54 protein-coding genes, 1 tRNA gene and 1 riboswitch (1 of these 56 running past the window's edge) are annotated in these 54,635 nt (G+C 72.0%); of the genes, 24 read left to right on the plus strand and 31 right to left on the minus strand.

What is annotated here, in order from left to right; all coding sequences use genetic code 11:
- Window positions 1–118: 118 nt before the first annotated feature.
- The 3 genes from ACFWFZ_RS32055 to ACFWFZ_RS32065 all read right to left on the minus strand — a co-directional run bounded on the left by ACFWFZ_RS32055 (window position 119) and on the right by ACFWFZ_RS32065 (window position 3,071).
- Window positions 119–961, minus strand: coding sequence for a DUF4429 domain-containing protein (locus ACFWFZ_RS32055; RefSeq protein WP_387127120.1), 843 nt, complete (start codon window positions 959–961; stop codon window positions 119–121).
- A gap of 75 nt (window positions 962–1,036) precedes the next feature.
- Window positions 1,037–2,176: an alpha/beta hydrolase gene (locus ACFWFZ_RS32060; RefSeq protein WP_387127223.1), complete on the minus strand. Its 1,140-nt coding sequence runs from the start codon at window positions 2,174–2,176 to the stop codon at window positions 1,037–1,039.
- A 238-nt stretch (window positions 2,177–2,414) separates the two neighbouring features.
- Complete coding sequence (locus ACFWFZ_RS32065; RefSeq protein WP_387127123.1) at window positions 2,415–3,071, minus strand: TetR family transcriptional regulator; 657 nt, start codon at window positions 3,069–3,071, stop codon at window positions 2,415–2,417.
- Window positions 3,072–3,453: 382 nt separating this feature from the next.
- On the opposite strand from ACFWFZ_RS32065, the gene ACFWFZ_RS32070 reads away from it, so the two are divergent.
- Window positions 3,454–3,849: a peptidase inhibitor family I36 protein gene (locus tag ACFWFZ_RS32070; RefSeq protein WP_387127125.1), complete on the plus strand. Its 396-nt coding sequence runs from the start codon at window positions 3,454–3,456 to the stop codon at window positions 3,847–3,849.
- Here ACFWFZ_RS32070 and ACFWFZ_RS32075 read toward each other — a convergent pair.
- The gene (locus ACFWFZ_RS32075) at window positions 3,830–4,651 is read right to left on the minus strand and encodes a potassium channel family protein (RefSeq protein WP_387127128.1); all 822 of its coding nucleotides are present in this window, start codon (window positions 4,649–4,651) and stop codon (window positions 3,830–3,832) included. The two genes, ACFWFZ_RS32070 and ACFWFZ_RS32075, sit on opposite strands and share 20 nt — an antisense overlap.
- A 165-nt stretch (window positions 4,652–4,816) precedes the next feature.
- Complete coding sequence (gene aceE / locus ACFWFZ_RS32080) at window positions 4,817–7,549, minus strand: pyruvate dehydrogenase (acetyl-transferring), homodimeric type (RefSeq protein WP_387127130.1); 2,733 nt, start codon at window positions 7,547–7,549, stop codon at window positions 4,817–4,819.
- A 473-nt stretch (window positions 7,550–8,022) separates the two neighbouring features.
- Here aceE and ACFWFZ_RS32085 point away from each other — a divergent pair, with 473 nt between their 5' ends.
- The 6 genes from ACFWFZ_RS32085 to ACFWFZ_RS32110 all read left to right on the plus strand — a co-directional run bounded on the left by ACFWFZ_RS32085 (window position 8,023) and on the right by ACFWFZ_RS32110 (window position 12,566).
- Window positions 8,023–8,451 carry a DUF3052 domain-containing protein gene (locus ACFWFZ_RS32085; RefSeq protein WP_387127132.1) on the plus strand — a complete coding sequence of 143 codons (429 nt, stop codon included), beginning with the start codon at window positions 8,023–8,025 and terminating at the stop codon, window positions 8,449–8,451.
- A gap of 183 nt (window positions 8,452–8,634) precedes the next feature.
- Window positions 8,635–9,093, plus strand: a complete 459-nt coding sequence (locus tag ACFWFZ_RS32090; protein ID WP_030026014.1) for a peroxiredoxin — start codon at window positions 8,635–8,637, stop codon at window positions 9,091–9,093.
- A gap of 139 nt (window positions 9,094–9,232) precedes the next feature.
- Window positions 9,233–9,808 carry a TerD family protein gene (locus tag ACFWFZ_RS32095; protein ID WP_030026013.1) on the plus strand — a complete coding sequence of 192 codons (576 nt, stop codon included), beginning with the start codon at window positions 9,233–9,235 and terminating at the stop codon, window positions 9,806–9,808.
- Window positions 9,809–9,972: 164 nt separating this feature from the next.
- The gene (locus tag ACFWFZ_RS32100; protein WP_387127225.1) at window positions 9,973–10,548 is read left to right on the plus strand and encodes a TerD family protein; all 576 of its coding nucleotides are present in this window, start codon (window positions 9,973–9,975) and stop codon (window positions 10,546–10,548) included.
- A gap of 34 nt (window positions 10,549–10,582) precedes the next feature.
- Complete coding sequence (locus ACFWFZ_RS32105; protein WP_387127228.1) at window positions 10,583–11,695, plus strand: DUF475 domain-containing protein; 1,113 nt, start codon at window positions 10,583–10,585, stop codon at window positions 11,693–11,695.
- A 130-nt stretch (window positions 11,696–11,825) separates the two neighbouring features.
- Window positions 11,826–12,566 carry a Tellurium resistance gene (locus ACFWFZ_RS32110; protein WP_387127135.1) on the plus strand — a complete coding sequence of 247 codons (741 nt, stop codon included), beginning with the start codon at window positions 11,826–11,828 and terminating at the stop codon, window positions 12,564–12,566.
- Window positions 12,567–12,655: 89 nt separating this feature from the next.
- Here ACFWFZ_RS32110 and ACFWFZ_RS32115 read toward each other — a convergent pair whose 3' ends face one another.
- Window positions 12,656–13,447, minus strand: coding sequence for a TerD family protein (locus tag ACFWFZ_RS32115; RefSeq protein ID WP_387127138.1), 792 nt, complete (start codon window positions 13,445–13,447; stop codon window positions 12,656–12,658).
- A gap of 195 nt (window positions 13,448–13,642) precedes the next feature.
- On the opposite strand from ACFWFZ_RS32115, the gene ACFWFZ_RS32120 reads away from it, so the two are divergent.
- Genes ACFWFZ_RS32120 through ACFWFZ_RS32135 form a run of 4 tightly spaced genes read left to right on the plus strand, consistent with a single transcriptional unit; the run spans window position 13,643 to window position 18,907 of the window.
- The gene (locus ACFWFZ_RS32120) at window positions 13,643–14,830 is read left to right on the plus strand and encodes an HpcH/HpaI aldolase/citrate lyase family protein (RefSeq protein ID WP_387127230.1); all 1,188 of its coding nucleotides are present in this window, start codon (window positions 13,643–13,645) and stop codon (window positions 14,828–14,830) included.
- A gap of 8 nt (window positions 14,831–14,838) precedes the next feature.
- Entirely contained in the window at window positions 14,839–17,424 is a 2,586-nt protein-coding gene (locus ACFWFZ_RS32125) for a phosphoribosyltransferase (protein WP_387127140.1), read from the plus strand.
- Entirely contained in the window at window positions 17,421–18,251 is an 831-nt protein-coding gene (locus ACFWFZ_RS32130) for an HAD family hydrolase (RefSeq protein ID WP_387127142.1), read from the plus strand. The genes ACFWFZ_RS32125 and ACFWFZ_RS32130 overlap by 4 nt, the downstream gene beginning before the upstream one ends.
- On the plus strand, window positions 18,248–18,907 hold the full coding sequence (locus ACFWFZ_RS32135; protein ID WP_387127144.1) for an O-methyltransferase: 660 nt from the start codon (window positions 18,248–18,250) through the stop codon (window positions 18,905–18,907). Before ACFWFZ_RS32130 ends, ACFWFZ_RS32135 begins: the two co-directional genes overlap by 4 nt.
- A gap of 113 nt (window positions 18,908–19,020) precedes the next feature.
- Here the strand turns inward: ACFWFZ_RS32135 and ACFWFZ_RS32140 are convergent, their stop codons facing one another.
- The 3 genes from ACFWFZ_RS32140 to ACFWFZ_RS32150 form a co-directional block, all read right to left on the minus strand.
- A complete protein-coding gene (locus ACFWFZ_RS32140) occupies window positions 19,021–19,245 on the minus strand; it encodes a zinc ribbon domain-containing protein (RefSeq protein WP_387127146.1) in 225 nt (74 codons plus the stop codon).
- A 63-nt stretch (window positions 19,246–19,308) separates the two neighbouring features.
- The gene (locus ACFWFZ_RS32145) at window positions 19,309–20,040 is read right to left on the minus strand and encodes a DUF4383 domain-containing protein (RefSeq protein WP_387127148.1); all 732 of its coding nucleotides are present in this window, start codon (window positions 20,038–20,040) and stop codon (window positions 19,309–19,311) included.
- A gap of 199 nt (window positions 20,041–20,239) precedes the next feature.
- On the minus strand, window positions 20,240–21,523 hold the full coding sequence (locus ACFWFZ_RS32150; RefSeq protein WP_387127150.1) for a hypothetical protein: 1,284 nt from the start codon (window positions 21,521–21,523) through the stop codon (window positions 20,240–20,242).
- A gap of 65 nt (window positions 21,524–21,588) precedes the next feature.
- Here ACFWFZ_RS32150 and ACFWFZ_RS32155 point away from each other — a divergent pair.
- Window positions 21,589–21,663, plus strand: a tRNA-Val gene (locus tag ACFWFZ_RS32155).
- Window positions 21,664–21,731: 68 nt separating this feature from the next.
- On the opposite strand, the gene ACFWFZ_RS32160 is transcribed toward ACFWFZ_RS32155, so the two are convergent.
- A complete protein-coding gene (locus ACFWFZ_RS32160) occupies window positions 21,732–21,899 on the minus strand; it encodes a hypothetical protein (RefSeq protein WP_387127152.1) in 168 nt (55 codons plus the stop codon).
- A 473-nt stretch (window positions 21,900–22,372) separates the two neighbouring features.
- Here ACFWFZ_RS32160 and ACFWFZ_RS32165 point away from each other — a divergent pair, with 473 nt between their 5' ends.
- Complete coding sequence (locus tag ACFWFZ_RS32165; protein WP_387127154.1) at window positions 22,373–23,434, plus strand: HNH endonuclease; 1,062 nt, start codon at window positions 22,373–22,375, stop codon at window positions 23,432–23,434.
- A 148-nt stretch (window positions 23,435–23,582) separates the two neighbouring features.
- Here the strand turns inward: ACFWFZ_RS32165 and ACFWFZ_RS32170 are convergent, their stop codons facing one another.
- Complete coding sequence (locus ACFWFZ_RS32170; RefSeq protein ID WP_099895366.1) at window positions 23,583–23,657, minus strand: 50S ribosomal protein bL37; 75 nt, start codon at window positions 23,655–23,657, stop codon at window positions 23,583–23,585.
- A gap of 115 nt (window positions 23,658–23,772) precedes the next feature.
- Here ACFWFZ_RS32170 and ACFWFZ_RS32175 point away from each other — a divergent pair, with 115 nt between their 5' ends.
- Window positions 23,773–24,429 (plus strand): hypothetical protein, encoded by a 657-nt coding sequence (locus ACFWFZ_RS32175; RefSeq protein ID WP_387127156.1) that lies wholly within the window; start codon window positions 23,773–23,775, stop codon window positions 24,427–24,429.
- Between the two features lie 16 nt (window positions 24,430–24,445).
- Window positions 24,446–24,670, plus strand: coding sequence for a DUF2277 domain-containing protein (locus tag ACFWFZ_RS32180; protein ID WP_030656990.1), 225 nt, complete (start codon window positions 24,446–24,448; stop codon window positions 24,668–24,670).
- Between the two features lie 12 nt (window positions 24,671–24,682).
- Here ACFWFZ_RS32180 and ACFWFZ_RS32185 read toward each other — a convergent pair whose 3' ends face one another.
- The 4 genes from ACFWFZ_RS32185 to ACFWFZ_RS32200 all read right to left on the minus strand — a co-directional run bounded on the left by ACFWFZ_RS32185 (window position 24,683) and on the right by ACFWFZ_RS32200 (window position 28,669).
- Window positions 24,683–25,213, minus strand: coding sequence for a hypothetical protein (locus ACFWFZ_RS32185; RefSeq protein ID WP_387127158.1), 531 nt, complete (start codon window positions 25,211–25,213; stop codon window positions 24,683–24,685).
- A 185-nt stretch (window positions 25,214–25,398) separates the two neighbouring features.
- Window positions 25,399–26,043, minus strand: coding sequence for a DedA family protein (locus ACFWFZ_RS32190; RefSeq protein ID WP_387127160.1), 645 nt, complete (start codon window positions 26,041–26,043; stop codon window positions 25,399–25,401).
- Window positions 26,044–26,250: 207 nt separating this feature from the next.
- The gene (locus ACFWFZ_RS32195) at window positions 26,251–27,909 is read right to left on the minus strand and encodes an alkaline phosphatase D family protein (protein ID WP_387127162.1); all 1,659 of its coding nucleotides are present in this window, start codon (window positions 27,907–27,909) and stop codon (window positions 26,251–26,253) included.
- Between the two features lie 106 nt (window positions 27,910–28,015).
- Window positions 28,016–28,669: an HNH endonuclease family protein gene (locus tag ACFWFZ_RS32200; protein WP_387127165.1), complete on the minus strand. Its 654-nt coding sequence runs from the start codon at window positions 28,667–28,669 to the stop codon at window positions 28,016–28,018.
- A gap of 582 nt (window positions 28,670–29,251) precedes the next feature.
- On the opposite strand from ACFWFZ_RS32200, the gene ACFWFZ_RS32205 reads away from it, so the two are divergent.
- Window positions 29,252–29,833 carry a TMEM165/GDT1 family protein gene (locus ACFWFZ_RS32205; RefSeq protein ID WP_387127167.1) on the plus strand — a complete coding sequence of 194 codons (582 nt, stop codon included), beginning with the start codon at window positions 29,252–29,254 and terminating at the stop codon, window positions 29,831–29,833.
- A gap of 195 nt (window positions 29,834–30,028) precedes the next feature.
- Window positions 30,029–30,550: a DinB family protein gene (locus ACFWFZ_RS32210; RefSeq protein ID WP_387127233.1), complete on the plus strand. Its 522-nt coding sequence runs from the start codon at window positions 30,029–30,031 to the stop codon at window positions 30,548–30,550.
- 31 nt (window positions 30,551–30,581) lie between these two features.
- Here the strand turns inward: ACFWFZ_RS32210 and ACFWFZ_RS32215 are convergent, their stop codons facing one another.
- Both ACFWFZ_RS32215 and ACFWFZ_RS32220 read right to left on the minus strand, forming a co-directional pair.
- On the minus strand, window positions 30,582–31,283 hold the full coding sequence (locus tag ACFWFZ_RS32215) for an HAD-IA family hydrolase (RefSeq protein ID WP_387127169.1): 702 nt from the start codon (window positions 31,281–31,283) through the stop codon (window positions 30,582–30,584).
- Between the two features lie 232 nt (window positions 31,284–31,515).
- Window positions 31,516–32,313: a peptidoglycan-binding protein gene (locus ACFWFZ_RS32220; protein WP_387127171.1), complete on the minus strand. Its 798-nt coding sequence runs from the start codon at window positions 32,311–32,313 to the stop codon at window positions 31,516–31,518.
- Between the two features lie 307 nt (window positions 32,314–32,620).
- Between ACFWFZ_RS32220 and ACFWFZ_RS32225 the strand changes: the two genes are divergently transcribed.
- Window positions 32,621–34,690, plus strand: a complete 2,070-nt coding sequence (locus ACFWFZ_RS32225) for a DHA2 family efflux MFS transporter permease subunit (RefSeq protein WP_387127173.1) — start codon at window positions 32,621–32,623, stop codon at window positions 34,688–34,690.
- Between the two features lie 30 nt (window positions 34,691–34,720).
- On the opposite strand, the gene ACFWFZ_RS32230 is transcribed toward ACFWFZ_RS32225, so the two are convergent.
- Window positions 34,721–35,233, minus strand: a complete 513-nt coding sequence (locus ACFWFZ_RS32230; protein ID WP_387127175.1) for a GNAT family N-acetyltransferase — start codon at window positions 35,231–35,233, stop codon at window positions 34,721–34,723.
- Between the two features lie 107 nt (window positions 35,234–35,340).
- Here ACFWFZ_RS32230 and ACFWFZ_RS32235 point away from each other — a divergent pair, with 107 nt between their 5' ends.
- Window positions 35,341–35,736 carry a nuclear transport factor 2 family protein gene (locus ACFWFZ_RS32235; protein WP_030027430.1) on the plus strand — a complete coding sequence of 132 codons (396 nt, stop codon included), beginning with the start codon at window positions 35,341–35,343 and terminating at the stop codon, window positions 35,734–35,736.
- 157 nt (window positions 35,737–35,893) lie between these two features.
- On the opposite strand, the gene ACFWFZ_RS32240 is transcribed toward ACFWFZ_RS32235, so the two are convergent.
- Window positions 35,894–36,235, minus strand: coding sequence for an antibiotic biosynthesis monooxygenase family protein (locus tag ACFWFZ_RS32240; RefSeq protein WP_387127178.1), 342 nt, complete (start codon window positions 36,233–36,235; stop codon window positions 35,894–35,896).
- Between the two features lie 107 nt (window positions 36,236–36,342).
- Between ACFWFZ_RS32240 and ACFWFZ_RS32245 the strand changes: the two genes are divergently transcribed.
- Window positions 36,343–38,418, plus strand: a complete 2,076-nt coding sequence (locus tag ACFWFZ_RS32245) for a bifunctional glycosyltransferase 87/phosphatase PAP2 family protein (RefSeq protein ID WP_387127180.1) — start codon at window positions 36,343–36,345, stop codon at window positions 38,416–38,418.
- A gap of 307 nt (window positions 38,419–38,725) precedes the next feature.
- Here the strand turns inward: ACFWFZ_RS32245 and ACFWFZ_RS32250 are convergent, their stop codons facing one another.
- A complete protein-coding gene (locus ACFWFZ_RS32250) occupies window positions 38,726–39,970 on the minus strand; it encodes a cytochrome P450 (protein ID WP_387127182.1) in 1,245 nt (414 codons plus the stop codon).
- A gap of 241 nt (window positions 39,971–40,211) precedes the next feature.
- Between ACFWFZ_RS32250 and ACFWFZ_RS32255 the strand changes: the two genes are divergently transcribed.
- The gene (locus ACFWFZ_RS32255; protein WP_387127185.1) at window positions 40,212–41,381 is read left to right on the plus strand and encodes a steroid 3-ketoacyl-CoA thiolase; all 1,170 of its coding nucleotides are present in this window, start codon (window positions 40,212–40,214) and stop codon (window positions 41,379–41,381) included.
- A 217-nt stretch (window positions 41,382–41,598) separates the two neighbouring features.
- Here ACFWFZ_RS32255 and ACFWFZ_RS32260 read toward each other — a convergent pair whose 3' ends face one another.
- The 7 genes from ACFWFZ_RS32260 to ACFWFZ_RS32290 form a co-directional block, all read right to left on the minus strand.
- Entirely contained in the window at window positions 41,599–42,054 is a 456-nt protein-coding gene (locus ACFWFZ_RS32260) for a transglycosylase SLT domain-containing protein (RefSeq protein WP_387127188.1), read from the minus strand.
- Between the two features lie 260 nt (window positions 42,055–42,314).
- On the minus strand, window positions 42,315–43,181 hold the full coding sequence (locus tag ACFWFZ_RS32265) for an ECF transporter S component (protein WP_387127189.1): 867 nt from the start codon (window positions 43,179–43,181) through the stop codon (window positions 42,315–42,317).
- On the minus strand, window positions 43,178–45,022 hold the full coding sequence (locus ACFWFZ_RS32270; RefSeq protein WP_387127191.1) for an ABC transporter ATP-binding protein: 1,845 nt from the start codon (window positions 45,020–45,022) through the stop codon (window positions 43,178–43,180). The genes ACFWFZ_RS32265 and ACFWFZ_RS32270 overlap by 4 nt, the downstream gene beginning before the upstream one ends.
- A complete protein-coding gene (locus ACFWFZ_RS32275; protein WP_387127193.1) occupies window positions 45,019–46,182 on the minus strand; it encodes an energy-coupling factor transporter transmembrane component T in 1,164 nt (387 codons plus the stop codon). The genes ACFWFZ_RS32270 and ACFWFZ_RS32275 overlap by 4 nt, the downstream gene beginning before the upstream one ends.
- 92 nt (window positions 46,183–46,274) lie before the next feature.
- Complete coding sequence (locus ACFWFZ_RS32280) at window positions 46,275–46,955, minus strand: SCO2322 family protein (protein ID WP_387127195.1); 681 nt, start codon at window positions 46,953–46,955, stop codon at window positions 46,275–46,277.
- Complete coding sequence (locus tag ACFWFZ_RS32285; RefSeq protein ID WP_387127197.1) at window positions 46,955–48,229, minus strand: prenyltransferase/squalene oxidase repeat-containing protein; 1,275 nt, start codon at window positions 48,227–48,229, stop codon at window positions 46,955–46,957. Before ACFWFZ_RS32285 ends, ACFWFZ_RS32280 begins: the two co-directional genes overlap by 1 nt.
- Window positions 48,230–48,358: 129 nt before the next feature.
- A riboswitch (cobalamin riboswitch) is annotated at window positions 48,359–48,439 on the minus strand.
- 242 nt (window positions 48,440–48,681) lie between these two features.
- Window positions 48,682–49,731 carry an MBL fold metallo-hydrolase gene (locus tag ACFWFZ_RS32290; protein ID WP_387127199.1) on the minus strand — a complete coding sequence of 350 codons (1,050 nt, stop codon included), beginning with the start codon at window positions 49,729–49,731 and terminating at the stop codon, window positions 48,682–48,684.
- A 183-nt stretch (window positions 49,732–49,914) separates the two neighbouring features.
- Here ACFWFZ_RS32290 and ACFWFZ_RS32295 point away from each other — a divergent pair, with 183 nt between their 5' ends.
- Together ACFWFZ_RS32295 and ACFWFZ_RS32300 are read left to right on the plus strand one after the other, a co-directional pair.
- Window positions 49,915–51,378, plus strand: coding sequence for an aldehyde dehydrogenase (locus tag ACFWFZ_RS32295; protein WP_387127201.1), 1,464 nt, complete (start codon window positions 49,915–49,917; stop codon window positions 51,376–51,378).
- Window positions 51,378–51,611, plus strand: coding sequence for a ferredoxin (locus ACFWFZ_RS32300; protein WP_387127203.1), 234 nt, complete (start codon window positions 51,378–51,380; stop codon window positions 51,609–51,611). The genes ACFWFZ_RS32295 and ACFWFZ_RS32300 overlap by 1 nt, the downstream gene beginning before the upstream one ends.
- A 29-nt stretch (window positions 51,612–51,640) precedes the next feature.
- On the opposite strand, the gene ACFWFZ_RS32305 is transcribed toward ACFWFZ_RS32300, so the two are convergent.
- From ACFWFZ_RS32305 to ACFWFZ_RS32320, 4 genes are all read right to left on the minus strand, one after another.
- A complete protein-coding gene (locus ACFWFZ_RS32305; protein ID WP_387127205.1) occupies window positions 51,641–52,015 on the minus strand; it encodes a VOC family protein in 375 nt (124 codons plus the stop codon).
- Window positions 52,016–52,103: 88 nt separating this feature from the next.
- Entirely contained in the window at window positions 52,104–52,694 is a 591-nt protein-coding gene (locus ACFWFZ_RS32310; protein ID WP_387127207.1) for a hypothetical protein, read from the minus strand.
- 165 nt (window positions 52,695–52,859) lie between these two features.
- Complete coding sequence (locus ACFWFZ_RS32315) at window positions 52,860–53,276, minus strand: lactococcin 972 family bacteriocin (RefSeq protein ID WP_387127209.1); 417 nt, start codon at window positions 53,274–53,276, stop codon at window positions 52,860–52,862.
- Between the two features lie 283 nt (window positions 53,277–53,559).
- Window positions 53,560–54,183, minus strand: coding sequence for a TetR family transcriptional regulator (locus ACFWFZ_RS32320; RefSeq protein ID WP_387127211.1), 624 nt, complete (start codon window positions 54,181–54,183; stop codon window positions 53,560–53,562).
- A 216-nt stretch (window positions 54,184–54,399) separates the two neighbouring features.
- On the opposite strand from ACFWFZ_RS32320, the gene ACFWFZ_RS32325 reads away from it, so the two are divergent.
- On the plus strand, window positions 54,400–54,635 hold the 5' end (the start) of the coding sequence (locus tag ACFWFZ_RS32325) for a glycosyltransferase family 4 protein (RefSeq protein ID WP_387127213.1). The gene runs 1,078 nt beyond the window's last position; the window shows 236 of its 1,314 coding nt (coding positions 1–236); it begins with the start codon at window positions 54,400–54,402; the stop codon falls past the right edge of the window.

Raw genomic sequence — 54,635 nt, forward strand, 5'->3', positions numbered from 1 at the left:
GGTGCCGTCGAATCCAAGGCGGAGGAGGGAGTCGACGCGGAGCGTCGGCGACTGACGACAACGCCGGAAGCGGCGGTGCCGGACGCCGCAACGCCGCGGGGAACTCCAGACAGGACCCCTAGGGGGAGTCGGCGGTGAAACGGTCCCGCAGGGTGGCGTACTCGCCATCGGTCAGCAGGCCGGCCGAGTAGAGCTCGCTCAGGTGCCGGAGCCGCTCGTCGCCGGAGCGGCCCCGTGCGGCGCCGACCGGGGTGCGGCTGCGCGTGGCGGCGAGGACGGCCGCGGCGAACGGCAGCGACTCGTGGACCGCCCCGTAGCCGACGCTGAAGACGGCCGTCGCGAGGTCGTGGTCCGGGCGGGGGTCGGCCGGGGTCTGCCGGGGATCCCGCAGCAGCAGCCGCAGGTGACCGCCGGTGCCGCCGGGGGAGCGCCACTCGACGCCGCTGAGCTCGGCCAGCGGGTACCGCTGGTCGCCCGCCTTCCATTTCGTGCCGGTGGCACCGGTGCGGGACCACTGGAAGCCGACCGACGAGCCGTCGAAGCCCACCCGCGCGTCGTACGCCTTCAGCTGGAGGGGCGGCTGCGGTACGTCGACCAGGAAGCGCGGGGCCGGCTCGGCGGCGTCGGGCCCGAGCCGGGAGCGCAGGGCGGCGGCGAACGCGGCCGCCGACGTGGCCCGTTCGCCCGGCAGCACCATCCGGTAGGGGTCGCAGGCGTCCTTCAGCTGCCCGGCGGCGGCCTCCATCAGCGGATCGGCGCCCGGGCGCGGGACGGCGCGCAGGACCACCGTGTCCCGCCTTCCGGCGGTCACGGTCACAGCGGACACCGCTTCCAGGGGGATCCGGCGCGAACCCAGCGCTTGCCACAGTCTTGGCGTTCGCATCCCCCGAGCGAAGCGGATGAGCACCGAGTCCGAGTCGAACTCCCAGACGGCATGATTTCCGGCCAGTACGTCACCCATGCGCCACATGGTAAAGGGCGTCACCCCCGCGCGTCCCCCTCGGTGAGGGAGCCGTTTTCCGCGCCTCTACGCGCGTCAGTCCCGCTCTGTCCCGGAAATTCCGCGCCGGCAGGCATCGTCGCCGGTCGCGCACACAACGGAAGCGAACGCGCCGGTTCCGATCTTGGCGAAGTTGGCCACCGAGTCGGTGCCTGGCGCGAAATAGCCGGTGTGGCTCCTGGCCCTGGCCGAGGACAGCAGCCGCGCCCCGAAGTCCGGGGACACCGGATCGGCGCCGTGCCCCAGCCCGCCGACCTCCAGGTGCGGCACGTCCGCGATCCAGTCGCCCTCGTCGCGCGTCGCCCAGACCCGCGCCGAGGTGCGCAGCCCCGCGACGTTCTCCGCCCGCATGCCGGGGCTGCCCGCCACCACCACGTCCGTCACCCGGTTCGGCAGCTCGCGCGCGGCCACCCCGCACACCACCGACCCGTAGCTGTGGCAGAACAGCGCCACGCTCGAATTCCCGGGCAGGGAAACCGTCAGCGCCTTGAGCCGGACTGCGCCGTCGAAGGCCATCCGGCCCGTGGCGGCGTCCATGCCGACCCCGGTGGGGGCGGTGTAGCCGGCCCAGGCGATGACCGCCGTCCGGCTGTTCGGCGCGGCCGCCCGCTCGGCCCCGTACAGCGCCTCGGCCATGCCGACCGGGGAGGTCAGCCGGCGCTGGGTGCGCTCGAAGGTGAGGAGGTCGGTGTCCACACCGGGAACGATCACCGAGACCCGCTCGGCGCCGGCGAGGTCGCCGAAGACCTCGGCCACGCGGCCGCCGCCGGTGGGGTCGAACGCGAGGATCTGCCGCCCCGGTTCGGCCAGCGAGGCGAAGCGGTGGGCACGCCGGGTGGCCTCGGCCCGGTCGGCCGGCGTCAGCGCGACGTCATGGCTGCGGGCCTCCTCGACCAGGCGGGCCTTCTCCAGGCCGTGTTGGTTGGCGCGGTAGCGGGTGGCGATCGGCGCCCCGTCGAGATTGCCCACGACGAGCGGGTAGCCGTCGGCGAGCCGGGCCCGCTGCGCGCCGTCGAGGCCGGCGAAGAAACGGGCCACCGTCCGTACGGGGGCGTCCGCCGGCGGCACCGGACGGCCGTCCCACCGGGCCTTGGACCAGGCGTCGAGGGCCGCGGCCCGCAGCGGGGTGCCGACCTCGGGCCGGTGCACGGTCGTCCAGCCGGTGGTCGCCAGCATGAGGAAGACGACCGCCAGAGCGAGCAACGCGCGCAGGGCGGCCGGGCGCGGGTCGGCGCCTGGAACGGTGGTGTGGGCGAGGCCGGGCAGATTCACTGGGACCAGCCTAGGAGACCGATTCCGGGCATGGCGCGCCGGGTGACGGGGTTCACGCCCGACCGTGGGACCCCGGGCGGGGCGAACGGGCGGCCTCCCAGGCCTGGGTGAAAGATCCGGAATGCGGCGTTTCGGGAGGGGCTCAGTGCCAGCGCCCCGCCAGAGCTGGGCCGATGCCGTCGAGGTACATGTCCGTCAGCCGGCGGATCGCGTCCACGCTGGTGTCGTCGCCCCGCCCCCAGAGCCGCCCCGTGACCCTCATCACGCCGAAGAACGCGGCGACCGCCACCCGGGGCCGCGGGTCGGTGTCCACGTCCAGGCCCTCGCGGGCGGCGATCAGCCGGGAGATCCGCTCCTCCAGGCACGTGGAACGCCGCAGGTGCACGGCGAGCAGGGCCGGCGTGGACTCGATCAGCCGGTAGCTGCGCATGTAGAGGTCGACCGGGACCACCTCGCGGAGGGCGTCGTCGACCGTGTCCCATGCGGCGAGCACGGCGCCCCGCAGGGCCTCCAGGGGCCCCTCGGTCGGCGGCCGCGCGTGCAGCTGGGCGACGAAGTGCGACTCCACCAGGTCCTGGACGGCGAAGACGACCTCTTCCTTGTTGGCGAAGTAGCGGAAGAAGGTGCGCTGGGACACGGCCACGGCCGCGGTGATCTCGTCGACGGTGGTGCGCTCGTACCCCTGGGAGACGAAGAGCACGAGCGAGGCGCGCAGCAGCGCGCTCCGCGTGCGCCGCTTCCTGCGTTCACGCAGTCCGTCCACCGGCGCGGCCGGAGCCGTCCGCTCCTCGATCGTCACCGCAGGGCTCCTTCCTGACGGCGGGTGGGCGGACAGATTACCCGTGACCGACGGTGCCGCGGCCGAGTCGTTGAGCCGTTTGCGAGAAGCCGGCAGGCCGCGGCCGCCCACACGAACGGCGGGTCGCGGATGACACGTTCGGGTCGGTCGCCGGCAGTGCCCGCAGCTCCACGCGGCGGGCGCGGGCCCGCCTCGACCGCTCCCGGACGGGTCAACTCCGTACGGCCGACAGGCGCTCCGGACGGTTCCACCGGGGCTGTCGCCTATCAGGGTGGACCCGCGCCAGGCCCCTTCCGCCCCACCGTCACCGCAGGTCAGCGTGGTGTCAGCGGAGCACCGGAAGCGGTCCGGGCGCCCGCCGTCCACAAGGAGTTGACCCGTCATGCGTACGTGTGGAACCACGCGTGTCACCACCACCCTCGCCGCGACCGCCCTGGCCCTCAGCGCCCTCATCCCGAGTACCGCCGGCACGGCGCACGCCGCGGGCCCGCCGGGCCTCGGGGCCTGCGCGAGCGGCCAGCTGTGCCTGTGGGCGAAACCCGACTTCAAGGGCACCCGGCAGACCCACGAGCTGAGCACCTTGGACATCAACAGCTGCACCGCCCTGCCGGCCGGCACCAGCGCCCAGTCGCTCGTCAACCGCACCGGGCGCCCGGTCACCACGTACCAGTCCGCTGAGTGCGCGGAGACCGGCGAGTTCCAGACCTATCCGGGCGACGGGGTCTGGCTGCCCCAGTCCCCCTACCAGGTACGGGCCTTCAAGGTGTGGGAGAGGTAGCCCCACGCTGGGCGGCGAGGTCGCCCGGACCGGCTGCGGCGGGCAGGGCGGTGGCTGCCGGGGCCGCGGCCGGCTCCGCCGCGCCGCCCAGCCGACTGACCTCCCCGCGCAGCGCCCGCACCTCCGCCTGGAGCTCCCGGATCAGGGCGAGCTGGAGCCGCTCGGCCTGGTCGTCGCGTTCGAACCGGGAGATGAACCACGCGGCGATGTTGGCGGTCACCACACCGAGCAGCGCGATTCCGGACAGCATCAGCCCGACCGCCAGGAAGCGGCCGAGGCCGGTGGTGGGCGAGTGGTCGCCGTAGCCGACCGTCGTCATCGTGGTGAAGGACCACCACACGGCGTCGCCCAGGTTCTTGATGTTCCCCTCGGGGGCGTCCCGCTCCACGCTCAGCACGGCCAGCGAGCCGAACATCAGCAGCCCGACGACGGCCCCGGCCACGTACGTCGTCAGCTGGATCTGCGGGGCCATCCGGGCCCGCCGGCCCACCAGCACCAAGGTGGCCACGAGCCGCAGCAGCCGCAGCGGCTGCACCAGCGGCAGCACCACGGCGGCCAGGTCCAGCCAGTGGGTCCGCACGAACCGCCGCCGGTCCGCCGAGAGGGCCAGCCGCACCAGGTAGTCGACGGCGAAGGCCCCCCACACCGCCCACTCCACATAGGTGCAGGCGCTGTGCACCCGCGCGCTCGCGTCCGGAGCGACGATGGGCACGGCGTACGCCACGGCGAAGGCCACGGCGAGGACGAGGAGCGGGGTCTGGGTCCGCCGCTCCCACAGCAGCCGGCGGGATGGTTCTTTCATGCGCAGCATCGTAAGCAACGTATAAACGGGGCGCGGGCCCGGCCGAAGCCGGGACCCGCGCCCAGGACCGCTGACGCGGCGTCCACCCGGCCGCAGCGGGCGGGCGGGTGAAGCCCCGCCTCGACCGGCCCGCGCCCGCCCTCGTCCGTACGGCCCCCGCAGGGATCAGGCGTCGCCGCCGGCCGCGCCCGGGTCCGCCGCCGCCACGTCCAGCAGCCGGTACTTGTCGACGGCCTGCTTCAGCGCCGAGCGGTCCACCTTCCCGGCCTTGGCCAGCTCGGTCAGCGTCGCCAGCACCACCGACTGGGCGTCGATGTGGAAGAACCGCCGGGCCGCACCGCGCGTGTCGGCGAAGCCGAAGCCGTCCGCGCCCAGCGAGGTGTACGCGCCGGGCACCCACCGCGAGATCTGGTCCGGAACGGAGCGCATCCAGTCCGAGACCGCCACGAACGGCCCCTCCGCACCCGACAGCTTCCGCGTCACGTACGGGACCTGCTGCTCCTCCTCCGGGTGGAGCAGGTTGTGCTCCTCCACCTCGACGGCCTCCCGCCGCAGTTCGTTCCAGGAGGTCGCCGACCACACGTCCGCCCTGACGTTCCACTCCTCGGCGAGGATCCGCTGCGCCTCCAGCGCCCACGGCACGGCCACGCCGGACGCCATCAGCTGGGCCGGGATGGTGCCCGAGGTGCCCTGGGAGACCCGGTGGATGCCCTTGAGGATGCCGTCCACGTCGACGTCCGCCGGCTCCGCGGGGTGCTGGATCGGCTCGTTGTAGACGGTCAGGTAGTAGAAGACGTCCTCCGCCTCCGGGCCGTACATCCGGCGCAGACCGTCCTGCACGATGTGCGCGATCTCGTACCCGTAGGCCGGGTCGTAGGCCACGCAGCCCGGGTTGGTCGAGGCCAGCAGCTGGGAGTGACCGTCCGCGTGCTGCAGGCCCTCACCCGTCAGGGTGGTCCGTCCAGCGGTCGCACCCAGGACGAAACCGCGCGCCAGCTGGTCGGCCATCTGCCAGAACTGGTCACCGGTGCGCTGGAAACCGAACATCGAGTAGAAGACGTAGACCGGGATCAGCGGCTCGCCGTGCGTCGCGTACGCCGAGCCCGCGGCGATCAGCGAAGCCGTGCAGCCCGCCTCGGAGATGCCGTCGTGCAGCATCTGGCCGGTCGGGGACTCCTTGTACGCGAGCAGCAGGTCGCGGTCGACCGCCTCGTACTGCTGGCCCAGCGGGTTGTAGATCTTGGCGCTCGGGAAGAAGGCGTCCATACCGAAGGTGCGGTACTCGTCGGGCGCGATCAGCACGAAGCGCTTGCCGATCTCCTTGTCCCGCATCAGGTCCTTCAGGATGCGGACGAAGGCCATCGTGGTGGCGATCGACTGCTGGCCCGAGCCCTTCTTCGCGGCCGCGTAGGTCTTCTCGTCCGGCAGCTGCAGCGGCTTGGCGCGCACCACACGGGTCGGCACGTAGCCGCCGTGCGCACTGCGCTGGTCGTGCATGTACTGGATCTCGGGCGAATTGCGGCCCGGGTGGTAGTACGGCGGCGCGCCGCTCTCCAGCTGCGCGTCCGTGATCGGGATGTGCAGGCGGTCACGGAAGCGCTTGAGGTCGTCGACCGTCAGCTTCTTCATCTGGTGCGTGGCGTTGCGGCCCTCGAAGTTCGGGCCGAGCGTCCAGCCCTTCACCGTCTGCGCCAGGATCACCGTCGGCTGGCCCTTGTGCGCCTTGGCCGCCGCGTACGCCGCGTACACCTTCTTGTGGTCGTGACCGCCGCGGCCCAGGTGCTGGATCTGGTAGTCGGTCATGTTCTCGACCATCGCGCGCAGCCGCTGGTCACCGCCGAAGAAGTGCTCACGGATGTACGCGCCCGACTCGGTGGCGTACGTCTGGAACTGCCCGTCCGGGGTGGAGTTCATCTTGTTGACCAGGATGCCGTCGCGGTCCTGCGCCAGCAGCGGGTCCCAGGAGCGGTCCCAGATCAGCTTGATCACGTTCCAGCCGGCGCCCCTGAACTGCGACTCCAACTCCTGGATGATCTTGCCGTTGCCGCGCACCGGGCCGTCGAGGCGCTGCAGGTTGCAGTTCACCACGAAGGTCAGGTTGTCCAGGCCCTCGCGGGCGGCGATCGACAGCTGCCCGAGCGACTCCGGCTCGTCCATCTCGCCGTCGCCGAGGTACGCCCAAACGTGGGACCTGGAGGTGTCCGCGATCCCGCGCGCCTCCATGTACCGGTTCATCCGCGCCTGGTAGATCGCCCCCAGCGGGCCGAGGCCCATGGAGACGGTCGGGAACTCCCAGAAGTCCGGCATCAGCCGCGGGTGCGGGTAGCTGGACAGGCCGTACGGCGCCTTCGACTTCTCCTGGCGGAACGCGTCGAGCTGCTGCTCGGTGAGCCGGTCCAGGAGGTAGGCGCGGGCGTAGATACCGGGGGAGGCGTGGCCCTGGAAGAAGATCTGGTCGCCGCCGTCGCCCTCGTCCTTGCCTCGGAAGAAGTGGTTGAAGCCCACGTCGTAGAGGGAGGCGGAAGAGGCGAACGTGGCGATGTGGCCGCCGACGCCGATCCCGGGACGCTGGGCGCGCGAGACCATGACGGCCGCGTTCCACCGGGTGGCGTTGAGGACCTTGCGCTCGATCTCCTCGTTGCCGGGGAAGAAGGGCTCGTCCTTCGTCGCGATCGTGTTGACGTAGTCCGTGCTGCGCATCTCGGGCACGGCCACGCGCTTCTCGCGGGCCCGCTCGATCAGGCGCAGCATGAGGTAGCGGGCCCGTTCACGGCCCCGCTCGTCGACCGCTGCGTCCAGGGAGTCGAGCCACTCCTGCGTCTCCTCCGGATCGAAGTCCGGGACCTGACTCGGCAGGCCGCCAATGATGATCGGATTGCGATCGGATGCGGAAGCCACGCTGTTCCTTCGCTGTCGGGGGGAGTCGTGCTGAAGCTGTAACTGGGGGGTGCCGCCTCCCATGGTCGTACGCTCGGCCGTAATCGTCATCCGTACCACTGGGTAACCCCTGCGATCTGCGGGGGGACCCGGCAGGTGCGGGCTGGTCCGGTTCCGCGGTGCGGGGTGGCGGGTGCGACCAAATCGCAACCTTACGCCCAAGCCGGTCAGCGTCCCCGGGAGGCCGTTCGTCCCTCAAACAGGTAGGAAAGTCCTCATGCGATGCGAATGAGCTGGAATGGTGTGGGATGAATCACCAGAGGTGCACACGGGCACCCTGAAAGTTGCGGCGAGACGGCCGCAATCGTCACCGTTTCGACGGTCTCGGCGGCCGGGTACTTGCGCGATCCGCCGCGCCCGTGTGGACTACGCCCAATGCTGCGCGTACGCGCGCCGCCGAAGAACATTCACCGAACATGAGCAGGAGGCACCCCGTGAGCGCGACCGCGGACCACGCGGAGAGCCTGGCCGCCCGGCTGGGTTTCCAGTCCGAACAGGTGGTCCAGGAGATCGGCTACGACGACGACGTCGATCAGGAATTCCGTGACCTCGTCGAGGAGCTGGTCGGCGAACTCGTCGACGAGGACTACGACGACGTCGCCGACGCGGTGCTGCTGTGGTTCCGCGAGGACGACGGCGATCTGACGGACGCGCTGGTCGATGCCACCGAGCTGGTCGAGGACGGCGCACTGATCCTGCTGCTGACCCCCAAGACGGGCCGTGACGGCTACGTCGAGGCCAGCGACATCAGCGAGGCGGCCGAGACGGCCGGTCTCTCGCAGACCAGGAGCGTCAGCGTCGGCAAGGAATGGGCCGCCACCAAGCTGGTGACCCCCAAGACCGCCGTCAAGTCCAAGCGCTGAGCCGCGCCCGCCGCCGAGCGGACAACGCTTCCACACCCCGCTGACCAGGAAAACCCCGGTCGGCGGGGTGTGCGCGTTCCACACCCCGGGCACGCCGGGACGGACCGGGGGCAGGACACCCCATAGGCTTTGACTCACCCGAACAGCCCAACGCGGGGATGCGGGAACGAAGGGATGCGAGAGATGGCGATCGAGGTCGGCCACAAGGCCCCGGACTTCGAACTCAAGGACAACCACGGCGCCACCGTGCGGCTCTCCGACTTCCGGGGGGAGAAGGCCGTGGTGCTGCTCTTCTACCCGTTCGCCTTCACCGGTGTGTGCACCGGTGAACTGTGCGAGCTGCGCGACCAGCTCCCGCGCTTCCAGAACGACGACGTCCAGCTCCTCGCCGTCTCCAACGACTCCGTGCCGACCCTGCGGGTCTTCGGGGAGCAGGAGGGCCTGGAGTACCCGCTGCTGTCGGACTTCTGGCCGCACGGCGAGACCTCCCGTGCGTACGGCGTCTTCGACGAGGACAAGGGCTGCGCGGTCCGCGGCACCTTCATCATCGACAAGGACGGCGTGGTGCGCTGGACTGTCGTCAACGGACTGCCCGACGCGCGTGACCTGAACGAGTACATCAAGGCGCTCGACAGCCTCTGAGTGCGTCTGCGCGGGCCGTTGCGCGCAGTTCCCTGCGAAAACCGCTTACAGGCGGGAACCCGTCACTAGGATCAAAACGTTGATCCGGTAGCAACCGCACGACGGGGCACCGCCCCACACAGAACCCAATGGAGGACCCGTGGGAGTCAGCCTCAGCAAGGGCGGCAACGTCTCGCTGACCAAGGCCGCGCCTAACCTGACGGCGGTCATCGTCGGTCTGGGCTGGGACGCTCGCACCACCACCGGTGTCGACTTCGACCTCGACGCCAGCGCGATCCTGACCAACGACCAGGGCAAGGTCGCCAGCGACGCGAACTTCGTCTTCTTCAACAACCTGAAGAGCCCCGACGGCTCGGTGGAGCACACCGGTGACAACACCACCGGTGAGGGCGAGGGCGACGACGAGGCGATCAAGGTCAACCTCGCCGGCGTGCCGGCCGATGTCGCCAAGATCGTCTTTCCGGTCTCGATCTACGAGGCCGAGACCCGCCAGCAGAGCTTCGGCCAGGTCCGCAACGCCTACATCCGCGTGGTGAACCAGGCCGACAACACCGAGCTCGCCCGCTACGACCTCTCCGAGGACGCGTCCACCGAGACCGCCATGGTCTTCGGCGAGCTCTACCGCAACGGTGCGGAGTGGAAGTTCCGCGCCATCGGCCAGGGCTATGCCTCGGGCCTGCGCGGCATCGCGCAGGACTTCGGCGTCAACGTCTGAGCCTGAGAGCAGCATCCGTCCGGCGCCGTGCACTGTGTGTACGGCGCCGGACCTGCTTCGCCCGCACGGCACTCCACTGCTTGACCGCTCCACCGCTTCACCGCTTCACCGTTCCGCTGTTCGACCGTCGCATCGCCACACCGTCGTCCGGGGAGGACCACAACATGGGCGTCACACTCGCCAAGGGGGGCAATGTCTCCCTGTCCAAGGCCGCACCGAACCTCACCAGGGTTCTGATCGGTCTCGGATGGGACGCGCGCTCGACCACGGGAGCCGACTTCGACCTCGATGCCAGCGCGCTGCTCTGCAACGGCGGCCGGGTGCTGGGGGACGAGTACTTCGTCTTCTACAACAACCTGACGAGCCCCGACGGCTCCGTCGAACACACGGGGGACAACCTCACCGGCGAGGGCGACGGCGACGACGAGTCGATCATCATCGACCTCTCCCGGGTGCCGGCGAACGTGGACAAGATCGTCTTTCCGGTCTCCATCCATGAGGCGGACTCCCGCCGGCAGAGCTTCGGCCAGGTCAGCAATGCTTTCATCCGTGTCGTCAACCAGGCCGACGGCCAGGAACTGGCCCGCTACGACCTCTCCGAGGACGCCTCCAGCGAGACCGCGATGATCTTCGGCGAGGTCTACCGGTACGGGGGCGAATGGAAGTTCCGGGCGGTGGGGCAGGGGTACGCGTCGGGGCTCCGGGGCATCGCTCTAGACTTCGGGGTCAACGTTTCGTAAAGCCGTATACAGACGCATGGGGTGCCAGGTGCCAGTGGTTCTGAAAACCTTCGGCTGGTCGTTCGCCATCACGGCGCTCGGCCTTGCCTTTGCCGCGTGGCAGTGGGGGTGGGAGGCGTTCGGGGTCGTGCTGATCCTGTCGATCCTCGAAATCTCGCTGTCCTTCGACAACGCGGTCGTCAATGCCGGAATCCTGAAGAAGATGAATGCCTTCTGGCAGAAGATCTTCCTCACGATCGGCATCCTGATCGCCGTCTTCGGAATGCGGCTGGTCTTCCCGGTGGCGATCGTCGCCATCAGTGCGAAGGTCGGCCCCATCGAGGCCATCCAACTGGCCCTGGACCAGCCCGAGCAGTACGAGGCCCTGGTCACGGACGCCCACCCGGCCATCGCCGCCTTCGGCGGAATGTTCCTGCTGATGATCTTCCTCGACTTCATCTTCGAGGAGCGCGACCACAAGTGGCTCGCGTGGCTGGAGCGTCCGCTCGCCAAGCTCGGCAAGGTCGACATGCTGTCGGTCTGCGTCGCCCTGATCGCGCTGCTGGTCTCGGCGATGACCTTCGCCGTCAACGCCCACACCAGCACCGGCCACCAGGACAAGTCCGCCACCGTGCTGCTCGCCGGCGTCGCCGGCCTGATCACCTACCTCATCGTCGGCGGCCTGTCCTCGTACTTCGAGGACAAGCTGGAGGAGGAAGAGGAGCGCGAGCACGAGGAGGAGGAGAAGGCCAAGGCCGCGGGCAAGCCCGTCTCCGCCGTAGGCCTCGCCGGCAAGGCCGCGTTCTTCCTCTTCCTCTACCTGGAAGTCCTCGACGCCTCCTTCTCCTTCGACGGGGTCATCGGCGCCTTCGCCATCACCAACCACATCTTCTGGATGGCTCTCGGCCTCGGTATCGGAGCGATGTACGTCCGTTCGCTCACGGTCTACCTGGTCCGCCAGGGCACCCTGGACGACTACGTCTACCTGGAGCACGGCGCGCACTACGCGATCGGCGCGCTCGCCGTCATCCTGCTGGTCACCATCCAGCACGAGATCAGCGAGATCATCACCGGCCTCATCGGCGTGGTGCTGATCGCCGCCTCCTTCTGGTCCTCGGTGCGCCGCAACAAGCGCATGGAACTGGAGGGTTCCACCGCCGAGGCATGACCGCGGCGTTAATGCGGAACGCTCCCATGCGGGGCGGTCCACCGGGTTCACGGACCCGGCGGGCCGCCCCGTTTCCGTAGGATTCGCGGGGACCAGGGGATCAGGGGAACAGGGATCAGGGGGGTAGGGGATGGGCTTCTTCGACGGCATCCTGGGCAGCCGGGCCGCGCAGTTCCAGTCGGGCAGCGCCTCGTCGAACGCGATCGAGCTGACCAAACGGCATGCGACGGTGTCGCTCACCAGGCAGGGCGCCGTCCACGGCAACCTGCGCGTCAATCTGTCCTGGCGCATGCGCACCTCGGACATCGGCGGCCGCTCCGGCCAGAGCGGCCAGCTCTTCCGTCACCCGTTCAAGCTGTTCAAGCCGGAGATGGTGCAGGCGCACACCCAGGGCGTGGTCAATGTGGACCTCGACATGGGCTGCCTGTACGAGCTGACCGACGGCACGCGCGGGGTCGTCCAGCCGCTGGGCAACCTGCTGGGCGACCTCAACGACCCGCCGTTCGTCAAGCTCAGCGGGGACGACCGGTTCGGATCGGGGTCGGGGGAGACCCTCTACATCAATCTCGACCACGTCGACGAGATCAAGCGGCTGCTGGTCTTCGTCTACATCTACGACCAGACCCCGGCCTTCGACCGGACGCACGCCATGGTGACCCTCTACCCCGTGACGGGCCCGCGGATCGAGATCCCGCTGGACGAGCGCCACCCGCAGGCCCGCTCCTGCGCCGTCGTCTCCCTGGAGAAGGCCAAGGGCGAGTTCGTCGTGAAGCGCGAGGTGAAGTTCGTGTACGGGTTCCAGTCGGAGCTGGACCGGCTGTACGGCTGGGGGCTCCAGTGGGGGCGGGGCTACAAGAGCACCAAGAGGTGACCGCAGTAGCCCCGGAACGCTCCCGCCCCGCTGTCCCCGCCCGCCCCGCTGTCCCCGCCTGCGCCGACGCCCCTGCCCGCGCCCGCGCCTCAGCGCCGGATGAACTGCGGGCCCTGCGCCGGCAGCCGGAAGGACGGGTCCCCGCCCGCACCGGGCACCGGGGCCGGGGACACCGGCTGCGGGTAGCCGTAGGCGGGCTGGGCGGCCGGCGGAGCCTGCGTCGGCGGTGCCATCGCGGTCGTCTGCTCCGAGGCCGGCCCCGCCGAGGAGGCCGCAGGGCCGGAGGCCCCGCCCTCGCCCCCGCCCGCGCCCGCTCCCGTGTCGGGCTCGGCGGCGTTCTCGTCGACCGAGATCCCGTGGTCGGTCGCCAGGCCCACCAGGCCGTCGGAGTAGCCCTCGCCGAGCGCCCGGAACTTCCACCCGTCACCCCGGCGGTACAGCTCGCCGCAGATCAGAGCCGTCTCCGCACCGGTCTCGGGCCGTACGTCGAAGTAGGCCAGCGGCTCGGCGCCACCGGTCGCGGTGGCGTCGTACAGGAGGATCCGCAGGTCCCGGACCCGCTGGAAGGGGACGTCCTCGGCGGAGGCGACCACCAGGATCCGGTCCACGGACGGGGTCACCGTCCGCAGGTCAGCCTGGACGGCGTCGGTGATCGCGTCGCCGACCTGCTTCTTGCCAAGGCGCCACACGGCCCCCGAGGGGTGCCGGGGCTGGTTGTAGAAGACGAAGTCCTCGTCGGAACGCACCCGGCCGTCCGGGCCCACCAGCAGCGCCGAGGCGTCCACGTCCGGCACCTCCGGGCCGCCGGTCCAGCGCAGCACCGCCCGGACCGCCACGGGGGCCACCGGGATGTTCGAGCCCTTCTGCATCGCGTGCGTCATGCACGTCATCCTGCCCTCCCGGGGTGGAGCGGGACAATGCGGCCCCCCGTAGGGCCTTGTACCGATCACGGCAGCTGGGCATCGTGCAAGAGGGTTACCGGAACTTCATGTGCTCGACGAGCTCATCACTCACGTTCGTACGTACTATTACCGGCCATGCCAAATTGGGCCGCCGAGGCAGTACGGGGGAAGCACATGCGTCACTTCGGGCACGTATCGCCCACGGTCCGTAAGGACCTCTTCCACCAGGAACCGGCGGAATTCACCGGGGCCTCGCCCTCCCACGTCCTCGCGGCGGCCCTCGGGGCCACCCTCTACAGCCCGGCCACCCGCCCCGCGCTGGCCGCGGACATCCGCAAGCAGGCCGACCGCGGAGTCGTCTCCATGGTCCTCTGCCTGGAGGATTCCATCAGCGACTCCGACGTCACCGGAGCCGAGGAGAACCTCGTCCGCCAGTTCGCCGATCTCGACGGCGACAGCGCCGGCGGCGTGGAGGACGGTTCGGAGCTCCCCCTGCTCTTCATCCGCGTCCGCACGCCCGAGCAGATACCCGACCTGGCGCGCCGCCTCGGCCGCTCGGTACGGCACCTGGCCGGATTCGTACTGCCGAAGTTCGACGAGCGGCGTGGCGTCCCCTTCCTCGAAGCCCTAGCCGACGCGGAGGCCGCGAGCGGACGCACCCGGCTGTATGCCATGCCCGTCCTGGAGACCCCGGAGCTCCTCCACCTCGAAACCCGCGTCGAAGCCCTCGCCGGCATCTCCCGCACGGTCAACAGCCACCGCGAGCGGGTCCTGGCGCTGCGCCTGGGCGTGACCGACTTCTGCTCCGCCTACGGCCTGCGCCGCACCCCCGACATGACCGCCTACGACGTGCAGATCGTCGCCGGCGTCATCGCGGACGTCGTCAACGTCCTCAGCAGGGCCGACGGCACCGGTTTCACCGTGACCGGCCCCGTCTGGGAGTACTTCCGCAGCCAGCAGCGCCTCTTCAAGCCCCAGCTGCGCCGCAGCCCCTTCCTGGAGGAGGGCGTCGAGGATCTGCGCACCGCGCTGATAGAGCACGACCTGGACGGACTGCTGCGCGAGATCGAGCTCGACCGGGCCAACGGGCTGCTCGGCAAGACCTGCATCCACCCCGCCCACGTCACGCCCGTGCACGCCCTGTCGGTCGTCTCCCACGAGGAGTTCTGCGACGCACAGGACATCCTGCGGCCTGAGCGCGGCGGCGGCGGAGTGATGCGTTCCGCCTACACGAACAAGATGAACGAGGTAAAGCCCCACCGGGCCTGGGCCGAGCGCACCATGCTGCGCGCCGAGGTCTTCGGTGTGGCGAAGGAGCAGGTCGGCTTCGTCGACCTGCTCGCGGCCGGACTCCAGGTGTGAGCGGGCCTGTGCCGAAGCAGACGACGAGGAAGGGCAAGACGATCGACGAGGTGTGGTCGGGTACGTGGGTCGCGGACCGGCTGGGCGTCAGCCTGCACGACTCCGAAGGGGGTCCGCGGCCGGGTCCGAGGCTCAGCCCGCGGCTGACCGAGCTGCTCGGACTGGCCCTGCGGCGCAACCCCAAGCGCGCGCACCTGCTGGTCTCGCATGTGCTGGGCAAGCACGTCCCGCAGTCCCCGCGCACCGTGTACGAGGCCGGCTACGGGCTCGGGACCCGCGTACGGGCGCTGCTCGGCGAGGAAAGCGCGGCCGCGGCCGTGGTCCTCGGCTACGCCGAGACCGCCACCGGACTCGGCCACTGCGTCGCCGACGGCCTGGGCACCGCCCCCTACCTGCACTCCACCCGCCGGCCCGTGCCGGGGGTGGCGACGGCCGGAGGCTTCGAGGAAGCGCACTCGCACGCCACCTCCCACCTGCTGCTGCCCGAGGACCCCGAGCTGCTCGCGGGCGACGGGCCGCTGGTCCTCGTCGACGACGAGTTCTCCACCGGCAACACGGTCCTGAACACCATCCGCGACCTGCACGACCGCCACCCCCGCCCGCACTACGTGGTCGTCGCCCTCGTCGACATGCGCTCCCCGGCCGACCGCGACCGGCTGACGGCCTTCGCCGCCGAGCTGGGCGCGCGGGTGGACCTGATCGCCCTCGCCTCGGGCACGGTCTCCCTCCCGGACGGAGTCCTGGCCAAAGGACAGGCCCTGGTGGAGGCGTACGAGTCGGCCGCCGCCGGCACTGCGCAGACCTCCGCCGGCACAGCGGGGATCGCCGCCGTGGTGCAAGAGCAGGAGCAGGAGCAGGAGCAGGCGCCGGTCGACCGGGTTGACCTGCACTGGCCGCACCGGCTCCCCGACGGCGGCCGCCACGGCTTCACCCCCGCGCACCGGCAGCGCCTGGACGCCGCCCTGCCGGACCTCGCCGCGCAGCTCACGGCCGCGCTCGGCCCCGAGCCCGGACGCGTCCTCGTCCTGGGCAACGAGGAGCTGATGTACGCGCCGCTGCGCCTCGCGAAGGCGCTGGAGGAGGTTGGCGCGGCCCGCGAGGTCCGCTTCTCCACCACCACCCGCTCCCCGGTGCTCGCCGTGGACGACCCCGGATACGCCATCCGCACCCGGCTCGTCTTCCCCGCCCACGACACCCCCGCCGACGGCCCTGGCGACCGCTACGCCTACAACGTCGCCCGCCCGTCGGACGGCGCCGGCTTCGACACCGTCGTCGCCGTCGTGGACTCGGCCGGCGACACCCCCGAGCTGCACACGGGCCTCCTCGCCGCGCTCGCCCCGCACACCGGCCGCCTCGTCCTGGCCGTCGTACCGTCCTACATACCGCCCATGGCGTCCCTGGCTTCCCTGGCGTCCCTACCTTCCCGCACGTCCGACCACCGGCAGGAGCCGAACATGACCGAGCCCCTGCGCGGCCCCGCCTTCTCCTCCTACGCCCCCGAGGACGTCGGCTGGCTGCTCCAGGACCTCTCCGGCGTCCAGCTCGAAGCCCCGACCGAGGAGCGCGAGGAGGCCATCCAGGCAGGCGGCGCGCACTACGCCGAGTCCCTGCCCGTCGAGTACCAGCCCTCGCCCCAGTACCAGGAGCTCTACCGCAGCGCGCTGGCCGCCTCGGCCGCCCGCGTGGCCCGCGCCGTCGGCACCGTCACCGAGACCGTCCTCGCCGAGCGCTCCCCCTCCCCGGTCCTGGTCTCCCTGGCCCGCGCCGGCACCCCGGTGGGCGTCCTGATGCGCCGCTGGGCCCGCGCCCGCCACGGCCTGGACCTGCCGCACTACGCCGTCTCCATCGTCCGCGGCCGCGGCATCGACGCCAACGCCCTGCGCTGGCTGGCCGCCCACCACGACCCCGCCGACGTCGTCTTCGTCGACGGCTGGACCGGCAAGGGCGCCATCACCCGCGAGCTGAAGGCCGCCCTCGCGGAGTTCCCGGGCTTCGACCCGGAGATCGTCGTCCTCGCCGACCCCGGCTCGTGCGTACCCACGTACGGCACCCGCGAGGACTTCCTGATCCCCTCCGCCTGTCTCAATTCCACCGTGTCCGGTCTCATCTCGCGTACGGTTCTCAGGTCCGACCTGGTCGGACCCGCCGACTTCCACGGCGCGAAGTTCTACCGCGAGCTCGCCGGAGCCGACGTCTCCGTCGAGTTCGTCGACGCCGTCGCCGCCCACTTCGACGACGTGGCGGACGCCGTCGACGAGGAGGTCAAGGAGCTCCTCGCGGCCGACCGCACGCCGACCTGGGAGGGCTGGGCGGCGGTCGAGCGGATCAGCGAGGAGTACGGCATCCACGACGTGAACCTCGTCAAGCCCGGCGTCGGCGAGACCACTCGCGTACTGCTGCGCAGGGTGCCGTGGAAGATCCTGGCGCAGCGCGGCGCCGGGGCCGACCTGGACCACGTACGGCTGCTCGCCGAGCAGCGCGGGGTCCCGGTGGAGGAGGTCGACGGACTGCCCTACACCTGTGTCGGCCTCATCCACCCCCGATACACGCGCGGCGCCACCGGCGCCGACGGAAAGGCTGTGGCCTCCAAGTGACTGTCCTCGTAGCCAGTGACCTCGACCGTACGCTCATCTACTCGGCGGCCGCCCTCGGTCTGACCATGCCCGACCCGGTTGCCCCGCGGCTGCTGTGCGTCGAGGTCCACGAGAGCAAGCCGCTGTCGTACATGACGGAGACGGCCGCGGCACTGCTGGCGGAGCTCACCGAGGACCCGTCCGTCGTCTTCGTCCCCACCACCACCCGCACGCGCAAGCAGTACCAGCGCATCCGCTTCCCCGGCTGCCCCGCCCGGTACGCGATCTGCGCCAACGGCGGGCAGCTCCTCGTCGACGGCGTGCCGGACCGCGACTGGCGACGGCAGGTCGCGGCGCGCCTGGCCGAGGAGTGCGCCCCGCTGGAGGAGGTCCAGGCGCACCTGCTGGCCACCGCCGACCCGGCGTGGCTGCGCAAGGCACGGCTGGCGGAGGACCTCTTCGCGTACCTCGTCGTCGAACGGTCCCTGGTCCCCGACGAATGGCTCAAGTCCCTGACCGAGTGGGCCGGGGCCCGCGGCTGGACGGTCTCCCTCCAGGGCCGGAAGATCTACGCCGTGCCCCGCCCGCTCACCAAGAGCGCCGCGATGCACGAGGTCGCCCGCCGGACCGGAGTGACCACGACCCTGGCCGCCGGCGACTCGCTCCTCGACGCCGACCTGCTGCTGGCCGCGGACGCCGCCTGGCGCCCGGGCCACGGCGAACTGGCCGACGCGGCCTGGACGGCGCCCTCGGTGACCGCCCTGCCCGAGGCGGGCGTCCTGGCGGGCGAGGAAATCGTGCGCGCATTCGCCCGCGAGGCCGGGCGGCTCGGCAGACTGGACGCATGAGCAAAGGCAACAGTACGAAGATCACGGACGAGCTGTACCGGTACATGCTGGACCACAACCCGCCGCTGGACGACGTCCAGCGGGGGCTGGTGGCGAAGACGTACGCCACGTTCCCCGACGTCGCCGGAATGCAGTCCGCGGAGGAGCAGGGCCCGCTGCTGGCCTTCCTCGTCCGCCTGACCGGCGCCCGCCTCATCGTCGAGGTCGGCACCTTCACCGGCTTCTCGGCCCTGTCGATGGCCCAGGCACTGCCGGCCGACGGCCGCCTCATCGCCTGCGATGTCTCCGAGGAGTGGACGGCGTACGGCAAGGAGGCCTGGGAGGAGGCCGGCGTCGCGGACCGCATCGACCTGCGCATCGCGCCGGCCCTGGAGACGCTGCGCGCGATGCCCGCCGAGCCGCACATCGACATGGCGTATGTGGACGCGGACAAGGAGAGCCAGATCTCCTACTGGGAGGAGCTCGTACCGAGGCTCCGCCCCGGCGGCCTGATCGTCACCGACAACACGCTGTACCACGGCACGGTCCTCGACGAGTCGGCCACCGGCTCGGCGGCGGGCGTGCGCGCCTTCAACGACCACGTCGCGGCGGACCCGCGCATGGACTCCGTCCTGCTGGCGATCTCGGACGGCCTGACGCTCTCGCGCAAGCGCTAGCGGTGGGGCTGGGGCCGGGCTGGGGCTGGGGCCGCGACCTTCGGTGGCCGCGGCCTTTCCGCGGCCGCGGCCTTTTGGTCAGCCGCAGCTCTCGGTCAGCCGCGGCCTCTCGGTCAGCCGCAGCCGCCGCCACCGCAGCAGCCCCCGCCGCCTGCGCCGCCCATCGGGCGGGCGGGCGCCGGGGCGCTGCTCGACCCGCCCACGGCGACGGCGGACAGCAGCTTGACGGTGTCGGCGTGCCCGGCCGGGCAGTCGGCGGGAGCGGAGGACTCGGCCATGGGGCGGCTGACCTCAAAGGTGTGGTCGCAGGTCCGGCAGCGGTATTCGTAACGAGGCATGCGCACAGGCTAAGCGCGCCCGCCGCCCGTCCGCGACGCCGCGGGGCAAACTCGATACAGGCCCTAGAGGGTGTCGGGCCGCGCGAGCCGTCGGCGCGCGGCGCGTGCCCGGTCCTCCCGGGCCGCCTGCTCGGGGTGGCGGGCCCGCCAGTACGGATTGTCGTGCGGGAGCGCGCTGCCCACCCGCCCGTACATCCCGAACCACATCAGCATCACGCCGACGACGAAGCTGAACAGCACGTTCTGGATCTTGAAGGCCAGGAAGTTCAGACCGGTGTCGAGCAGCGCGAGGTTCACGAACCCGCTCGCGATGAACAGCACGCCCAGCACGATGTTCAGCGTCGAGGCGAAGGTCCCTCCCACCACCATCCCGGTGATGAGGAGTCCGCCGATGAAGAGGGACAGGACGCTCAGCGCACCGTTGGTGTTCAGCGCCAGCACCGTGTCGCCGCCCGTGTCGAAGAAACCGATCCGGTCGACGAGGCCCAGTACCCCGAACACCACCAGCAGCAGGCCGGTCAGCCCCGCCCCGACCCGGTACACCTGGCTGAGCTTGTGATCGGTGGGCAGATGCTCGTCGAGCCGGGCATTGACGGGATGCAGAGCGCGCTGCACACGCCGCCCGATCGGGTGCGGGTCCGGCGCCACGCTCGTCTCGTAGGGCTCGTGGGCCACGTAGGGCGCGTAATGCTCATGGGGCTCGGTGCACCCGTACGCCGCATGGGGCGCGTACGGCGCGTGGGACACGGGTGGTGCCTGGGACGCACGCGGCCTGTTGAAGGGGTGGGCAGCCATGGAGGCCTCCTCTGCTCCGTCCCGTACCCCCAGCATCCGCCGCAGGCCGCCCCACGACAACCTGCCCGGGACACCCCTCAGGGTTGTTGTCCGGCGGAGCAGGGTCGGACGCCTCTGGATTCACACCAGATTGCCGGTAAATGTCAATCGGGTTGAACCGGTGCAAGCCGGGCGTGTTTTCAAGATGTTCATCAGGCTCCTAGCCCTGGCCGCGCTCCTCCCGGATCCCGGTCACCACCCGGTTCACGGAAGCCCGTACCGCCTCCATCTCCTGGAGGAACGCCCAGTAGTCCGGGTGCAGTCCCTCCAGCCCTTCCAGCGCCCGGCCCACCCGCGCCACCGCGTCGTCCAGCGGCCGCGCGTGCCGCGGATCGGGCACACTGCGGCCCGCCATCGCCAGCCGCTGCGCGTCCCGGATCGCGAAGCGGGTCCGGTCGACCTCCGCCTGCGGGTCCCGCGCCACCGCCTCCAGCCGCGTCAGCCGGTCCTGTGCCGCCGACACCGCCTCATCCGTCGCGTCCAGCGCACCACGGACCGCCTCGATCAGCGTCCCCACGTCCGCCCAGCGCTGCTCGTCACGGGCCCGGCCGGCCTGCGCGAGGCGCTCCTCGGCCTCCGCGACATCCCGTACGGCCTGGTCCGGTACCTGCTGGAGGTCCTGCCAGCACGCCGCACTGAACCGCCGGCGCAGCTCGCTCAGCACCGGATCCACCCGGTCCGCCCGGTTGCGCAACGCCTGCGCCCGCGTCCGCAGGCTCACCAGGCGCCGGTCGATCTCCGCCGCCCGCTCGGGCAGCCGCGCCGCCTCGGCCCGTATGGCCTCCGCGTCCCGCAGGATCCGGTCGGCGCGCTGCACCGTCTCCTGCACCCCGTGTTGCGCCGCGCCCTGGTTCAGCTTGGTCAGCTCCGGCCCCAGCGCCGCCAGCCGCGCCGCCAGGTCGTCGGCCCGCATCCCCGTGGCCCGTACGGCGTCCAGCGCGTCACTGGCTCCGATCAGCGCGGCCTTGGCCCGCTCCCGAGCCGGCGCGACCCGCGCGAGCTGCGTCTCGGCCTTGTCCAGCAACGGCTGCAGGCCCTGCGCGAACCGCTCCAGCTCCCCCTTGACCCGCAGGAGTTCATCGCGGGCGCGGGTCAGCTCGTCCCGCGCGCGCGTGGCCACCGAGGCCTCCAACTCCGCCCGGTCCAGGTCGTACGCGTCGACCGCCTCGATGTAGACGTGGCTGACCTGGTCGATGCGCTGCCCGAGCGCGGCGAACCCCTCGGTCGCCTGCCGCGCGGCGGGCGACCCGTCCGCTGCGGCGATCGTCTCGATCGAGATCCGCAGGTCCCGCTGCGCCGTGTCCAGCTCGTAGAACGCTGCCGCGGCGGCATCCTTGGCCGCCTGCGCATCCGCCCGCCGACTCTCGTCCCGCCCACCGAACCACCGCCGGGATGCCGTCGTCACAGTCCCTCTCCCGTACGTGTCCGCCATGCCCCGGTCCATTCTCCCCCACGGGAACCGGTTTGCGTGGGGGGTGTGCCCGGCATGTAGGCTGTCCACTCATCCACGGGTGCGTAGCTCAGGGGTAGAGCGCTGCTCTTACAAAGCAGATGTCGGCGGTTCGAAACCGTCCGCGCCCACCAGTCAAAAGGCCCCCCGCCGATCATGGCGGGGGGCCTTTGACATCTACATCTGACATCAACGGAGACGGTCAGGAACGGCCGCGCCGAGCCCTCAGCAGCCGGTCCATGTGCCCGACGGCCTCGCGCTGCGTGTCCTGGACGGCGTGGGCGTAGACGTTCATGGTGACGGCGATCTGTGAGTGCCCGAGGATCTCCATCATGACGCGGGGCGGAACGCCGACGGCGGTCCGCAGCATCGCGATCCGTGCCGAGCATCGTGCAGCCGGATGACGCGCAGGCCGGGGAGCGGTAGACGCTATGCGGAACGACAGGCCGTCCGGTGCGCGTAGTGCACCCGTAGCCTCCTCCCGCTTCTCCCAGGCGGCCTCCCTGATGGCGGCCTGCTCCATCCACCGTCAGCGCAGGGGAGCGACGCATATCCCAGGCAGCGGCAGAGTCCGCCGACGGCAACCTCCGTTGGGGGCGCCCTCGCAGGCCTCACCGCGCACGCTGGGTGGCCGGGCCGCCAAGACCATGAGCGTTCTTTCCTGAAAGCGCACAGGGGCGGCCGCGGGAATCTTCTCGCCCCACCCTGTCACGGTTGCCATGGCCTACCGCCCGTCCCCCTTGTGGCACCTGAGGGCGGAGCAGTACTCCCCGGCACACGGTGAACAGCATTGGCTGCGCCCGGTGGTATGTGACCGTCAGTGGTGGGCCGTACGCTGCCGCCATGCGCAGAGGAGCGATCACACACGGATCCGTGCTCAAGGCCATCGCGGAGTACGACGAATTGGGACAGGTTGCGTTCCTGGCGAAGTACGGCTTCGGCGAGGCTCGCTCGTACGTTGTGGTGCACGACGGGCGGGAGTACGACTCCAAAGCCATAGCGGGCGTGGCGCACCAGTGGGATCAGGGGCGAGCCCTCAGGCTTGATGAGTTCAGCGGAGGCAAGGAGCACGCTGCGGCGTGGCTGAAGCGGGCAGGCTTCCAGGTCAAGGCCGTTAAGAATCCTGACTGGGCCAGGGACGAGATCATCCTTGCCTGTCAGCTCGTGATGGAGAACGGCTGGAAGGGGTTGGACGCTCAGGATGCCAGGGTGGTCGAGCTGTCAGGCCTGCTCCAACTGCTTCCCATCCATGCCGAGGTGGAGCGCAACGAGAAGTTCCGCAACCCGAACGGAGTGGCGCGCAAGACGTTCGACATCGCCACGCGGCATCCGGAGTACCAGGGCCGGCCCACCAACGGAGGCGCCCTTGATGTCGCAGTACTGATGGAGTTCCTTGCCCGGCCGGACGAGATGGCCGAGGTCGCTCGGCTCATTCGGCAGGGCATCGCGGCTGGCGAGCTGCAGAGCCTTGCGCCGACCGAGGATGAGCAGCTCGACGACTTCAGCGCTCCTGAGGGACGGCTCCTTATGCGTCGGCACCAGGCCCGCGAGCGCAACAAGAGCCTGCGGAAGAAGAAAATCGCTTCTGTCATTCAGCGCGGTGGGCGGCTGGCGTGTGAGGCGTGCGGGTTCGACTTCGAGGAGGTCTACGGCGACCGCGGTGCTGGGTACATCGAGTGCCATCACGTCGTGCCGTTGCATGAAGCGGGTGAGGGGCGGACCAAGCTTAGCGATCTCGCACTCATATGTGCCAACTGTCACCGTATGATCCACCGGCGTGCTCCATGGCCGACACCTGCGGAGCTGCGGACCTCCATCGAGCGAAAGCATGCGGCTGACAGGCGTGCCGCGGAAGCCATTGCACGGCCACGCAGGGCGGCTGACGAGCAGATGCCGAACCCGTGATCTGACATCCACTGCTGACATCAGTGTCTGCGCACAGCGGCAGTTTCGGAGGCCTGGGGCGGCAGCCGTTGCCGGGCCGCTGGGCGGGCCGCGCTCGGGTGATACGCGAAGACCCCCGGCCCGGTGGGTCGGGGGTCTTTCGGACGGCTCAGGCGTTGGGGCGCTTGCCGTGGTTGGCCTTCTTCTTCTTGCGGGCCCGCTTCTTGTTGCCTCGCTTGGCCATGGTGACAGTCTCCCTACTCTCGGTGACCTTCATGACGCCGCCAGTCTAGGCTCGGGCCGGGACGTCCGCATCAGGGCCTCTTGGCCGGTGCGGCAGGGCGTGGGATCGTCGGGAGATGGGCGAGTGGCTCGCGTGGGGCGCGGTGGGCGCGGCGGTGGTCGCGGCCGTGCTGGTACTGGCGATGACGGAGCGTTCCCTGGGGGCGGGCTTCGAGCGGAAACGGGACGCGGAGCGGGCTCGGCTGCTCGCCCGTCTTGCCGAATCAGCCGAAGGCGACGGGCCGCCGACCGTCGTGCCGGGGGCACGGAAGTTCGAGGACGTCGGGGGCGGCCGGAGCGCGCACGCGGAACTCGGCGACCGGCGGGACGACTTCACACCGATCCTCGTGGAGTACTACGCCTACGGGCTGGCGCAGGCGCGCAGCAGCTTCGGGACGAGCCAGCGGTTCGCCGGCGCCGGGGCGGCGATCCTGCTCGTCGGGATCGGGCTCGCCGTCCGGAAGGCCGAAACCGGCGGGGAGCTGTACCTCGGCATCGTCACGAGCGCGACGGGCCTGGTCTCGGCTCTGATCGGGCAGCTCTTCCACCGGCGGGCCGACATCGCACTGCGGCACATGGCCGACCAGACCGCCTCGCTGCGCGACGACCGCCGGGCCGCCGAGACGACCCGGCAGGCCATCGGGCTGCTGGAAACGGTCGACGACCCGGAGCTGCGGGCCCGCCTCCAAGCCGGACTGATCATGAAGCTCTCCGGCGCCGAGCTGCCCCGGTAAGAGGGATAGTGGAGATATGTGCCGATCGATCAAGACCCTGCGTCCCCCCGCCATCCCCGAGAAGGCGACCGAGGAGGAGATCCGGGCCGCCGCCCTGCAGTACGTGCGGAAGGTGTCCGGGTTCCGGGTGCCCGCCGCGCACAACCGCGAGGTGTTCGACGAGGCGGTGGACGCCATCGCCGAGGCCACCGCGGCCCTGCTCGACGGCGTGCACGTACGGGGGCAGGCCGCCCCGGCGTGATCCGGCGGCGCCCTACGCGGCGGCCCGTCGGCGCAGCACCCACACGCCGCCGATCAGGGCGCACGCGGCGAGCGTGCCGCCGACGGCGATCTCGGCCGTGCTCATCGAGCCGACGCTGCCGCCCGTACCGCCGCGCGCCGCGCCGGGGGTGACCTGGAGGGAGGCGGTGATGCGCTCCCCGCCCGGCCCGCCGCACTCGAAGAGGACGCGGTGTGTGCCCGGGACAGCGTTGTTGAAGACGGTGGCGTTGCCGAAGAGGTTGGTGGCCGCGAGGTTTCCGGGGGCCAGCCGCACCTCGCTGAACGCGGTCGAGGTGACCCTGGCGACCTTGGTCCCGCATCCCGCGACGTTCAGGGCGACCCGGCCGCCCGGTGCGACCGTGGTCGGGGAGACTGTGGCGGAAGGGGCGGCGTGGGCGAGCGTGACAGGTGTGGCGGCCGCGACGATGAGGGCGGCGGCCGCGGCGGTCATCAGACGGCGCGGAGCGGCGGACCGCGAGCGGGACGCGGTGGCGGGCGGCTGGGCGAGCGGCGTGGGGGGCATGGAGAGAACTCCTCGGCTCCTCGAAACGGCGCGGCCAGGCCACGGATGTGACGCGGATTCGGTTGCGCACCGTCCTTGGACGCTAGGACCCCGTACCGGAGGCGGCGATCGGGGCCGGGTGAACGGGTGAGCCACTGCTCCGCCCGGGGGAGCCCGCAGCCGGAGCCCACCGGCCCGGAAGCGCCCTACGCCGCCGGGGTCGCGGCCGCGGCCGGGGGCGGCCGGCGCACCAGGAACGCCGCGAGGGCACCCGCGGCGAAGAGCGCGACGATGGACACGGCCGTGCCGAGCCACTGGGTGCCCAGCCACTGGGTGCCGAAGTAGCCCAGCGCCACGCTGTAACCGGCCCACGCCATGCCCGCCAGGAGCGACCAGGGCAGGAACTCCGCCACCTTGCGCTGGGTCTTGCCCGCACCCAGGGACACCACGGAGCGCCCCGCCGGGGCGAAGCGGGCGATCACCACCAGGGCGCCGCCCCCGCGGGCGAGGGCCGTACCCAGGCGCTCCTGGGCGCGCGTCAGGCGACGCGAGCGGGCGATGGCCCGGTCCAGCCGGGCCCCGCCGTGCCGGGCCAGCCGGAAGGCGGCCATGTCACCCAGCACCGACGCCGTCGTCGCGATCACGAGCAGCAGCAGGATGTCCGGCACCTGCTCGGGCACCCGGACCGGCACCGGGCCGGCCGTCCCGGCCGCTGCCGCCGCTGCCGCCGCAGCGGTGATCACCAGAACCCCGCTCGGCAGCACCGGAAGGAAGACGTCGAGCACGATGGACACCGCCACCAGGGCGTAGATCCATGGGCTCGCGGTCAGCGACCCCAGAGTCTCAAACAAAGCGGGACTCCCCAGTCCGGTTGACGTGCTGCGGCATGAAGCGCCGCGACGTCGCGGGGGAGCGGCAGGGGCGGCTGACAGCCATACAGCGTACGCCCGGCACTCCCGCCCCGGGAGCCCGGGGCGGGAGTGCCGGGCACACCGGGGCCGACCGTGCACCACTCCATCGCCACCCGCCCGGCCCCGCCACCCGGCCCGAGGGATCCCCTACTCCGCCGACGTGAGCTCCCGGTCCAGCACCGTCACCAGACGGGCCCCCTCCCGCTTCTTGCGCGCCTGATCCAGCCGCAGCCGAGCCGCCCGCCCGGACAACGCCAGCGTCATCAGCTGGTTCCCGAACCAGGGACCGCCCGTACGCCGCCAGTTCAGCGGCGGCCGACCCGTCCGCCCGTGCAGGGAGAAGCCGCGTCCCAGCCACCGGCCCGTCCTCGACCAGCCCAGCCGGAACCCCCACTTCACCGCGGTGTGAATGGAATTGTGCACAGGCGAGCAGGTCAGCTGGAACACCCGCGCCGTGCTCGGTATGCGAGGCTCGGCCACATACGCGTGGTGCACGTCCCCCGACAGCACGCACACCGTCGCCGGCGCCCGCGGCCCCGTACCCACCTCCTCGATCAGATCCGTCAGCGCGGCGAACGACGCCGGGAACGCCGCCCAGTGCTCCAGATCGCTGCGCCGCCGCAGGTTCTCACCGATCCGCGCCCACCGGGGCCCGCGCTCTCCGCGGCACAGCGCCGCATTCCACGTCTCCGCGTCATGGATCAGCGGCGGCATCAGCCAGGGAAGTGAGGACCCGATCAGCAGGTGGTCGTAACCCCCGTGCCCGGCGAGGGCGTTCTCGCGCAGCCACTGCTGCTCCGCCGGATCGTGCATCGCGCGCCCGTCCTCGGCCAGCACGCGGGCGGCGCGCGTGTCCACCATCAGCAGCCGCGTCCGACCGAAGTCGCGACGGTAGCTCCAGCGCACCGTGGCCGGATCGGCGTCCGCAGCGGACGCGAAGGCCCGTAGCGCGTCCGTGCCGTCGGGATCCGCGCAGACCGCCCCGTACAGCCCGTCGGCGGCCAGCTCGGTGGGCGAGAGATTGCCCAGGTGCTGGTACACCCAGTACGACATCAGGCCGCTGAGCACGCGCTCCCGCCACCACGGGGTCGCCCGCATCTCCGCGAGCCACGCCGCGCTGGTGTTCCAGTCGTCGATGACGTCGTGGTCGTCGAACATGTGCAGGCTCGGCACCGTCGACAGCAGCCAGCGGATCTCCGGGTCGAGCCACGACTCGTAGTAGAGCCGGGTGTACTCCTCGTAGTCCGCGACCTGGGCGCCGGGTGCCTCCCGCAGATCCCGGCGCGCGGCGAGCCACTGCCGGGTCTCCCGCGACAGGGCATCGGCGTACACCTGGTCCCCCAGCAGGAGCAGCAGGTCGGGGCGCTCCGCCTGCGGATCCGCGGCCAGCCGTGCCGCGAGGGTGTCCAGCGCGTCAGCGCCGTGCGGACCGCGCCTGCCGGCGGGCGGCGCGGCCTGACGGCAGGAACCGAAGGTGACGCGCAGCCCGGGTGCGGGCCGGCCCGGGCCCGCCACGACCGGAGTGGTGATCGTGCTCGGCGGGAAGCCGCTGTCGGGCAGCGGCCACACCTGCCGTCCGTCGAGCAGCACCTCATAGGGCGTCGTGGCGCCGGGGGTCAGACCGGTCACCGTCACCAGTGCGTAGTGGTGTCCGGCTATCTGGAAGGTTCGCGCGCTGCCGCCGGCCCCGCCCGAGCACCGCACCTCCGCCGTGCACGGACGGTCCGCCTCGACCCATATGGTGGCCGCTCCGCCCGTTTCCCAGTCGACGTGGCGCAGCAGCGGCCCCAGACGCAACCCTGCCATGCAACTCCCCCTCCTCCGTAGCCCCTCCGATCACGGTACGACGGGGAGGGGGAGCGACGCCTCCCCCTGGCGGGGGAGAGATCGGCCGGCAGGCGGCAGTGGTCCGTCAGCAGCCGTTCAGGACGTTCACCAGGGCCGTCTTCTCGCCGGAGTCCATGCTCAGGCCCCAGTACTGCTTCACGTTGACCCACATCCGCGCGTACGTACAGCGGTAGGCGGTCCGCGGCGGCATCCACTTGCCGGGGTCGAGGTCGCCCTTGGCCTGGTTGACGTTGTCGGTGACCGCGATGAGCTGGGGGCGGGTGAGGTCGTTGGCGAACTGCTGGCGCTTGGACGTGGTCCAGGAGGAGGCGCCGGAACGCCAGGCCTCGGCGAGCGGGACGACGTGGTCGATGTCGAGGTCGGAGGCGGCCGTCCAGGTGGCGCCGTCGTACGCCGAGTACCAGCTTCCGCTCACCGCGGCGCAGGCGGAGTCCTGGACGACGTTCACGCCGTCCCGCTTCAGCACGGTCTCGCGGGTGTTGCAGGTGCCCGAGACGGTGCTCCAGTGCGGGAAGAGGTCGCGGCTGTACCCGCTGGTGGATCCTTCCGTCTTCGGCGTGACCGTGGCCAGGTACGCGCGCGCGGCCGAGGCGCTCATGGGGGTGGGCGGGGCGGCCGCGGCGGTCGGGGCGTTGACGAGGGAGGCGAGCGCGGCCAGCGCAGCCGCTGACGCGAGCACGCCAACTCGACGCGCGTAGACGGTGGGTATGAGTGCCATGAGGGGCTCCCTGGGTGCGGGGGGTTCGGCCGGGTCGCCCCGGCGGGGCGTGGCCATGCTGACGCCACCGGGTTGCGAGGGGATGGGCGCCAGGTGACAGCGTGGCGACATGGGCACGTCACATCAAGCCGCGCAAGGCCCCTGATTTAAATAGAAGTTGAGATTCCGCCGAGAGGGGGGCGGGCTGCGAAGTCCAGGGGGGCGGCCGAGGCCGGGGCATGTCGGGGCAGGTCGGGGCAGGACAGGTCGGGGCAGGACAGGCCGGGGCGGGCTGGGGCGCGGCGGGACCAAAGGCCCATTCCGGCCCGCCATCGGCGTCGCGTACTCTGTTCGGAGCAGAAGGGGAGTAGCTCTTCGCCGGAACGTCGACATACTGCTGGGTCACCCAGCCGGCGCCCGGAGGCAGACCGTGCTCAGCGGTCGGCCAGCGAGACCTTCGGCCGCAGTGTCCTGTCCCGGCGTGGGCGCGTTCCGTACGCGCACGCGCAAGCCAGGGCGCCGCCGAGCCGAAGCGACCCCTGACACACCCCAGGTCTCTCGGTACCGATGGCGTCCTGCCCGACCGATTGAGGTTCCACCCCCGTGTTCAGCTTCAGCATCACGGCGATTGCCTTCGGTGTCGTCTTCCTTGCCGAACTCCCCGACAAGACGGCCCTCGCCGGCCTGATGCTCGGCACGCGCTACCGCGCCTCCTACGTCTTCGCGGGCGTCGCCGCCGCCTTCGCCGTGCACGTCGGCCTCGCCATCGCCGCGGGCAGCGTGCTCACCCTGCTGCCGCACCGCCTCGTCCAGGCCGTCGTCGGCGTCCTCTTCCTCCTGGGCGCGGCCATGCTGCTCCTCAAGAAGGACGACGGGGACGAGGAGATCAAGCCGCCCGCCGACCAGTCCTTCTGGAAGGTCTCGGGGGCCGGCTTCATGCTGATCCTGGTCGCGGAGTTCGGTGACCTGACCCAGATCATGACCGCCAACCTCGCGGCTCGCTACGACGACCCCGTCTCCGTCGGCGTCGGCGCCGTGCTGGCCCTGTGGGCGGTCGCGGGCATCGGCATCCTGGGCGGCCGCACGCTGATGAAGTACGTGCCGCTGCGGCTGATCACCAAGGTCGCGGCAGCCGTGATGGCGGCGCTGGCCGTGTTCTCGCTGTACGAGGCGATCACGGGCTGACGTACCCGGGTCCGGGGCCGGTCCAGGTCCGGGCCCGGACCGGCCCCGGGTGCCGGTGGCGGAAACTGCGTTGCGCAGGGCGAGGTGGGGAGGCACGCTCGGCGCGTGACCGACCCGACTTCCCCCACCGGCCCCGGCCCGGCCGTCGGCCCCGCTTCCGTGCCCGCCCAGGACCGCCGTTTCGGCTGGTCCAACATGTTTGTCCGGCCCGACGAGGACACCCGGACCGACGGAGGGTTCCGGGGGGAGCGGGACGTACTCGCCGGCTACCTGCGCGACCAGCGGATCACGCTGGAGCTCAAGTGCGCGGGCCTCGACGCGGAAGCCCTGGCCCGGCGCTCGGTGGAACCCTCCGACCTGTCCCTGCTGGGTCTCGTACGCCACCTCGCGGGCGTCGAGCAGTACTGGTTCCGGCAGGTCATGGCGGGCCAGGACGTACGCCGCCACTACCGCTCGGAGGCGCAACCGGCCGGGGAGTTCACCGGCGCGGTGGCCGACCCGGCGCTGGTCGCGGACGCGTGGGCGACCTGGCGGGCCGAGGTCGCCTTCGCGGAACGGCTCGTCGCACAGGCTCCCGGCATGGACGTCACGGGCGACCGCGGCGGCGAGCCGATGGAGCTCCGCGAGGTACTCGTCCACATGATCGAGGAGTACGCCCGCCACAACGGCCACGCGGACCTCCTGCGGGAGCGCATCGACGGGCGCGTGGGGCAGTAGGCCGGCTTGGCCGTGCCCCGGCGGAGCGCCGCTACCGTGCGGGCGAGCCCTGGGGCTCCGGCTGCACCGTGATGCGGATCGAGCCGTCGGGGTCGGTCGTGACGGCGAGGGAGGTCAGGTCCGGGACGTGCACCGTCGGGCCGTGCGCGGCGGCGCGGGGACCCACGCCGATCACGCGCATGCCGGCCGCCCGGCCGGCGGCGATGCCCGCGGCCGAGTCCTCGAAGACGACGCAGTCGGCCGGGTCCACGCCCAGGGCGGCGGCACCCTTGAGGAAGCCCTCGGGGTCCGGCTTGCTGGCTGCGACGGACTCGGCCGTGACGCGCACCTCGGGCAGGGGAAGCGCGGCGGCCGTCATCCGGGCGATGGCGAGAGCGGCGTCGGCGGACGTGACCAGGGCGTGCGGCAGGCCGTCGAGCGAGGCCATGAAGGCCGGGGCGCCCGCGACGGGGACCACGCCGTCGGTGTCGGCCGTCTCGCGCGCCAACATCACAGCGTTCTCTGCGAGATTGACCTCCATGGGGCGCTCCGGCAGCAGGACGGCCATGGTGGCGTAGCCCTGGCGGCCGTGGACCACCTTCAGGGCCTCCTGTGGGTCCAGCCCGTGGGAGACCGCCCAGTCGCGCCAGCAGCGTTCGACCACCGCGTCGGAGTTGACGATCGTGCCGTCCATGTCGAGGAGCAGGGCCTTGGCGGTGAGTACTGCGGGTGCGGTTGCGGTGCTGGCCGGCATCGACGGGGCTCCAGACGGGCGGGAAAAGAGAACAAGTGGTTCCGTCCACCGGTCAGGGAATGAGGACGGAACCACTTTGTTCCCTCACGATACAAAACTCGGGGCGGTCTGTGCCACTCGTGGGCGTGTGACCCCTGTCGCCCTGTCGTCCCGTTGCCCTGTCGCCCTGTCGCCCTGTCGCCCTGTCGCCCTGGTCCGGCCCGCCCCTGGCATGCTCGGCCCCGCCCGCCGCCTACCCCTCCAACGCCTTGCGGGTCAGGGGCCCGTAGACGCCCCACTCCTGCGGGTCGATCCCGCGGTCGTACTGGAAATCCAACAGCGCGTCCTCGACCCTCCAGTCGAACTTCCCGTGGAACCTGCCCCGGTACAGCTCCTGCGCAGCCAGCAGCCGCTGGAGCTTCTCCACCTCCGGACCGGAATCCCCGTAGCGCAGGACCGGGGCCTGCGCGGGCGGCGGGCTGGAGGAACGGCTCGCGCTGCGCGAAGCACTCGGCGACGGGGGCGCGGAGGACGCGGAACGGGACGGGCTCGGTGAGGCGGACGGCGACTTCGAGGCGGTCGGCGACTTGGAGGCCGACGGGGACGCGCTGGCCCGGCTCGGGCTACCGGACGGCGCGACCGGAGCCGCGCTCACGGCGGGCGCCGACGCCTTCGCGTCCAGCAGCGCCGTATCGCTGTCCGTGGAAGCCGGCAGCACCCACACCGCCACGGCCGTGCCACTGAGGGCCACCGTCGCCGCGGCTCCGATCAGCAGCGCCAGCGGCCGCCGGCGGGAAGCGGAGCCGGATCGCCCCTCCGGGCCCCCGCCCCCGCCCCCTCCCTGTCGTTCTCCGCCGAACGCGGGGCCGGACGCGGGGCCCGCTGCCGGGACCGTGCGGAGCTGGATCGTCTCCGCCGGGTGCGGTGCGTACGCCGGGCCCGCCTGCCACGGGCCGTCCTGCCGCGGCCCGGCCGAAGGCGCCACGGGTATCCCGTACGCCGGAGTGTCGTCCTCCGCCGCCGCCTCCGCTGCCTGCTGCGGTGCAGGCACAGGCGGGGGCGCAACCACACCCGACACGGGCGGGGGCAGCTGCTCGGCTGCGGCGGGAAGCTCGCCGGGGTCGGACAACGTCACATACGGACGGATGCGCAGAGGATTGAACCCCACACCCGGCGCACACCTGCAGGCGGCGCTGGCAGCGTCGCAATCCGGACAGTGCTCACCGTTCACTGGGACTCCCTCCCTGGCTATTGCCTGCGATTATGCAGACCCGCCGCAGCCCTCCCAACCGCCCGAGAGGCCATAACCGGACACACCGCTCAGGATGGAGATGTTGATCCGGCCGGAGGAGGAATCGATGGCTCAGGATGCGACCAAGGGCGCAGTGGACCCCGTGCCCGGCCCGCAGAGGTCCGGCCCCGCCGCAGAGCACAGCGCCCGCGAGGTGCTCGCCCCCATCGGCGCGCTGCTCCTGGGCCTGCTGATCGCGGCACTCGACCAGACCATCGTCTCCACCGCCCTGCCGACCATCGTCAGCGACCTCGGCGGCATGGCCCACCTGTCCTGGGTGGTCACCGCCTACATGCTCGCCGCCACCGCAGCCACCCCCCTGTGGGGCAAGCTCGGCGACCAGTACGGACGCAAGAAGCTCTTCCAGTACGCCATCGTCCTCTTCCTGATCGGGTCGGCGCTGTGCGGCCTGGCCCAGGACATGCCCCAGCTGATCGGCTTCCGCGCCCTGCAGGGCCTGGGCGGCGGCGGGCTGATCGTGCTGTCGATGGCGATCGTCGGAGACATCGTCCCGCCCCGCGAACGCGGCAGGTACCAGGGCCTCTTCGGCGGCGTCTTCGGCGCGACCAGCGTGTTGGGCCCCCTGCTGGGCGGCCTGTTCGTCGACAACCTCTCCTGGCGCTGGGTCTTCTACATCAACCTCCCCATCGGTCTCGTCGCCCTCGTCGTCATCGCCGCCGCGCTCCACATACCGGCACGCCCCTCGAAGCACACCATCGACTACCTCGGCACCTTCCTCATCGCGTGCGTCGCCACCTGCCTCGTCCTCGTCGCCTCCCTCGGCGCCACCTGGGGCTGGGGATCGGCCCGGATCATCGGCGTCGCCGTCCTCGGCGTCCTGCTCCTCGCCGCCTTCCTCCGCGTCGAACGCAAGGCCGCCGAACCCGTCCTGCCGCTGGGACTCTTCCGCATTCGCACCTTCACCCTCTGTTCGGCGATCAGCTTCGTCGTCGGCTTCGCGATGTTCGGGGCGATGGTCTACCTGCCGACCTTCCTCCAGATCGTCCAGGGCGTCTCACCGACCATGTCCGGCGTCCACATGCTGCCGATGGTCATCGGCATGCTGATCTCCTCCACAGCCTCCGGCCAGATCGTCAGCCGCACCGGCCGCTGGAAGGTCTTCCCGATCGCCGGAACCGCCGTCACCGCCATCGGCCTGCTCCTCCTCCACCAGCTGCACCGCACCAGCTCCACCTGGGAGATGAGCGTCTACTTCTTCGTCTTCGGCGCCGGACTCGGCCTGGTCATGCAGGTGCTCGTCCTCGTCGTGCAGAACGCCGTCAGCTACGCCGACCTCGGCGTCGCCACCTCCGGTGCCACCTTCTTCCGCTCCATCGGCGCCTCCTTCGGCGTCGCGATCTTCGGCACGGTCTTCACCAACCGGCTCGACGGCAAACTGACCACCTCCCTGGCCGGTGTCACCCTCCCCGCCGACGCCGGCATACCCCAGCTGGAGGCGGACCCCCGGGCCATCGGCGCCCTCCCAGCCGACCTCCGCCCGCGCGTCCTCGACGCCTACGCCACCGCCATCACCGACGTGTTCCTCTACGCCGTACCCGTCGTCCTGATCGCCTTCCTGCTCGCCTGCTTCCTGAAGGAGGACAAGCTCCGCGCCTCCGTCACCGCACCCGACGTGACCGAGACACTCGCCTCCAACCCCGTCCACCGCTCCTCCCACGACGAGGTCGCCCGCGCGCTGACCGTCCTCGGCAGCCGCGAGGGCCGACGCCACGTCTACGAGAGGATCACCGAGAAGGCCGGCTACGACCTGCTGCCCGCCTCCAGTTGGCTGCTGCTGCGGATCAAGAAATACGGCTCGGCGGAACCGGCCCTGCTGGCCGAGCGCGTCAACGTGCCACTGAAGGTCATCACGGACGCAGGCCGCCAGATCGAGGAGCGCGGACTCGCCGTCCGGGACGGGCTTGCGCTGCTCCTGACCGAGCGGGGCAGCGAGGCCGCCGCGAAGCTCAGCGACGCCCGGCAGGAGTCCCTCGCCGAACTGCTCGGCGACTGGTGGGGCCCTGACCGGCCGACCGACCTGGTCAAACTGGTCGAGGAGATCAACAGGGAGCTGTGCGGATCCGACACCGAGGAGCCCTACGACGCGGAGCCCCGGCGCGACCACGCCGTTCCCTGATCCGGCCTGATGGGCGAAGACACCCTCCACTCAGACCAGGCGCTTCTCGAACCAGTGCTCCGCATACGGGCCGGAGTTGTACGCGGGTATCTCCGCGTAGCCGTGACGCGCATACAGCGCTCGGGCCTCCACGAGGTCCGACCGGGTGTCCAGCCGGATCCGCTCGGCGCCCAGCGCACGGCTCTCCGCCTCCAGGGCACCGAGCAAGGCCGCGCCGCCGCCGGTACCGCGGGCGCGCCGGTCGACGTACACCCTGGTGAGCTCGGCGGTCACCGCGTCCAGGAGGCGGATGCCGCCGCACGCCAGTGCCTCGCCGTCCAGGCGGCCGACGACGAACCGGCCCGTCGGCGGTTCCAGCCCGTCGTCGGGGAAGTCCAGCAGCCCCTGGTCGATCTCGGCCTCGGTGACCTGGCGTTTCCAATACCGGCCGGCGACCTCGGCGTAGTAGGCGCGGCGCAGCCGGGTGGCATCGCGGGTGCTGAACGGTTCGGGGGACACGGTCCAGGTGGGTGATGGTGTGCGGTGTTCGCTGTGAGTGGTCATGGCGTCATTGTGGAGTTCGCGCGCGATGTCCCGCGTGGAATATCCACAACGGCGGGCAGATGATAGGAAAAACGACAATTCTGCTGACCCGGAGGATGTGAAACGCCATGGCAGAGCATCCGGACTGTGCCCTGATCCGCCGCGGCTACGAGGCCTTCGGCAACGGCGACATGGACGCGCTGGGCGCGCTCATGACCGCCGACGTCATCCACCACGTGCCCGGCAACAACCCCATGTCCGGACACCACAAGGGCCGGGAGCAGGTCCTCGACTTCTACCGCCGCCTCGGCGAGGAGACGAAGGGCACCTTCCAGGTGCACCTGGAATCGGTGCTCGCGGACGGCCGCGGGCACGTGATGAGCTTCCACACGGCGCGCGGCGACCGCGGTGACCGCGGCATCGAGATCCGTGAAGGGCTCTTCTTCACGATCGTCGGCCACAAGATCACCGACATCGACCAGTGCACCGCGGACATCGACGAGGAAGACGCCTTCTGGAGCTGATCGACCCCGGCCTTTCGACCCGGCCCCCGGCCCCCGGCCCCCGGCCCCCCGGCCCCCCGGCCCCCGGCTCTCGGCACCGGCCCCCGCCCTCGGCCCTGATGGCCCCGACCGTCCGGACCCCGGGACACCCGCCCGGGGTCCTGGCACGTCGTGAGCGTCAGGCCTTCTTCGGCGCCGCCTGCTGCACGACCTCGAACGACCACACCGTCGAGGCCGAGGCCGCCGGCTTCGGCCGCTCCGCGCCCGCCGACCCGCCCTCGCCGCCGCCACCCTGGTGAGCGGCCTTCATCGGCCCCTCCATCCACGCCTGGAAGTCCTCCTCCGAACGCCACCGCGTGTAGACGAGGTACTGGTCGGTGCCCTCCACGGGGCGCAGCAGCTCGAACCACTCGAAGCCGTCCGAGCTCTCCACCGCCCCGGCGCGCGAGGCGAAGCGCCGCTCCAGGACCTCCCGCTGCGCGGCAGGAACCGTCAGTGCGTTGATCTTCACGATGCTCATGGGAGCCATCCTAGGGATCCTGCGGGGGATATCGTCGTGCGGGTAACGGAGCGCGGCAGCCAGGCGAGGTCGGGGTTGCGGTCAACACGGCGGGAGGCCGGCGAGGCGTGGCTAACGCGGCAGAGCACAGCACAGCGGACGGACACGCCAGGGTCATAGGCGTCACCAGCAAGCTCGGTGCGGCGCGTCTCCTCCTGTGGGCCCTGGCCGGAGCCCTCGCCGTCAGACAGGCCGCCGCGGTGCTGCGCGTGCCGCCCGCCGAGTGGCCGGGCGGACTCCACCTCCCCGGCTCGGGCGGCGGCTCCGGCGGCTCCGGTGGCAGCGCGGTCACCTCGGTCTACGACGCCGGACAGTTCGCCGGCACCCCCTTCGCCGGACTGGTCCTCAAGCCGCTCGTCGGCCTCGCCACCCCCTCACTGGAGGTCGCCTGGACCTGCGTGACGCTGCTGTGCGTCGCCGCGATCGGGCTCGTCGCCGCCCGCGGCCTGCCCGACCCCGTGCCGCGCCGCACCGAGCTGCTCGCCGCGCCCGTCCTGACGGCCCTGATGATGGTCTCGCTGCCCGTCCGCGAGGCCGCCTCGCCCGGCCGGACCGCCGTCGTCCCTGTGCTGCTGGTGCTCCTGGCCGTCTTCCGGGTGCCCGGCGACCGGCCCGCAGGCCTCCTCGTCGGCCTCGCCGCCGCGCTCCAGCCGGCCCTGCTGCTCTTCGCCCCGCTGCTGTGGCTGACCGGACGCCGCCCCGCCGCGCAGACCGCCGCCGTGACCTTCGCCGCCGCCACCGCGCTGTCGTGGGCGGCCCTGCCCCGCGACTCCTGGACGTACTGGGTCCACCACCTGGCCGGCGCCGGCCTCGGCGGCGCCCCCGACGGCCTCGCCAACCAGTCCGTGCACGGTGCGCTGCTGCGCTTCGGCCTGACCGGCCCGGTCGAGGTCCTGCTCTACGCCGCCCTCGCGGGCCTCATCGTCTGGTTCGGCCTGCGCCGCGCGGTCCGCTACGCCCGCGACGGCCAGCTGCTGCTCGCCGTCGCCGTCACCGGCTGTGTGGCCGTCGCCGCGTCCCCGACCGGCTGGCGCCACCAGCTGCTGTGGGTGCTGCTCGCCGTCGCCGGGAAGATCGGCAAGCGCGCCGCCGACCGGCGCGTGTGGCCGGTCGCCGTCGTCCTCGCCATGACCCTGCCGAGCGCGGTCCTGCTGCCGAACCTGGGCGCGCTGGCCCCCGTACGCGACAACGTGCTGCTGCTCACCGCCGTCGCGGCGGCCTGCGCGGTGCCGTTCCTGCCGCGCTCTTCCCCGTACTGGCGTGATCCCGTCCCGACCGACTACGGGTGGCCGGCGCAGGCCCGCTGGTCGCGGGTACCGCTGCTGCCGTTCTGGCGGCGCGTGCTGTCCCGCCCGAACCTCCTGCTGGAACTGCTGCTGATACGGGTCGGCTACTCGCTCTACTCCCACATCCGGGCCGCCGCCCCCACCAGCCGCTCCCTCGCCGAGGGCAACGGCAGTCAGATCCTGGGGATCGAACGGGCGCTGGGCATCGACATCGAGCACGCCGTGAACCACGCCGTGGTGGCCACGCCCTGGCTGGAGGCCTTCTTCGACTTCTACTACACCTCCTTCCACTTCGTGGTCCCGCTGACGATCCTGGCGGTCCTGTACTGGCGGCGCCCCGGCGACTACCGCTGGGCCCGCGCCTCCCTGGGCCTGGCCACCGTCCTGGCCCTCGCCGGCTTCTGGCTCTACCCGCTCGCCCCGCCGCGTCTCATGCCGGGCCTCGGCTTCGTCGACACCGTGCACGGGCCGCAGGACCTGGCCAACCCGTCGTACGGAGCCATGACCGCGATCTCCAACCAGTACGCGGCGATGCCCTCGCTGCACTTCGGCTGGTCGCTGTGGTGCGGGATCGTGATCGTGGTGCTGGCCCCGAAGGGCTGGCAGAAGCTGCTGGGGGCACTGCACCCGCTGATCACGGTGTGCGCGATCGTCGCCACCGCCAACCACTGGGTGCTGGACGCGGTCGGCGGAGCGGCCGTCGTCGCCGCCGGCTTCGGGCTCGTGCACGCGCTGTCCGGTCCGCGCGGCCTGCACGCGAGCCTCCCGGCGCAGCGCGCCGACGGCACGGAAGATGAGGCGGCCGTCACGCCTGATACGGCCCTCGCCGCCCAACCCGTCGCGGGGCCGCGCCTCTAGGCCGGTCCGCGCCGGCTCCGCGTCCGTGCCGGCTCCGCGAGGCGGGTCGGCGCGGGTCGCGCCCGGAGCCGACCGAAGGGGCGCCGGGGCACACCATGCCCCGGCGCCCCTTCGGCCGGATCGCCGCTGTGAGTCAGGATCACCCCGTTCGGGCGGGTCCGCCACCCGAACGGCGGGCCGGCATCGGACGGCATGGACCAGTTGACGGCGGCGACCGGTGGACGGCGGCGACGAGCGGCGGCGGCGACCAGCGGGCGGCAGGGGCCGGGGCGCGGGAGGAGCGGCCCCTGCCGTCCTGGGTCGCGGGTCAGCCGTGGCTGACCCGGAGTTCCTTGATGCCGTTGAGCCAGGCCGCCCGCAGCCGGCGCGGAGCCTCTCCGGCCATCCGCAGGTCGGGCAGTGCGTCGGCCAGGGCGTTGAAGATCAGATCGATCTCCATCACGGCGAGGGACTTGCCGAGGCAGAAGTGCGGGCCGCCGCCGCCGAAGCCCAGGTGCGGGTTCGGGTCGCGGGTGATGTCGAAGACGTCCGGGTCCTCGAAGACCTCGGGGTCGTGGTTGGCGGAGGAGTAGAACATCCCCACCCGGTCACCCGCCTTGATCTTCTGGCCGCCCAGCTCGGTGTCCTGGGTGGCGGTGCGCTGGAAGGACACCACCGGGGTGGCCCAGCGGACGATCTCCTCCGCGGCGGTCGACGGGCGGGTCGTCTTGTACAGCTCCCACTGCTCGGGGTGGGTGAGGAAGGCGTACATGCCGTGGCTGATGGCGTTGCGGGTGGTCTCGTTGCCCGCGACGGCCAGCAGCAGCACGAAGAAGCCGAACTCGTCGGAGCCGAGGTTGCCCTGGCCCTCGGCCGCCACCAGCTGGGTGACGATGTCCTGGGCCGGGCACTCCTTGCGCTGCGCGGACAGGTTCATCGCGTAGCCGATGAGTTCCATGGCGGCGTTGGAGCCGACCTCGGCCGTGATCGCGTACTCCGGGTCGTCGTAGGCGATCATCTTGTTCGACCAGTCGAAGATCTTGGCGCGGTCCTTCTGCGGTACCCCGATCAGCTCGGCGATGGCCTGCAGCGGAAGCTCGCACGCCACCTGCGTGACGAAGTCGAAGCTGCCGTCGGCGGCCGCAGCCGAGGCCTCCTCGACGATTCTCCGGGCCCGGTCGCGCAGGGCCTCCTCCAGGCCGCGGATGGCCCGCGGGGTGAAACCGCGCTGCACGATCTGGCGTACGCGGGAGTGTTCCGGCGGGTCCATGTTCAGCATGATCAGGCGCTGGGCGTCTATGGCGTCGCGCGGGATGTGCTCGTTGAAGCGGATGATCGCGGTGTTGGTCGTCGAGGAGAACAACTCGGGGTGCGTGGAGACGTACTTGACGTCCGCGTGCCGGGTCACGGCCCAGTAGCCCTCGTCGTCGAAACCGGTGACCCCCCGCCGCTGCGGGCACCACCACACGGGTGCGGTCTGTCGCAGCTGCGCGAACTCCGGGTACGGAACCCGGCTTTGGAGCAGGTCGGGGTCGGTGGCGTCGAAGCCGTCGGGGAGCGCGGGGCAGGACATCGGGCAACTCCAAAGTCTGACGGACCATCAGAAGTTGGCTCGAAGGTAGTAACGAGTTCCAGAAGTGACAAGGGTCGGAGCGCCAACTGTTGCGTGTGGAATCCGTGCAGGCCGCGTGCAAGACCCTTGCGTGCCGGGGCCCCGGGTCATAAGACTGCGGATAGAACTAGAACGCGTACTAGTTCGGGCGGGGCGCCGGGACGGCCCGCCGCGCTGGCGCTGTGCAGGAGAGGACGAGCTCATGGCCGCGGAACCCGTCATCGTCGAAGCCGTACGCACCCCGATCGGCAAGCGCGGAGGCGCGCTCGCCAACCTCCATCCCGCCTACCTGCTCGGCGAGACCTACCGCGAACTCCTCGCCCGTACCCGGATCCAGCCGGACTGCGTCGAGCAGATCGTCGGCGGCACCGTCACCCACGCCGGCGAGCAGTCCATGAACCCCGCCCGCAACGCCTGGCTGGCCATGGGGCTCCCGTACGAGACCGCCGCGACCACCGTGGACTGCCAGTGCGGCAGCTCCCAGCAGGCCAACCACATGGTCGCCAACATGATCTCCGGCGGCGTCCTGGACATCGGCATCGCCTGCGGCGTCGAGGCCATGAGCCGTGTGCCGCTGGGCTCGGGCTCCAAGCACGGCCCGGGCAAGCCCTTCCCGGACGAGTGGAACGTCGACCTCCCCAACCAGTTCGAGGCCGCCGAACGCATCGCCCGCAACCGGGGCCTGACCCGCGAGGACGTCGACCGCCTGGGGCTGCAGTCCCAGGAGCGGGCCCGGACCGCCTGGGCCGAGGAGCGGTTCAAGCGCGAGACCTTCGCCGTGCAGGTGCCGACCACCGAGGAGGAACAGGCCGCCGGCCAGGGCATGTGGCGCCTGGTCGACCGGGACGAGGGGCTGCGCGACACCAGCATGGAGGCCCTGGCCCGGCTCAAGCCGGTCATGCCCACCGCCGTGCACACCGCGGGAAACTCCTCGCAGATATCCGACGGCGCCGCCGCGGTGATGTGGGCATCGCGCAAGATGGCCCGCGCCCTCAAGCTCAGGCCGCGCGCCCGGATCGTCGCCCAGACGCTCGTCGGCGCCGACCCCCACTACCACCTGGACGGGCCGATCGACGCGACACGGGCCGTGCTCGGCAAGGCCGGGATGTCCCTCAAGGACATCGACCTCGTCGAGATCAACGAGGCCTTCGCCTCCGTCGTCCTCAGCTGGGCCAAGGTCTTCGACCAGGACCTGGAGAAGGTCAACGTCAACGGCGGCGGCATCGCCCTCGGCCACCCCGTCGGCGCCACCGGCGCCCGCCTGATCACCACCGCACTGCACGAGCTGGAACGCCGCGACAAGGAGTTCGCCCTGATCACCATGTGCGCCGGCGGCGCACTGGCGACCGGGACGATCATCCAGCGCCTCTGACCGCGTCCGCGCGCACACCCCCCGCGCGCGCAGGCGCCCGCGATCCCGTGGGATGGGATGCGGAAGGCCCCGGGGGCCGGACCTGGGGAGGCCGGCCACCGGGGCCTTCGAATGCGCCGTGTCAGGCTGCACCGTGCGGTGCGCTGTCCGGCAGTCGCCGCTGGGGGCGGCTTAGGGCCTGTATCGAGTTGCTCCACGGGGCAACTCGATACAGAACCTAGTACCAGTGGTTGGCCTGCCAGAAGTTCCAGGCGCCGACGGGGCTGCCGTAGCGCTCGTTCATGTAGTCCAGGCCCCACTTGATCTGGGTGGCCGGGTTGGTCTTCCAGTCGGCGCCCGCGGAGGCCATCTTCGAGGCCGGCAGGGCCTGGACCAGGCCGTACGCGCCGGAGGAGGCGTTCGTGGCGGTGTGGTTCCAGCCGCTCTCGCGGGAAACGATGTTGTTGAAGGCCGCGAACTGCGCCGGGTCCTTGATCATCTGCTGGGCGATCGCCTTGGCGCTCGTCGGGGCCGCCTGGGCGGGAACCGCGGCGAGCATGGAACCGGCGACGCCCAGGGCGAGGACGGAACCCACGAGGGTCTTCTTGGAGGCGGCGATGCGGCGGATGACGGCGTTGGACACGGATGAACCTTCCGAAGGGGACAGGGGCGGTCGCAGGCATGCCGAGGACATGCGTGAGCCACTCACGCGGTGGAGAGGGGTTCGTCGGCGGCGGGTGAAGTACCCCTGCCGCCTGGCGACTCATCCAGTTCTACAGACGCCCCGAGGCCCTGGCAAAGGCCCCGTCTACTAGCCCACCTCGCACGCCCGGACCCTCAGGTCGCCGCCCAAACCAGACAAACGGCGCCTTGCCGGCCATGCGGGGGCCTACTACCCGCCCTCGTATGTGACCTGCGTCCTGTGGGCCGCCTCACCGGCGAAGCCCCCGGAACTCACCCTCGGTGGCCGGGCGTACACCGCACCGTCGCAGGTTCACAGGCCTCCACGCCCCCGGAATCGAAGGAGACCGCCGCGTCGAACGCCGCTTTGCGAGTCGCCCGCCGCAGCGCCCTCAGCAGGGTGCCGCCGAGCGCGAGCGTCAGTACGACCGTCAGCGACGCCCGGCCCAGATCCCAGCCCAGCGACGTCGCCAGGTAGTACGCGACGAACCGCACCAGGTTCGCGGCCAACGGCTCCCCGGGGTGGAAGGAGATGCCCTGCGCCATGCCCGCGATGACCACCCAGCCCTGCAGGTTCATCACCAGCCCGTACGCGAACGCGGCCACGAAGCCGTACGCGGCCAGCATGGCCAGCTCCGCCCGGCCCCGGATCCGCTCCGGGCCGGGCAGCAGCCCCGCCCCCAGCGAGAACCAGCCCATCGCCAGCATCTGGAACGGCATCCACGGCCCGACCCCGCCCGTCAGCAGCGCCGAGGCGAACATCGTCACCGAGCCCAGGACGAAACCGAAGCCCGGACCCAGGACACGGCCGGACAGCACCATCAGGAAGAACATCGGCTCCAGCCCGGCCGTGCCCGCGCCCAGCGGTCTCAGCGCCGCCCCGACGGCCGCGAGCACACCGAGCATCGCCACCGCCTTCGCGTCCATACCGCTGTCGGCGATCGTCGCCACGACGACGGCTACGAGGAGCGGCAGCAGCGCCGCGAACAGCCACGGGGCGTCCTGGGAGTGGGCGAGCCCCGACTGACGGTCGGCGAGCAGCGGCCACCCGAAGGCCGCGACGCCGATGAGCGAGACGAGGATCAGGGCGGCGGCGGCCCGGGGGCCGATCCGGACCGGGCGGCTCGCGAGGCGGCTCATCGGGCCCCCTCCGCGCCGAGGGCCTCGGCGACCTGGCCCACGGTGAGCCAGTGGCCCGGCGCCAGCACCTTCGCCACCTGGGGTGCGAAGGCCGGCGAGGACACCACGACCTCCGCCGTCGGGCCGTCCGCGACGACCTCCCCGCCTGCCAGGATCACCACACGATCGGCCAGCTCGGCGGCGAGCTCCACGTCATGGGTGGCCAGGATCACGGCGTGCCCGTCCGCTGCCAGGCCGCGCAGGATCTCGATCAGGCGGGCCTTCGCGGCGTAGTCCAGACCGCGGGTGGGCTCGTCCAGGAGCAGCAGGGCGGGGCGGCCCGTGAGGACCAGCGCCAGGGCCAGCGCCAGGCGCTGCCCCTCGGACAGGTCCCGGGGATGGATGTCGTCGGGCACCCCGGGCAGCAGGCCCGCGACCAGGTCGCGGCAGGTGCCGGGGGGAGCGCCCGCGTCGGCGTCGGCGGCGGCGCACTCGGCGGCCACGGTGTCGGCGTAGAGCAGGTCGCGCGGCTCCTGCGGGACGAGGCCGACGTGGCGCACCATCTCGGGCGGCGCCGTGCGGTGCGGGGTCCGGCCGCCGACGGTCACCTCGCCGGTGGCGGGGGCGAGCGTACCGACGAGCGCGGCGAGCAGGGTGGACTTGCCGGCGCCGTTGCGGCCCATCAGGGCGATGGTCTCGCCGGGCGCCACCGCGAGGTCGACGGCGCGCAGTACGTCGGCGCGGCCGCGGCGTACGCCGAGGTTCCGGGTACGGGCCGTGTCGCCTGCGGCGGGCTCGGCGCGCTCGGCGTGCTGGGCAGGCTCGGTGGGTGCCGGCTTGCCGCGGCGCAGCAGGCGGGCGATCCAGCCGGCCGGTGCGGCCCCGTCGCCGGGGGCGCTGCCCCCGGACCCCCGCGCCTCACACGCCGTCGGGGCTGGAAGGGCAGGAGCCGGCGGGGCTGGCATACCCGGCCCCGCCGGCGTCTGAGGCGCGGGTCCGGGCACAGCCCGGGGCGCGGCGCCGCGGGGGGCCTCGGAGGCAGGCGCCGATGACAGGCGCTCTCGCAGCGGCGCGGCCTGGCGGCGGGCGTCGCGGACCGACAGGGGGAGGGGGGACCAGCCCGCCAGGCGCCCCAGGGAGACCACCGGCGGGTAGACCGGGGAGACGGCCATCGCCTCCGCCGGGGAGCCGAGGACCGGGGCCGCGCCGCGGGCGGGCAGCAGCAGGACGCGGTCGGCGTACTGCACCACCCGCTCCAGCCGGTGCTCCGCCATCAGCACGGTGGTGCCCAGGTCGTGGACGAGGCGCTGGAGGACCGCCAGGACCTCCTCGGCCGCCGCCGGGTCCAGCGCGGACGTCGGCTCGTCCAGGACCAGCACCTTCGGGTGCGTGGTCAGCACCGAGCCGATCGCGACCCGCTGCTGCTGGCCGCCGGACAGCGTCGTGATCGGCCGGTCGCGCAGCTCGTTCAGGCCCAGCAGGTCGAGGGTCTCCTCCACCCGGCGCCGCATCACCGCCGGCGGCAGGCCCAGGGACTCCATCCCGTAGGCCAGCTCGTCCTCCACCACGTCCGTCACGAAGTGCGCGAGGGGATCCTGGCCCACCGTGCCCACCACGTCCGCGAGCTCGCGCGGCCGGTGCGTACGCGTGTCACGGCCCGCGACCGTCACCCGGCCGCGCAGGGTGCCACCCGTGAAGTGCGGGACCAGCCCGGAGACCGTCCCCAGCAGGGTGGACTTGCCGACCCCGGACGGGCCGACCAGCAGCGTCAGCTCGCCCTCCGGGACCACCAGGTCGACGCCCTGCACCGAGGGGCCGGCCGCACCGTCATAGGTGACCGACACCTGCTCGAAACGGATCACTGCGACGACGCCTCCTTCGGCGGTACGGGTGCCACGAAGGCGGGCAACAGGCCGATCAGGACCGCGGCCGCGGGCCACAACGGCAGCGTGGGAGCCACCAGCGGGACCACGCCCGGGTGCAGACCGGCCGGGTCGACACCGCCCGCCCGGATCAGCAGACCCGCGACGGCCGCCCCGGAACCGGCGACCAGCCAGGCGCGCACACCCCACCGGTCGGGCCGGTAGCGGGTGCGCACCGACCGGCGCCCGCCCAGCCGCAGGCCCGCCAGGGCCGAGGCCGCGCCGATGCCGAGCACGGGCAGCCCGTACGCGGCGCCCTGCGCGGCCAGCAGACCGTACGTGCCCGCGCACATCCCGAGCAGGCCGCCCAGGGTGAGGACGGTGGTGGTACGCCGGACGGCCGGCGGGACCTGCGCCGTACGGCCGTAGCCGCGTGCGTCCATCGACGCCGCGACGGCGACCGAGCGCTCCAGGGCGCCCTCCAGGACCGGCAGGCCGATCTGGAGGACCGCCTTGACCCCGCCGGTGGGGCGGCCGCGCAGGCGGCGGGCGGTGCGCAGGCGCACCACGTCGGCGACCATGTTCGGCGCGAAGGTCATCGCGACGACGACGGCGACCCCGGCCTCGTACAGGGCCGCCGGCAGGGACTTCAGGAGCCGGGCCGGATTGGCGAGGGCGTTCGCGGCGCCGACGCAGACGAGGAGCGCGGCCAGCTTCGCACCGTCGTAGAAGGCGAAGACGAGCTGCTCGGCGGTGACCCTGCCGCCGAACCGGATGCCCTGCGCCCAGGCGGGCAGCGGCACCTCGGGCAGGACGAAGAGGACGTGCGTGCCCGGGATGGGCGAGCCCAGGAGCATCGAGAAGAGCAGGCGCAGGGCCACGACGACGAGGCCGAGCTTGAGGAAGGCCCCGTAGGAGCGGGCCCAGGGCGCGTCCGTGCGGCGGGCCGCGACCACGAAACCGGCGACGCCGACGATCAGCCCGAGCAGGAGCGGGTTGGTGGTGCGCGACGCGGCGGTGGCGAGGCCGAGGGCCCACAGCCACCAGGCCCCCGCGTGCAGGGCGGTGGCCCGGCTGCCCAGCGGCGCCCTCCAGCGTTCGTACGACGACCGGCGCGGGGAGTCCGCCGCCCCGGGCCCGCTCCGGCGGGCCGGGGGCACGGGGGCGGGTGCGGCTCCGGTGGTTCCTCCGGTCGGTCCCCCGGCGGGTGCTCCGGCGGTTCCTCCGGCGGCGCGGCTCGTCGCGGGGTGCGTCATCGGCCCCGGCGGCGGGACTGCCAGACCCCCGCGGCGGCCAGGACCGCGACCAGGGCGATACCCGCCAGCAGCCCGGCGGACGGGCCGCCGCCACCGCCGCCCGGGGCGGACCCGGACGGCGCGGACGGCACGCCGGACGCCTTCGGCGCACCGGTGTCGGCGATCTGCTCACCGCAGCCGTGCTGCGGGAAGCCCGCGATGGCGCACAGGAGCGCCGCGCTGTTGTAGCGCAGCGGCTTCGCGACCGCCGCCAGCGCCTCGGCCGTCGTGGCCTCCGGCGCCACCTGCGCGCACGCCGTGCGCGGAGCCTCCTGCGGTGCCACCTCGCCCGACGGGGCGTCCGCCTGCACACCGAAGTCGATGACGAGGGCCACCCGCTTGCGGCCCTCCACCGCAGCGGTGGCCCCGCACACGGCCTCGAAGTCGGCTGCGGCGCGCGGCTTGGCCGCCTCGGCCGCCGCGTCCTTGCTCACCGCGAAGCGGAACCCCTGGACGGAGCCGTCCGCGGGGCGGGCCAGCGACGGCCCCTGCGTGGCGTACGACCACTGGCCGTCGGCCGCGCCGTCCCAGAACGACCAGTAGCGGTAGCCGGCCGCCAGCGCCGGAGCGGCGGCCAGCAGGGCCAGGACGGTGCCGAGGGCGAGGGCGAGGGCCACGGCGGGCAGGCGGCGGCACATCAGAGCTGGTTCTTCTTCCGGCGGCCGCTCAGCAGGATGCCGATGCCGACACCGGCCGCGGCGCCCGCACCGATGATCCACCAGAGGTTCTGGCCGCCGGAGGGCTCCTCCTTCTCGCTCTCCACGGCCGTCGCGTCGGTTGCCGCGCCCTGCGGGGCGGGGCCCGTCGCGTTCAGCGCGGCCACGAGGTCGGTGCCGCCGAAGGACTTCGGGTCGGTGCCGGTGGCGTGCGCGGCCAGGATCAGCGTGCCCAGACCCGCCGGGGAGTCCTTGGCCCACTCGGCGGAGTTCGCCTTCAGCCACTCCAGCGCGCCCGCGGCCGACTGCTTGTGCCCGGCCGCGGCCAGGGCGATCACCGCGTCGACGGTGTTGCCGGTGTCCGGCGTCGGCTGGTCCGCACCCGGGGTCACGGCCGTCAGGTGGCCGTCCTTCTTGAGGGCCTCGGCCAGGTAGCCCGCCGCGCCCTGGGCGGCGGCCCGGGCCGCGGCCGCCGGGTCCGCGGGCTTCGCCGCCGGGCAGGTCAGCGGGGCTGCGGGGGTGTCCGTACCGGACGGGACGACGGCCGTGCCCGTGCCGAGGCCCGCCAGCGTCGCCGCGGCCGTGGCGTCGGCGTTCGCGAGCAGCTTGCCCTCGACCGGCTGGAACGCGAAGGCGCCCCGGTCGGCGGCCGGCTCGGTGTCACAGCCCAGCTGGAAGGAGAGCAGCGCCTCGTAGGGGGACTTGCCCGCCTTCGACTTCGTCTCGGCCGGCTTCTCGCCGGCGGCGGTCAGGGCGCTGATCACGATGGCGGTCGAGTTGGCGTCGGTGCCGCTGTCCATGGCGCCGCCGGGGTTGGAGCTCCAGCCGCCGTCCTCGTTCTGGACGGACTTCAGCCAGCCGACGGCCTTCTTCACGGTCTCGTCGTGGCCGCCGAGCGCGGTCAGCGCCTGCACGGCCGCGGCGGTCGCGTTCGAGTCGATGTACGCCGTCGCGTCGCAGTCCTTGCCGGTGTCCGCGCGGAAGGCGGCGAAGGAGCCGTTCGCGCACTGCTGGCCGACCAGCCAGTCCACGGCCTGCGCGGCGGGCTTCACGCCGACGGTGTCCTGGGCGAGCAGGGCGAAGGACTGCCGCCACACGCCGTCGAAGCCGGGGTCCTTCTTGCCGTAGAGCCCGGAGGGGATGACCGGGGGCGCGGAGGGGGAGGGCGGCGCGGTGTCGGCGAGGGCTGCGGGGGCGACACCCACGCAGAGCACGGCGGAGGCGGCGAGCGCGGCGGCGCTGCGGCGGACGGTCATGGGGAGGGTGCCTCTCCTGCTGGGGAAACCGGGGCAGGCACGCACAGGCACCGGGCTCCGGCTCCGTGTTTCCTCGACGGTGCCGGCCACCGGGAGGACCGGCGGCACGAGCCGCGCACTCACGGTACGGGGCATTCCGGCTCCCCGCCCCGATGGTGCCGGGGGCGGGTCACGGTTGCGGGTCAGCGCCGGAATCGCACCGGCTTCCCCCCGTACGGGGTGTGGACGACCGCCTCACTGTACCGGCCCGTAGCCTCCGGGTCCGGGGGGTGTCGGCCGGATCACGCCGGTCCCGGCGCCCGGGCGCACGGGGGCCTCGCCCGGTCGTGACCGCAGGCGACCCGCCCGCCCCGGGGCCGCCCGGCGATCACGCCGGGCCCGGCACGTTCGGGGCGCTCACGCCGGGCCCGGCACGCTCGGGGCGGTCGGCGCCGGTACCGGCAGGCCGCCGCTCAGACCGCCCGGTACGTCACCGGGTCGGTGCCCGGGACCGCCTCGGCGCGGCCCTGCTTCACCAGCCGCCGCAGATGCGCTTCCGCTTCCGAGACGGCGATGTTGCGGGAGCCGTAGGGGATCCGCTCCCAGGGCCGGTTCCACTCCATCCGCTCCGCGAGCCCCCACGGGGTCAGCGGCTCGGCCAGCAGCGCCCACAGTCCCGCCAGCCGTTCCTCGTGGTGGTCCAGCAGCTCCCGTACGCGGGCGGGCGCGTCGGTGAAGGCGTGCTGGTGGGCGGGGAGGACCTCGGCGGGCGCGAGGCGGCCGATGCGTTCGAGGGAGTCGAGGTAGTCGCCGAGGGGGTCGGTGACGCGGGTGTCCTCGGGGGCCTCGTACAGGCCGATGTGCGGGGAGATCCCGGGCAGCAGGTGGTCGCCGGAGAAGAGGCGGCCGTTGCCGGGGAGGTTCGCCGGGTGTTCTTCCTCCAGGTGCAGGCAGACGTGCCCGGGGGTGTGGCCCGGGGTCCAGATCGCGCGCAGCCGGCGGCCGGCGAGGGGGAGCAGTTCGGCGGGGACGATCTCCCGGTCGGGGACGGCGGCGCGCAGTCCGGGCAGGGTGCGTGTGCGGCCGCTCGCGCGGGCGGCGCGCAGCGGTGCGATGTGCTCCTCGGGGGCTCCGGCGGCGGCGAGTTTCGCGCTCATGTAGTCGAACCACACGCCGGGCTCGCAGGAGCGGGTGCGGACGACGACCTCGGTGTCGGCGGCGTGCATGGCGATCCATGCGCCGGACGCCTCGCGGACCTGGCCGGACAGGCCGTGGTGGTCGGGGTGGTGGTGGGTGATGACCACGCCGTGGACGTCGGTGACCGCGACGCCGAGTGCGGCGAGGCCGGCGACGAGGGTGTCCCAGGACGCGGGGTCGTCCCAGCCGGTGTCGACGAGGACCGGGCCGCGACCGGTGTCGAGGACGTGGACGAGGGTGTGTCCGAGGGGGTTGTCGGGGATGGGAACCTTGATGCCCCACACGCCTCCGCCGTGATCGGTGACCTGTGACGTGTCCTGCGGCATGAGCCCTCCGCCTGTCGACCGCCGTCCTCCGACGAGAACGCGTTCCAGTAGTAGCCCAAGTCGACCATCTCCGCCGGATTCTGGCTAGTCGTTGGATCTTCTCTGCTCTTCGTCCTGGCCGTGGACTCCTAGAAGTAGAACTGGTATCAGTTCGGGAACGCCAAGCCGCAGGAGGCCTCAGCCATGACGGAGCTCGTGGAACACGGAAAACTGTTCATCGGCGGTGAGTGGACGGATCCGCTGGGCACCGACACGATCCGGATCGTCTCCCCCCACACCGAGCAGGTCATCGGCTCCGTCCCGCACGCGTCGAAGGCGGACGTCGACCGGGCCGTCGCCGTCGCCCGCAAGGCCTTCGACGAAGGCCCCTGGCCGCGGATGGCCCTGGAGGAGCGCATCGCGGTCGTCTCCCGCATCAAGGACGCCATCGCCGTCCGCCACGAGGAGATCGCCCGCTCGATCAGCTCCCAGAACGGCTCCCCCTACTCCTGGAGCGTCCTGGCCCAGGCGCTCGGCCCGATGATGGTCTACGACGCCGCGATCACCGTCGCCCGCGCCTACCCGTACGAGGAGCGCCGCCAGGGCGTGCTCGGCCCGATCCTGGTGCGCCGCGAGCCCGTGGGCGTCGTCGCCGCCGTCATCCCGTGGAACGTCCCGCAGTTCGTCGCGGCCGCCAAGCTGGCCCCGGCCCTGCTCTCCGGCTCCACGGTGATCCTCAAACCCTCCCCGGAGGCGCCGCTGGACTCCTACATCCTCGCCGACATCGCGCGCGAGGCCGGAGTGCCCGAGGGCGTGCTGTCGATCCTGCCCGCCGACCGCGAGGTCAGCGAGTACCTCGTCGGCCATGCCGGCGTCGACAAGGTCGCCTTCACCGGCTCGGTCGCCGCCGGCAAGCGCGTGATGGAGGTCGCCGCCCGCAACCTCACCCGGGTCACCCTCGAACTGGGCGGCAAGTCCGCCGCCGTCGTCCTCCCCGACGCCGACGTCGAGGCCGCGGTCGCCGGGATCGTGCCCGCCGCCTGGATGAACAACGGCCAGGCGTGCGTGGCCCAGACCCGGATCCTCGCCCCCCGCAGCCGGTACGAGGAGGTCGCCGAGGCCCTCGCGGCCGCGGCCGGCGCGCTCGTCGTCGGCGACCCGCTCGACCCGGCGACGCAGCTCGGCCCGCTCGTCGCGCAGCGCCAGCAGCAGCGCTCCCTGGACTACATCCGGATCGGCCAGGAGGAGGGCGCGAAGGTGCTGGCGGGCGGCGGCCGCCCGGCGGGACTCGACCACGGCTGGTACGTGGAGCCCACGCTCTTCGGCGACGTCGACAACACCATGCGGATCGCCCGCGAGGAGATCTTCGGCCCGGTCGTCTGCCTGATCCCGTACGGGGACGAGTCGGAGGCCGTACGGGTCGCCAACGACTCGGAGTTCGGCCTCAGCGGCAGCGTATGGACCGGTGACGTAGAGCGCGGCATCGACTTCGCCCGGCGCATCCGCACCGGCACCTTCAACGTGAACACCTTCAGCCTGGACATGCTGGGGCCGTTCGGCGGCTACAAGAACAGCGGGCTGGGGCGGGAGTTCGGCCCGGAGGGCCTGAGCGAGTACCTGGAGCACAAGATGATCCACCTGCCCGCGGGCTACGAGGCGGGTGCCTGATGGGCGACCGCTGGCAGGTCGAGGTGGACCGGGGGGTGTGCATCGGCTCGGGCATGTGCGTGAACCACGCCCCGGACGGCTTCGTCCTGGACTCGGCGCGCCAGTCCCACCCCCGCAGCCCGCAGTCGGACGCGAGCGAACCGGTCCTCACGGCGGCGGAGGGCTGCCCGGTCGAAGCCATCGTGATCACCCTGGCCGCCACCGGCGAACCGGTCTTCCCGCCGGAGGACTGACGGGGCCGGTGTGCCGGCCGGTCAGGCGGTCAGGCGGTCCGCTCGGCGGCGCTCCGCTCGACGCAGAACTCGTTGCCCTCAGGGTCGGCGAGGGTCACCCACCCGGTGCCGTCGGGCCTGCGGTGGTCGCCGACCACCGTGGCGCCCAGGGCGACGATGCGCTCCACCTCCTCGTCGCGGGTGCGGTCCTGCGGCTGGAGGTCCACGTGTACACGGTTCTTGACGCTCTTGGCGTCGGGAACGGTCACGAAGAGCAGCGTCGATCCGGGAGCGGTGACCAGCGCCTCGGGGTCGCCGGGAAAGTCGTCGTCGGCGAGCGAGCCGTCCAGAACGGCGGCCCAGAACCGGCCGAGTGAATAGGCGTCGGAACAGTCAACTGTGATGTGTCGTACGAGAGAAGCCATGGGCGGACTATCGAACAGACCGACGACCCCTGTCCACCGAGATAGCGGGCCGGCGCCCGAAGCCACGGGCCTCACAGGGGATCAGGGGTCACAGGCGCCGTACGGGCGCGGCGGCTTCCGGCGGTCCGTCGACTCGGCCACGCCGAACTCGCCGGCTCCACACCGTGTGTCCGACGAGAGCCACGGCGACGACGCATGCCGCGACGCGAGTCACGTTCCAGGTCAGAGCGAAAACCGCCCCCTCCGAGTCCGCTTCCACGCTCAATCGCTGAGTCGCCTCGAAGAAGGCGGTGAAAGGAACAACCAGACGGAACAGAAGGCCGCCGACTCCGGGCGTCCGGGCCACGTTCCCCATGAGTCCCACGGGCGCGCCGAGGACGAAAGCCGCTGCTCCCCACAGAAGAATCTGCCCCTGGCCGGAGGTGTCGGGCTCCATTCCGGCCGGAACGGAGGCGGCTTCTTCCATTCCCGCAGGAAGGGTGGGGTTCATGTCCTTGAAAACGTAGTAGGTGACGACACCGATGGCCAGTCCCAAAGATGCCAGCAAAGCCGACTCGATCTTGGATCGACGGAAGTAGCCCACCATGAATGCGTAGCAGGCCCACGGCCAGCCGCTGGAAAAAACAATGCTCACGGCGACGCAGAATGGATTGTCCCATTTCCCGGCAATGGGGCCCACGAGGCCGAGTGGAAGGCCCACTCCGAGAGCCGCGGCGACCGGCGCGAGGCGAGCGCATGTCAAGCGTGTGATCGTTCTTCCCCCGTTCAATGGGTGAGCCCGACGTGGAGATGGCCGCTCCGGGGCTGAACGGGCGAACAACGGCCCCCGGAGCGACTCCCCAACCTACCGCGCCCTCAGCGGAGTTACTGCTTGGGGCGGCGATCGGGAACCTGGTCCACGCTGCAGTGGGGTGGAGCAGGTGTAGGCGAGGCCTGCCGTGAGGTCGGCGTGGGAGGTACTGCCGGCTGCGGCCCAGGTGCGACGCGTACCGCCCGCGGGCTTCACCGTGGGCGAGTGCCTCTTCGTCTTCTGGTGGTAATGCGAGCAGTGGTATTTGTGGATCACCCCGGGGCTGATCTCTTTCGCGTACCAGCCGTAACGCCAGGTGTCACCGCTGGGCGGGCTGGGGCGTGCCTGCGACTGCGGGCTGAAGGAGCCCGTCGAAGCGTCCATGGTGACGTCCGCGGTGGCCGGCGTCGCGAGGTCCAAAGCCGCGTTGGCTGCGCCCGCGATGGCGGAAGTGGCGGATCTGCCGGCCATCACGGGCCCACGCCGGTCGGCAAAGAACGCTGAAGCTGCTGACTCAAAAGCAACGTGACAGGGGCGCTGATTCCGGCAGTTCAGTCATCCACCGCCTTCAGGCGGACTGCAGGCGCGTGATGGAGGAGTGCGCGGGGATCCGGAGCGCCCGGGCTCGGCCGTGGCCCCCGCCGCACGCTCCCGCTCCCGCCGCACGCTCCCGCTCCCGCCGCACGCTCCCGCTCCCGCCGCACGCTCCCGCTCCCGCTCCCGCCGCCCCGCCGCGGCAGCGGCTGCGGCTGGTTCAGGACTTTTCCGGGGACGTCAGGTCGATCAGGCGGCAGACCGTCTCGATGTCGATCTTGACCTGGGCGATCGAGGCGCGGCCCGACAGCCAGGTGATCAGCGCCGAGTGCCAGGTGTGCTCGATGACGCGGACCGCCGACAGCTGTTCCGCCGTCGGCGGCTGTTCGAGCCCCATGGCGTCCAGGATGATCGCCGTTGTCAGGCGGGACACGGTGTCGACCTCCGGGCTCACGCTGCGGTCCGCGAAGGTCAGCGCCCGCACCATCGCGTCGGCCAGCTGCGGCTCCCGCTGGAGCGCGCGGAAGGCGCGCATCAGGGTCTCCGCGACCCGGGCCGCCGGTTCGTCACCGGTCGGCGGGCGCTTGCGCAGCGTCGTGTGCATGTGCTGGAGCTGGTCCTGCATGGTGGCGACCAGCAGGTGCACCTTGGACGGGAAGTAGCGGTACAGCGTGCCCAGCGCCACGCCGGCCGCCTCCGCGACCTCGCGCATCTGGACGGCGTCGAAGCCTCCCCGGCTGGCCAGCTGGGCACTCGCGTGCAGGATCCGGCGGCGGCGCGCCTCCTGGCGCTCCGTCAGGGGAGGCGACGCCGGTGTGGTGACGGCCTTCACTTCCGCACTCATGTGTCCCGTTCCGTGTCGTTGCGCGGGCTGTCTCCGGGGTGATCCGCAGCCAGCATCGCAGGTGCCGCGTCGTGGCGTGAATCACCCGCTCCACCTCTTACGGTGGGGTTTCCGGCCGGTAGATTCAATGCTCTTAGACGGATCAAGTCTGAAACTTGTTCTACATTATCCGAGCGGTTACGCTCCGGCGAAAGTGCAGCGAGAAGGGGGCCGAGAGTGACCGCTGAGGCCGTGGTGACGAGCCCTTTCGCGGGTTCCGCCGACGACGGCGAGCGTCCGCTGCGCATCGCCCTCCTCACCTATAAGGGGAACCCGTTCTGCGGAGGCCAGGGCGTCTACGTCCGGCACCTCTCGCGCGAGCTGGTCCGCCTCGGGCACTCCGTCGAGGTCATCGGCGCCCAGCCCTACCCGGTGCTCGACACGGGCGCCACACTCACCGAGCTTCCCAGCCT

Origin of the sequence: Streptomyces sp. NPDC060232 (genome assembly GCF_042726555.1) — a bacterium.
Lineage (GTDB): Bacteria > Actinomycetota > Actinomycetes > Streptomycetales > Streptomycetaceae > Streptomyces.

Coding starts and splice junctions, on each gene's coding strand:
- ACFWFZ_RS32055 (WP_387127120.1), bottom strand. CDS start 961: ATGGGTGACGTACTGGCCGGAAATCATGCCGTCTGGGAGTTCGACTCG.
- ACFWFZ_RS32060 (WP_387127223.1), bottom strand. CDS start 2,176: ATGCTGGCGACCACCGGCTGGACGACCGTGCACCGGCCCGAGGTCGGC.
- ACFWFZ_RS32070 (WP_387127125.1), top strand. CDS start 3,454: ATGCGTACGTGTGGAACCACGCGTGTCACCACCACCCTCGCCGCGACC.
- ACFWFZ_RS32075 (WP_387127128.1), bottom strand. CDS start 4,651: ATGAAAGAACCATCCCGCCGGCTGCTGTGGGAGCGGCGGACCCAGACC.
- ACFWFZ_RS32090 (WP_030026014.1), top strand. CDS start 8,635: ATGGCGATCGAGGTCGGCCACAAGGCCCCGGACTTCGAACTCAAGGAC.
- ACFWFZ_RS32100 (WP_387127225.1), top strand. CDS start 9,973: ATGGGCGTCACACTCGCCAAGGGGGGCAATGTCTCCCTGTCCAAGGCC.
- ACFWFZ_RS32110 (WP_387127135.1), top strand. CDS start 11,826: ATGGGCTTCTTCGACGGCATCCTGGGCAGCCGGGCCGCGCAGTTCCAG.
- ACFWFZ_RS32115 (WP_387127138.1), bottom strand. CDS start 13,447: ATGACGCACGCGATGCAGAAGGGCTCGAACATCCCGGTGGCCCCCGTG.
- ACFWFZ_RS32120 (WP_387127230.1), top strand. CDS start 13,643: ATGCGTCACTTCGGGCACGTATCGCCCACGGTCCGTAAGGACCTCTTC.
- ACFWFZ_RS32135 (WP_387127144.1), top strand. CDS start 18,248: ATGAGCAAAGGCAACAGTACGAAGATCACGGACGAGCTGTACCGGTAC.
- ACFWFZ_RS32140 (WP_387127146.1), bottom strand. CDS start 19,245: ATGCCTCGTTACGAATACCGCTGCCGGACCTGCGACCACACCTTTGAG.
- ACFWFZ_RS32145 (WP_387127148.1), bottom strand. CDS start 20,040: ATGGCTGCCCACCCCTTCAACAGGCCGCGTGCGTCCCAGGCACCACCC.
- ACFWFZ_RS32150 (WP_387127150.1), bottom strand. CDS start 21,523: ATGGACCGGGGCATGGCGGACACGTACGGGAGAGGGACTGTGACGACG.
- ACFWFZ_RS32160 (WP_387127152.1), bottom strand. CDS start 21,899: ATGCTGCGGACCGCCGTCGGCGTTCCGCCCCGCGTCATGATGGAGATC.
- ACFWFZ_RS32165 (WP_387127154.1), top strand. CDS start 22,373: ATGCGCAGAGGAGCGATCACACACGGATCCGTGCTCAAGGCCATCGCG.
- ACFWFZ_RS32175 (WP_387127156.1), top strand. CDS start 23,773: ATGGGCGAGTGGCTCGCGTGGGGCGCGGTGGGCGCGGCGGTGGTCGCG.
- ACFWFZ_RS32180 (WP_030656990.1), top strand. CDS start 24,446: ATGTGCCGATCGATCAAGACCCTGCGTCCCCCCGCCATCCCCGAGAAG.
- ACFWFZ_RS32185 (WP_387127158.1), bottom strand. CDS start 25,213: ATGCCCCCCACGCCGCTCGCCCAGCCGCCCGCCACCGCGTCCCGCTCG.
- ACFWFZ_RS32195 (WP_387127162.1), bottom strand. CDS start 27,909: ATGGCAGGGTTGCGTCTGGGGCCGCTGCTGCGCCACGTCGACTGGGAA.
- ACFWFZ_RS32200 (WP_387127165.1), bottom strand. CDS start 28,669: ATGGCACTCATACCCACCGTCTACGCGCGTCGAGTTGGCGTGCTCGCG.
- ACFWFZ_RS32210 (WP_387127233.1), top strand. CDS start 30,029: ATGTTTGTCCGGCCCGACGAGGACACCCGGACCGACGGAGGGTTCCGG.
- ACFWFZ_RS32215 (WP_387127169.1), bottom strand. CDS start 31,283: ATGCCGGCCAGCACCGCAACCGCACCCGCAGTACTCACCGCCAAGGCC.
- ACFWFZ_RS32225 (WP_387127173.1), top strand. CDS start 32,621: ATGGCTCAGGATGCGACCAAGGGCGCAGTGGACCCCGTGCCCGGCCCG.
- ACFWFZ_RS32230 (WP_387127175.1), bottom strand. CDS start 35,233: ATGACCACTCACAGCGAACACCGCACACCATCACCCACCTGGACCGTG.
- ACFWFZ_RS32235 (WP_030027430.1), top strand. CDS start 35,341: ATGGCAGAGCATCCGGACTGTGCCCTGATCCGCCGCGGCTACGAGGCC.
- ACFWFZ_RS32240 (WP_387127178.1), bottom strand. CDS start 36,235: ATGAGCATCGTGAAGATCAACGCACTGACGGTTCCTGCCGCGCAGCGG.
- ACFWFZ_RS32250 (WP_387127182.1), bottom strand. CDS start 39,970: ATGTCCTGCCCCGCGCTCCCCGACGGCTTCGACGCCACCGACCCCGAC.
- ACFWFZ_RS32255 (WP_387127185.1), top strand. CDS start 40,212: ATGGCCGCGGAACCCGTCATCGTCGAAGCCGTACGCACCCCGATCGGC.
- ACFWFZ_RS32260 (WP_387127188.1), bottom strand. CDS start 42,054: ATGTCCTCGGCATGCCTGCGACCGCCCCTGTCCCCTTCGGAAGGTTCA.
- ACFWFZ_RS32265 (WP_387127189.1), bottom strand. CDS start 43,181: ATGAGCCGCCTCGCGAGCCGCCCGGTCCGGATCGGCCCCCGGGCCGCC.
- ACFWFZ_RS32280 (WP_387127195.1), bottom strand. CDS start 46,955: ATGTGCCGCCGCCTGCCCGCCGTGGCCCTCGCCCTCGCCCTCGGCACC.
- ACFWFZ_RS32285 (WP_387127197.1), bottom strand. CDS start 48,229: ATGACCGTCCGCCGCAGCGCCGCCGCGCTCGCCGCCTCCGCCGTGCTC.
- ACFWFZ_RS32290 (WP_387127199.1), bottom strand. CDS start 49,731: ATGCCGCAGGACACGTCACAGGTCACCGATCACGGCGGAGGCGTGTGG.
- ACFWFZ_RS32295 (WP_387127201.1), top strand. CDS start 49,915: ATGACGGAGCTCGTGGAACACGGAAAACTGTTCATCGGCGGTGAGTGG.
- ACFWFZ_RS32300 (WP_387127203.1), top strand. CDS start 51,378: ATGGGCGACCGCTGGCAGGTCGAGGTGGACCGGGGGGTGTGCATCGGC.
- ACFWFZ_RS32305 (WP_387127205.1), bottom strand. CDS start 52,015: ATGGCTTCTCTCGTACGACACATCACAGTTGACTGTTCCGACGCCTAT.
- ACFWFZ_RS32315 (WP_387127209.1), bottom strand. CDS start 53,276: ATGGCCGGCAGATCCGCCACTTCCGCCATCGCGGGCGCAGCCAACGCG.
- ACFWFZ_RS32320 (WP_387127211.1), bottom strand. CDS start 54,183: ATGAGTGCGGAAGTGAAGGCCGTCACCACACCGGCGTCGCCTCCCCTG.